Annotated in this window: 60 protein-coding genes (2 of these 60 cut by a window edge); 23 read left to right on the forward strand and 37 right to left on the reverse strand. The window is 68.5% G+C overall.

The features are described from left to right. On the forward strand, nt 1-132 hold the 3' end of the coding sequence (locus tag EV650_RS32955; protein ID WP_134123072.1) for an ATP-grasp domain-containing protein. Its footprint begins 831 nt before the window's first position; 132 of the gene's 963 nt are visible here — the last part of the coding sequence; its start codon lies beyond the left edge, outside the window; the stop codon is at nt 130-132. Then, nucleotides 129-527 carry an MAPEG family protein gene (locus EV650_RS32960; RefSeq protein ID WP_134123073.1) on the forward strand — a complete coding sequence of 133 codons (399 nt, stop codon included), beginning with the start codon at nt 129-131 and terminating at the stop codon, nt 525-527. The genes EV650_RS32955 and EV650_RS32960 overlap by 4 nt, the downstream gene beginning before the upstream one ends. Here the strand turns inward: EV650_RS32960 and EV650_RS32965 are convergent. Continuing rightward, nucleotides 505-1,341, reverse strand: a complete 837-nt coding sequence (locus tag EV650_RS32965; RefSeq protein WP_134123074.1) for a helix-turn-helix transcriptional regulator — start codon at nt 1,339-1,341, stop codon at nt 505-507. The two genes, EV650_RS32960 and EV650_RS32965, sit on opposite strands and share 23 nt — an antisense overlap. Before the next feature lie 71 nt (nt 1,342-1,412). Between EV650_RS32965 and EV650_RS32970 the strand changes: the two genes are divergently transcribed. Together EV650_RS32970 and EV650_RS32975 are read left to right on the forward strand one after the other, a co-directional pair. After that, entirely contained in the window at nt 1,413-2,210 is a 798-nt protein-coding gene (locus EV650_RS32970; protein ID WP_134123075.1) for a phytanoyl-CoA dioxygenase family protein, read from the forward strand. A gap of 144 nt (nt 2,211-2,354) precedes the next feature. After that, the gene (locus tag EV650_RS32975) at nt 2,355-2,834 is read left to right on the forward strand and encodes a pyridoxamine 5'-phosphate oxidase family protein (RefSeq protein ID WP_134123076.1); all 480 of its coding nucleotides are present in this window, start codon (nt 2,355-2,357) and stop codon (nt 2,832-2,834) included. Between the two features lie 55 nt (nt 2,835-2,889). Here the strand turns inward: EV650_RS32975 and EV650_RS32980 are convergent, their stop codons facing one another. After that, complete coding sequence (locus EV650_RS32980; RefSeq protein WP_134123077.1) at nt 2,890-3,558, reverse strand: fasciclin domain-containing protein; 669 nt, start codon at nt 3,556-3,558, stop codon at nt 2,890-2,892. Between the two features lie 164 nt (nt 3,559-3,722). Here EV650_RS32980 and EV650_RS32985 point away from each other — a divergent pair, with 164 nt between their 5' ends. Beyond that, nucleotides 3,723-5,471 carry a cytochrome c biogenesis protein CcdA gene (locus EV650_RS32985; RefSeq protein WP_134123078.1) on the forward strand — a complete coding sequence of 583 codons (1,749 nt, stop codon included), beginning with the start codon at nt 3,723-3,725 and terminating at the stop codon, nt 5,469-5,471. On the opposite strand, the gene EV650_RS32990 is transcribed toward EV650_RS32985, so the two are convergent. Together EV650_RS32990 and EV650_RS32995 are read right to left on the reverse strand one after the other, a co-directional pair. After that, nucleotides 5,458-5,931, reverse strand: a complete 474-nt coding sequence (locus EV650_RS32990) for a hypothetical protein (RefSeq protein WP_134123079.1) — start codon at nt 5,929-5,931, stop codon at nt 5,458-5,460. The two genes, EV650_RS32985 and EV650_RS32990, sit on opposite strands and share 14 nt — an antisense overlap. 60 nt (nt 5,932-5,991) lie before the next feature. Continuing rightward, nucleotides 5,992-6,711: an MBL fold metallo-hydrolase gene (locus EV650_RS32995; protein WP_134123080.1), complete on the reverse strand. Its 720-nt coding sequence runs from the start codon at nt 6,709-6,711 to the stop codon at nt 5,992-5,994. 111 nt (nt 6,712-6,822) lie between these two features. On the opposite strand from EV650_RS32995, the gene EV650_RS33000 reads away from it, so the two are divergent. Both EV650_RS33000 and EV650_RS33005 read left to right on the forward strand, forming a co-directional pair. Continuing rightward, on the forward strand, nt 6,823-7,416 hold the full coding sequence (locus tag EV650_RS33000; RefSeq protein WP_166678365.1) for a TetR/AcrR family transcriptional regulator: 594 nt from the start codon (nt 6,823-6,825) through the stop codon (nt 7,414-7,416). A gap of 25 nt (nt 7,417-7,441) precedes the next feature. Beyond that, nucleotides 7,442-8,368, forward strand: a complete 927-nt coding sequence (locus EV650_RS33005) for an aldo/keto reductase (protein ID WP_134123082.1) — start codon at nt 7,442-7,444, stop codon at nt 8,366-8,368. Nucleotides 8,369-8,402: 34 nt separating this feature from the next. Here the strand turns inward: EV650_RS33005 and EV650_RS33010 are convergent, their stop codons facing one another. After that, nucleotides 8,403-8,981, reverse strand: coding sequence for a TetR/AcrR family transcriptional regulator (locus EV650_RS33010; RefSeq protein WP_134123083.1), 579 nt, complete (start codon nt 8,979-8,981; stop codon nt 8,403-8,405). A gap of 59 nt (nt 8,982-9,040) precedes the next feature. Here EV650_RS33010 and EV650_RS33015 point away from each other — a divergent pair, with 59 nt between their 5' ends. Beyond that, nucleotides 9,041-9,904 carry a deoxyribonuclease IV gene (locus tag EV650_RS33015; protein WP_166678366.1) on the forward strand — a complete coding sequence of 288 codons (864 nt, stop codon included), beginning with the start codon at nt 9,041-9,043 and terminating at the stop codon, nt 9,902-9,904. 28 nt (nt 9,905-9,932) lie between these two features. Here EV650_RS33015 and ppgK read toward each other — a convergent pair whose 3' ends face one another. Further along, a complete protein-coding gene (gene ppgK, locus EV650_RS33020) occupies nt 9,933-10,685 on the reverse strand; it encodes a polyphosphate--glucose phosphotransferase (protein ID WP_134123085.1) in 753 nt (250 codons plus the stop codon). 85 nt (nt 10,686-10,770) lie between these two features. Then, nucleotides 10,771-11,934 carry an acyl-CoA dehydrogenase family protein gene (locus EV650_RS33025; protein WP_134123086.1) on the reverse strand — a complete coding sequence of 388 codons (1,164 nt, stop codon included), beginning with the start codon at nt 11,932-11,934 and terminating at the stop codon, nt 10,771-10,773. Between the two features lie 124 nt (nt 11,935-12,058). Here EV650_RS33025 and EV650_RS33030 point away from each other — a divergent pair, with 124 nt between their 5' ends. Continuing rightward, nucleotides 12,059-13,396 carry a UDP-glucose dehydrogenase family protein gene (locus EV650_RS33030; RefSeq protein WP_134123087.1) on the forward strand — a complete coding sequence of 446 codons (1,338 nt, stop codon included), beginning with the start codon at nt 12,059-12,061 and terminating at the stop codon, nt 13,394-13,396. Here EV650_RS33030 and EV650_RS33035 read toward each other — a convergent pair. The 3 genes from EV650_RS33035 to EV650_RS33045 all read right to left on the reverse strand — a co-directional run bounded on the left by EV650_RS33035 (nt 13,393) and on the right by EV650_RS33045 (nt 16,371). Next, the gene (locus tag EV650_RS33035; protein ID WP_134123088.1) at nt 13,393-14,613 is read right to left on the reverse strand and encodes an MFS transporter; all 1,221 of its coding nucleotides are present in this window, start codon (nt 14,611-14,613) and stop codon (nt 13,393-13,395) included. The two genes, EV650_RS33030 and EV650_RS33035, sit on opposite strands and share 4 nt — an antisense overlap. 75 nt (nt 14,614-14,688) lie before the next feature. Then, nucleotides 14,689-15,189, reverse strand: coding sequence for a 5-(carboxyamino)imidazole ribonucleotide mutase (gene purE, locus EV650_RS33040; RefSeq protein ID WP_134123089.1), 501 nt, complete (start codon nt 15,187-15,189; stop codon nt 14,689-14,691). A 9-nt stretch (nt 15,190-15,198) separates the two neighbouring features. Next, entirely contained in the window at nt 15,199-16,371 is a 1,173-nt protein-coding gene (locus EV650_RS33045; protein ID WP_134123090.1) for a 5-(carboxyamino)imidazole ribonucleotide synthase, read from the reverse strand. A 99-nt stretch (nt 16,372-16,470) separates the two neighbouring features. On the opposite strand from EV650_RS33045, the gene EV650_RS33050 reads away from it, so the two are divergent. The 3 genes from EV650_RS33050 to EV650_RS33060 all read left to right on the forward strand — a co-directional run bounded on the left by EV650_RS33050 (nt 16,471) and on the right by EV650_RS33060 (nt 17,937). Continuing rightward, nucleotides 16,471-17,031, forward strand: a complete 561-nt coding sequence (locus tag EV650_RS33050) for a GtrA family protein (protein WP_134123091.1) — start codon at nt 16,471-16,473, stop codon at nt 17,029-17,031. A 76-nt stretch (nt 17,032-17,107) separates the two neighbouring features. Further along, nucleotides 17,108-17,614 carry a YddI family membrane protein gene (locus tag EV650_RS33055; RefSeq protein ID WP_166678367.1) on the forward strand — a complete coding sequence of 169 codons (507 nt, stop codon included), beginning with the start codon at nt 17,108-17,110 and terminating at the stop codon, nt 17,612-17,614. Between the two features lie 104 nt (nt 17,615-17,718). Then, nucleotides 17,719-17,937 carry a hypothetical protein gene (locus EV650_RS33060; protein WP_134123093.1) on the forward strand — a complete coding sequence of 73 codons (219 nt, stop codon included), beginning with the start codon at nt 17,719-17,721 and terminating at the stop codon, nt 17,935-17,937. 42 nt (nt 17,938-17,979) lie between these two features. Here EV650_RS33060 and EV650_RS33065 read toward each other — a convergent pair whose 3' ends face one another. After that, entirely contained in the window at nt 17,980-18,891 is a 912-nt protein-coding gene (locus tag EV650_RS33065) for a hypothetical protein (protein ID WP_166678368.1), read from the reverse strand. A gap of 76 nt (nt 18,892-18,967) precedes the next feature. Here EV650_RS33065 and EV650_RS33070 point away from each other — a divergent pair, with 76 nt between their 5' ends. Next, nucleotides 18,968-20,179: a GNAT family N-acetyltransferase gene (locus tag EV650_RS33070; RefSeq protein WP_134123094.1), complete on the forward strand. Its 1,212-nt coding sequence runs from the start codon at nt 18,968-18,970 to the stop codon at nt 20,177-20,179. Here the strand turns inward: EV650_RS33070 and EV650_RS33075 are convergent. Beyond that, on the reverse strand, nt 20,176-20,808 hold the full coding sequence (locus EV650_RS33075) for a PH domain-containing protein (RefSeq protein WP_134123095.1): 633 nt from the start codon (nt 20,806-20,808) through the stop codon (nt 20,176-20,178). The genes EV650_RS33070 and EV650_RS33075 overlap by 4 nt on opposite strands. Before the next feature lie 151 nt (nt 20,809-20,959). On the opposite strand from EV650_RS33075, the gene EV650_RS33080 reads away from it, so the two are divergent. The 3 genes from EV650_RS33080 to EV650_RS40785 are packed head-to-tail and all read left to right on the forward strand — an operon-like array spanning nt 20,960 to nt 22,803. Further along, nucleotides 20,960-22,354 (forward strand): OFA family MFS transporter, encoded by a 1,395-nt coding sequence (locus tag EV650_RS33080; RefSeq protein ID WP_134123096.1) that lies wholly within the window; start codon nt 20,960-20,962, stop codon nt 22,352-22,354. Then, the gene (locus EV650_RS41585; RefSeq protein ID WP_439648821.1) at nt 22,351-22,458 is read left to right on the forward strand and encodes an MFS transporter small subunit; all 108 of its coding nucleotides are present in this window, start codon (nt 22,351-22,353) and stop codon (nt 22,456-22,458) included. The genes EV650_RS33080 and EV650_RS41585 overlap by 4 nt, the downstream gene beginning before the upstream one ends. 48 nt (nt 22,459-22,506) lie before the next feature. Beyond that, a complete protein-coding gene (locus tag EV650_RS40785) occupies nt 22,507-22,803 on the forward strand; it encodes an MOSC domain-containing protein (protein ID WP_202875146.1) in 297 nt (98 codons plus the stop codon). On the opposite strand, the gene EV650_RS33090 is transcribed toward EV650_RS40785, so the two are convergent. From EV650_RS33090 to EV650_RS33100, 3 genes are all read right to left on the reverse strand, one after another. Then, nucleotides 22,789-23,595 carry a biotin--[acetyl-CoA-carboxylase] ligase gene (locus EV650_RS33090; RefSeq protein WP_134123097.1) on the reverse strand — a complete coding sequence of 269 codons (807 nt, stop codon included), beginning with the start codon at nt 23,593-23,595 and terminating at the stop codon, nt 22,789-22,791. The genes EV650_RS40785 and EV650_RS33090 overlap by 15 nt on opposite strands. Continuing rightward, nucleotides 23,595-26,222, reverse strand: a complete 2,628-nt coding sequence (locus tag EV650_RS33095) for a phosphoenolpyruvate carboxylase (RefSeq protein WP_134123098.1) — start codon at nt 26,220-26,222, stop codon at nt 23,595-23,597. The genes EV650_RS33090 and EV650_RS33095 overlap by 1 nt, the downstream gene beginning before the upstream one ends. 121 nt (nt 26,223-26,343) lie before the next feature. Next, the gene (locus EV650_RS33100) at nt 26,344-26,970 is read right to left on the reverse strand and encodes a TetR/AcrR family transcriptional regulator (RefSeq protein ID WP_134123099.1); all 627 of its coding nucleotides are present in this window, start codon (nt 26,968-26,970) and stop codon (nt 26,344-26,346) included. 64 nt (nt 26,971-27,034) lie between these two features. Between EV650_RS33100 and EV650_RS33105 the strand changes: the two genes are divergently transcribed. After that, a complete protein-coding gene (locus EV650_RS33105; protein ID WP_134123100.1) occupies nt 27,035-27,517 on the forward strand; it encodes an SCP2 sterol-binding domain-containing protein in 483 nt (160 codons plus the stop codon). An 8-nt stretch (nt 27,518-27,525) separates the two neighbouring features. Here EV650_RS33105 and EV650_RS33110 read toward each other — a convergent pair whose 3' ends face one another. Further along, complete coding sequence (locus EV650_RS33110; protein ID WP_134123101.1) at nt 27,526-29,433, reverse strand: hypothetical protein; 1,908 nt, start codon at nt 29,431-29,433, stop codon at nt 27,526-27,528. Nucleotides 29,434-29,525: 92 nt separating this feature from the next. Here EV650_RS33110 and EV650_RS33115 point away from each other — a divergent pair, with 92 nt between their 5' ends. Both EV650_RS33115 and EV650_RS33120 read left to right on the forward strand, forming a co-directional pair. Beyond that, nucleotides 29,526-31,103, forward strand: a complete 1,578-nt coding sequence (locus EV650_RS33115; protein WP_134123102.1) for an acyl-CoA carboxylase subunit beta — start codon at nt 29,526-29,528, stop codon at nt 31,101-31,103. Continuing rightward, nucleotides 31,100-31,294, forward strand: a complete 195-nt coding sequence (locus EV650_RS33120) for an acyl-CoA carboxylase subunit epsilon (RefSeq protein ID WP_134123103.1) — start codon at nt 31,100-31,102, stop codon at nt 31,292-31,294. Before EV650_RS33115 ends, EV650_RS33120 begins: the two co-directional genes overlap by 4 nt. 12 nt (nt 31,295-31,306) lie before the next feature. Here EV650_RS33120 and EV650_RS41530 read toward each other — a convergent pair whose 3' ends face one another. Both EV650_RS41530 and EV650_RS33130 read right to left on the reverse strand, forming a co-directional pair. Further along, nucleotides 31,307-32,497, reverse strand: coding sequence for a Maf family nucleotide pyrophosphatase (locus tag EV650_RS41530; protein ID WP_134123104.1), 1,191 nt, complete (start codon nt 32,495-32,497; stop codon nt 31,307-31,309). Next, nucleotides 32,494-34,185 (reverse strand): DUF885 domain-containing protein, encoded by a 1,692-nt coding sequence (locus tag EV650_RS33130; RefSeq protein ID WP_202875148.1) that lies wholly within the window; start codon nt 34,183-34,185, stop codon nt 32,494-32,496. The genes EV650_RS41530 and EV650_RS33130 overlap by 4 nt, the downstream gene beginning before the upstream one ends. 93 nt (nt 34,186-34,278) lie before the next feature. On the opposite strand from EV650_RS33130, the gene EV650_RS33135 reads away from it, so the two are divergent. Beyond that, nucleotides 34,279-35,538: a neutral zinc metallopeptidase gene (locus EV650_RS33135; protein WP_134123105.1), complete on the forward strand. Its 1,260-nt coding sequence runs from the start codon at nt 34,279-34,281 to the stop codon at nt 35,536-35,538. On the opposite strand, the gene EV650_RS33140 is transcribed toward EV650_RS33135, so the two are convergent. After that, nucleotides 35,518-35,853: an MmcQ/YjbR family DNA-binding protein gene (locus tag EV650_RS33140; RefSeq protein WP_134123106.1), complete on the reverse strand. Its 336-nt coding sequence runs from the start codon at nt 35,851-35,853 to the stop codon at nt 35,518-35,520. The genes EV650_RS33135 and EV650_RS33140 overlap by 21 nt on opposite strands. A 2-nt stretch (nt 35,854-35,855) precedes the next feature. Beyond that, nucleotides 35,856-37,268, reverse strand: coding sequence for a DHA2 family efflux MFS transporter permease subunit (locus EV650_RS33145; protein ID WP_134123107.1), 1,413 nt, complete (start codon nt 37,266-37,268; stop codon nt 35,856-35,858). Between the two features lie 149 nt (nt 37,269-37,417). Here EV650_RS33145 and EV650_RS33150 point away from each other — a divergent pair, with 149 nt between their 5' ends. Further along, nucleotides 37,418-37,960, forward strand: coding sequence for a TetR/AcrR family transcriptional regulator (locus EV650_RS33150; protein WP_134123108.1), 543 nt, complete (start codon nt 37,418-37,420; stop codon nt 37,958-37,960). Here EV650_RS33150 and EV650_RS33155 read toward each other — a convergent pair. From EV650_RS33155 to EV650_RS33190, 8 genes are all read right to left on the reverse strand, one after another. Then, nucleotides 37,957-38,499, reverse strand: coding sequence for a hypothetical protein (locus tag EV650_RS33155; RefSeq protein WP_134123109.1), 543 nt, complete (start codon nt 38,497-38,499; stop codon nt 37,957-37,959). The genes EV650_RS33150 and EV650_RS33155 overlap by 4 nt on opposite strands. Beyond that, nucleotides 38,496-39,797 (reverse strand): DUF58 domain-containing protein, encoded by a 1,302-nt coding sequence (locus EV650_RS33160; protein ID WP_134123110.1) that lies wholly within the window; start codon nt 39,795-39,797, stop codon nt 38,496-38,498. The genes EV650_RS33155 and EV650_RS33160 overlap by 4 nt, the downstream gene beginning before the upstream one ends. Then, nucleotides 39,794-40,777: an AAA family ATPase gene (locus tag EV650_RS33165; protein ID WP_134123111.1), complete on the reverse strand. Its 984-nt coding sequence runs from the start codon at nt 40,775-40,777 to the stop codon at nt 39,794-39,796. Before EV650_RS33165 ends, EV650_RS33160 begins: the two co-directional genes overlap by 4 nt. 7 nt (nt 40,778-40,784) lie before the next feature. Next, nucleotides 40,785-41,372, reverse strand: a complete 588-nt coding sequence (locus EV650_RS33170; protein ID WP_238174636.1) for a hypothetical protein — start codon at nt 41,370-41,372, stop codon at nt 40,785-40,787. After that, nucleotides 41,369-42,091: a DUF4129 domain-containing protein gene (locus tag EV650_RS33175; protein ID WP_134123112.1), complete on the reverse strand. Its 723-nt coding sequence runs from the start codon at nt 42,089-42,091 to the stop codon at nt 41,369-41,371. Before EV650_RS33175 ends, EV650_RS33170 begins: the two co-directional genes overlap by 4 nt. Before the next feature lie 17 nt (nt 42,092-42,108). Next, nucleotides 42,109-43,320 carry a GNAT family N-acetyltransferase gene (locus EV650_RS33180; protein WP_134123113.1) on the reverse strand — a complete coding sequence of 404 codons (1,212 nt, stop codon included), beginning with the start codon at nt 43,318-43,320 and terminating at the stop codon, nt 42,109-42,111. A gap of 50 nt (nt 43,321-43,370) precedes the next feature. Next, nucleotides 43,371-44,792, reverse strand: coding sequence for a proprotein convertase P-domain-containing protein (locus tag EV650_RS33185; protein ID WP_134123114.1), 1,422 nt, complete (start codon nt 44,790-44,792; stop codon nt 43,371-43,373). A 112-nt stretch (nt 44,793-44,904) separates the two neighbouring features. Then, entirely contained in the window at nt 44,905-45,810 is a 906-nt protein-coding gene (locus EV650_RS33190; protein WP_238174637.1) for a helix-turn-helix domain-containing protein, read from the reverse strand. A gap of 84 nt (nt 45,811-45,894) precedes the next feature. Here EV650_RS33190 and EV650_RS33195 point away from each other — a divergent pair, with 84 nt between their 5' ends. Beyond that, nucleotides 45,895-46,968, forward strand: a complete 1,074-nt coding sequence (locus EV650_RS33195; RefSeq protein WP_134123115.1) for a CobW family GTP-binding protein — start codon at nt 45,895-45,897, stop codon at nt 46,966-46,968. Here EV650_RS33195 and EV650_RS33200 read toward each other — a convergent pair. Genes EV650_RS33200 through EV650_RS33215 form a run of 4 tightly spaced genes read right to left on the reverse strand, consistent with a single transcriptional unit; the run spans nt 46,965 to nt 51,205 of the window. Continuing rightward, nucleotides 46,965-47,654 (reverse strand): maleylpyruvate isomerase N-terminal domain-containing protein, encoded by a 690-nt coding sequence (locus EV650_RS33200; RefSeq protein ID WP_134123116.1) that lies wholly within the window; start codon nt 47,652-47,654, stop codon nt 46,965-46,967. The two genes, EV650_RS33195 and EV650_RS33200, sit on opposite strands and share 4 nt — an antisense overlap. Before the next feature lie 59 nt (nt 47,655-47,713). Next, nucleotides 47,714-48,490 carry an HpcH/HpaI aldolase family protein gene (locus EV650_RS33205; protein ID WP_134123117.1) on the reverse strand — a complete coding sequence of 259 codons (777 nt, stop codon included), beginning with the start codon at nt 48,488-48,490 and terminating at the stop codon, nt 47,714-47,716. 14 nt (nt 48,491-48,504) lie between these two features. Next, nucleotides 48,505-50,034, reverse strand: coding sequence for an acyl-CoA carboxylase subunit beta (locus EV650_RS33210; protein WP_134123118.1), 1,530 nt, complete (start codon nt 50,032-50,034; stop codon nt 48,505-48,507). A gap of 7 nt (nt 50,035-50,041) precedes the next feature. Beyond that, nucleotides 50,042-51,205 carry an acyl-CoA dehydrogenase family protein gene (locus tag EV650_RS33215; protein ID WP_134123119.1) on the reverse strand — a complete coding sequence of 388 codons (1,164 nt, stop codon included), beginning with the start codon at nt 51,203-51,205 and terminating at the stop codon, nt 50,042-50,044. Nucleotides 51,206-51,257: 52 nt separating this feature from the next. On the opposite strand from EV650_RS33215, the gene EV650_RS33220 reads away from it, so the two are divergent. Beyond that, the gene (locus EV650_RS33220) at nt 51,258-51,659 is read left to right on the forward strand and encodes a MerR family transcriptional regulator (RefSeq protein WP_134123120.1); all 402 of its coding nucleotides are present in this window, start codon (nt 51,258-51,260) and stop codon (nt 51,657-51,659) included. Here the strand turns inward: EV650_RS33220 and EV650_RS33225 are convergent, their stop codons facing one another. From EV650_RS33225 to nirB, 5 genes are all read right to left on the reverse strand, one after another. Beyond that, a complete protein-coding gene (locus EV650_RS33225; protein WP_134123121.1) occupies nt 51,660-51,887 on the reverse strand; it encodes a hypothetical protein in 228 nt (75 codons plus the stop codon). Nucleotides 51,888-52,045: 158 nt separating this feature from the next. Then, nucleotides 52,046-52,732, reverse strand: coding sequence for a sirohydrochlorin chelatase (locus tag EV650_RS33230; protein ID WP_134123122.1), 687 nt, complete (start codon nt 52,730-52,732; stop codon nt 52,046-52,048). Continuing rightward, complete coding sequence (locus EV650_RS33235; protein WP_238174638.1) at nt 52,729-53,856, reverse strand: uroporphyrinogen-III synthase; 1,128 nt, start codon at nt 53,854-53,856, stop codon at nt 52,729-52,731. The genes EV650_RS33230 and EV650_RS33235 overlap by 4 nt, the downstream gene beginning before the upstream one ends. Continuing rightward, nucleotides 53,846-54,184 carry a nitrite reductase small subunit NirD gene (gene nirD, locus EV650_RS33240; protein ID WP_134123124.1) on the reverse strand — a complete coding sequence of 113 codons (339 nt, stop codon included), beginning with the start codon at nt 54,182-54,184 and terminating at the stop codon, nt 53,846-53,848. Before nirD ends, EV650_RS33235 begins: the two co-directional genes overlap by 11 nt. Next, nucleotides 54,181-55,164, reverse strand: the end of a protein-coding gene (gene nirB, locus EV650_RS33245) for a nitrite reductase large subunit NirB (protein ID WP_134123125.1). 2,895 nt of this gene lie beyond the right edge of the window; 984 of the gene's 3,879 nt are visible here — the last part of the coding sequence; its start codon lies beyond the right edge, outside the window; the stop codon is at nt 54,181-54,183. The genes nirD and nirB overlap by 4 nt, the downstream gene beginning before the upstream one ends.

A 55,164-nucleotide genomic window follows, 5' to 3' on the forward strand; every position in this document is an offset into this window, starting at 1 on the left:
GACGTGATCGGCGGCCGGCTGATCGAGGTCAACGTCACCTGCCCGGGCGGCATGCACAAGACGGATGCCCTGCTCGGGACGCAACTCAGCCAAACCATCGTGACTCACCTGTTCGAAGGAGCACTCGTATGAATCTCGACGCAATCACCGTTGTTTGCATAGCCCTGATGGGCATCCTGCTGTTCCTGCTCGGTGCGAATGTCAGCCGGCAGCGCGCGATCCGTGGCGCCGGCAACCAACTGCCCACCGACCCCAGCGACCGGCTGCTGATCGCGATACGCGCGCACGGCAACGCGGCCGAATACATCCCGACGATGATCGTGCTGCTGCTGGTCTGCTCGGCGCTGTCCGGCAGCTGGGTCGTCGACGTACTCGCGATCGCGGCTGTTGTCGTCCGGACCGTGCACGCCGTCGGCATGCTGACGGCCAGCTCGCTCGCGGCCTACGGCCCGTTCCGCGGTATCGGTGCCATGGGCACCTATGTCGTCGGGGTCGCGCTCGGCGTCACCGCGATTGTGACGATCTGAACGCTGTCGGGGTGGTATCCGTGAGCTGCCGGAAGACCCGCGCGAAATGCTGGCTGGAACTAAAGCCCAGCGTGAAAGCCAGTGCGGTGATGGTGACATCGCTGGTCTCAAGGAGCTGGCGGGCGCGGTCGATGCGGCGTTCGTTGAGGTACCGGTGCGGCGGCTGGCCGAGCTCGCCGACGAACAGTTCGGCCAGGTACGCCGGTGCGAGTCCGACCCGATCGGCAAGCTGCCGAAGCGTCCAGCCTTCGTGAAACTCCTGGTCCAGCAGGCGTTTCACGGTCCGCACCGCCGGATGCATAGCAAGCTGCGGTACCGCGGCCGGCGCGAGCGACCGCGACACCGCCAGCACGAGTTGGTCGACGGCCAGCGTCAGACCGGTCTCGGCGTACTCGTAACGAGTGGCGAGCTCGCGGACGAGCTGCGCGAAGGCGTGGGTGAGCTCGCCCGCCTCCCGGTGTACGACGGTCTTCGGCCAGGGCGTTGCGAGTGCGGGCTGCCGTCGTACGACGGGGTCGAGGTCGATCGCGGCGAAGTAGAAGTGATGGTTGCCGGACCGGCCGGCCAGATGATGGGGGACGCCGGGCGGTACGGCGAAGAGGTGGCCGGGGTGAAGGACGTAGCTCTGGCCGTCGGCCACCCAGTGCGTGCTGCCGTGCTGCTGCAGGTAGATCTCCCAGACCGGATGCTCGTGCGGCTCGATCAGGAACTGTTCGGGCACCCACTGCTCGCCCGCGTGCAGCAGGCCGCTGGTGGTCTCGAAACCCTCGGCGTGGAAGCCGGCGCGCAGTCCGCTCGGGCGACTGATGGACACCTGAAGATTGTGTCCAGTCGCCTGAACATCAGCAACGCCTGACGGCGCGCTTGGTTCCTAGATTTGGCTGCATGGAGCTTCCTGGATCTGAGGACATCGCGTTCTTCCGTGAGCACGGCTACTGGATCTCGCCGGTGATCGTGCCGTCCGAGGTGATCGACGCGGCCGAGCATGGGATGACCAGGTTCTACGCCGGAGACCACGACCACGCGCTGCCCGACGTACCGGCGACTCGCGGGTGGCAGCCGGCGGACGGCGACGTACTGCGGAAGAACGACTACTCCTCGCTGCGAGTGGACGAACTGGCCGCGCTGGTTCGGCATCCGGCGATCGGCGCGACGGCGGCTGCGTTGTCCGGTGCGGGCGGGATCCGGCTGTGGCACGACCAACTGTTGTTCAAGCCGCCTGGTGGATCGGCCCAGGTTGGATGGCATACCGATCGGCAGTACTGGCAGTCGTGTACGTCGGACGAGATGCTCACCGCGTGGGTCGGCTTCCACGACGTGGATGAGGTGAACGGCGCGGTGGCGTTCATGCCAGGCAGTCATCGGTGGTCTGTGAACGGACTGGACTTCTTCTCGCAGGACGCGGCCGGCCTCGAGGCGTCGATCGTCGCGCAAGGGTTCGATCCGGCTCCCGTCGTACCGCGGATGCGTCGTGGGCAGGTCAGCTTCCACAACTGCCGGACCGTACACGGCAGCTCACCCAACCTGAGTACGACGCCCCGCCGATCGATCGCCATCCACCTGCAGCCCACCACCAACCGCTGGCGCCCCGGCGCAACCCACCCGAACGACACCCTGGTCCGCCACAACCCCGACCCCGACTACACAGATCCGGCGATCCAGCCCTTGCTCTGGCCGCGCTGACCGGGTGGTGCCGAGTTGGGGGCGTACCGCCAGGCCATCACAACCGAGTCCAGGCAGTGACGACCCCGCCTGGCGGGCTACCGAGCACTGCATTGTGATGGCGTGGACGTCCGCAGAGCGACCCAGTCCGTTAGTTTCGTCGGTATGGAGACGCGTGCGGGACTCGAGCGGATCAACGAACTCGGGCGGCGGGATCATTTCCTCGCCGTGGCCATCACCCAACGGCGGTCCGGCGAGCCGGCCGCGACGGTGGTGAACGCCGGCGTACTCGACCATCCGTTGACCGGTGAGCCGGTCGTGGCGTTCGTCGCGCGAGGGCGGACCGCGAAGCTCACTCATCTGCGACGGACGCCGACGGCGACGCTGGTGTTCCGCGCGGGCTGGGAGTGGATCGGCGTCAGCGGATCGGTGGAGCTGACTGGGCCGGACGATCCGCTGCCAGGGATCGACGCGGAGCGGTTGCGGGTGTTGTTGCGCGACATCTACCAGGCGGCTGGCGGCGTACACCCGGACCTGGACGAATACGACCGCGAGATGATCGCGGACCGGCGTACGGCGGTGCTGATCAGGCCGGACCGTTTCATCAACAACCCGGCCGGTGGCGACCGCCAAGAGACCGAGTGAAAGTCGGGACCGGTGCCGTCGGCAACTGTTGTCGAGGGCACCGGTCCGGTAGTGCTCAGGCGGCCGGGGGCATCAGGACGGAGTCGATCAGGTAGACGGTGGCATTGGCGGTCTTCACGCCGCCGCAGATGATGTTGGCGCCGTTGACCTTCATGGTGTCGCCGGAGCCGGTCACGGTGAGGTCCTGCTTCTCAACGGTCGGGTGCTTGCCGACCACCGAGGTCGGGTCGAGCTGGCCCGAAACCACGTGGTACGTAAGGATCTTCGTCAGCAGCGGCGCGTTGGTCTTGAGCGTGTTGACAGTCGCGGCGGGGACCTTCGCGAAGGCGGTGTCGACCGGCGCGAAGACGGTGAACTCGCCGCCGTTCAGGGTCGAGACGAGGTCGACCTTCGGGTTCAGCTTGCCGGAGACGGCCGCGACCAGGGTCTTCAGCAGCGGGTTGCCGGACGCGGCGGTGGCCAGCGGAGCAGCTGCCATGCCGTCGATGGAGCCGGCGCCGCTCGGGTTGGCCTTGGCGTAACCGGCACACCCTGGGCCCACCAGGCCGGCGGCTGCGTCGTCCATCGAGGCGGACGTGCTCGGAGTCTCGGCCGGCGCCGACGACGAGGTGCTCGTAGATGGGGAGCTGCTGGCCTTGGTGTCGTCAGAGCCGCAGGCCGCGGTAGCGAGGACGAGGGCCAGAGCGGTCGCGGCGAGGCTCGCGTGGACGATCTTTCGGGACATGACGATCTCTTTCCGGATGGGATGACGTGAGCGCTGCGGCTCACCGTTGACATCCCTCATTCGGGGCGGTCCGTCCGGCGGATGGGTCTGTCTTTCAACCCATCCGTTGGGCTGTCCGGTGACGAAGTACCGCCGGCAATACTTCCGCTGGATGGAGACTCTCGATGATTACCCTGGCTCTGATCGGATTGCTCGGCGGCCTGATCACCGGCGTCTCGCCGTGTGTACTGCCGATGCTCCCGATCATCTTCTTCGCCGGAACGAACTCGCGCCCGTCTCGCCCCGCGACCGCGGACGGCGACGTACTGGTCGAGGAAGTCGAGGTCCGTACGCCGTCGCGTGACTTCCGGCCGCTGAAGATCATCGGGGGCATCGTCGTCAGTTTCAGCCTGTTCACACTGGCCGGCTCGGTCATCCTGTCCGCGCTGGGGTTGCCCGACGACTTTCTGCGGTGGGGCGGACTGACCATCCTCAGCCTGGTCGGACTCGGGCTCATCTTCCCGGCGCTCGGGCACTGGATCGAGAAGCCGTTCTACCGGCTCCCCAAGATCAACCGGAACAACAACGGTGCCTTCGTTCTCGGGCTCGGCCTCGGCACTCTCTACGTGCCGTGTGCAGGCCCGGTGCTCGCCGCGATCACAGTCGCCGGCGCTACCGGACACGTCGGCTGGCGGACCGTCGTACTGACGATCTCCTTCGCGATCGGTGCCGCGCTGCCGTTGCTGATCTTCGCGTCAGCCGGCTCCCGGATCTCGCAGCGGGTCAAGGCGTACCGCGATCATGCCCGCGGTTTCCGGATCGCGGGTGGCGTCGTGATGATCGCGCTGGCCGTTGCGCTGGCGTTCAACATCACCGACGTGATCCAGCGATCGCTGCCCAGCTACACCAGCGGGCTGGAGCAGAAAGTCGCCCAGAACAAGACCGTCCAGGGTGCACTCGCGCCGGCCATCGGTTCGGGCAGCGAGGAGTTGTCCAAGTGCACGCCCGGCGCGGCCGAGCTCGCGTCCTGCGGTCCGGCTCCGGAGATCCGGGGTACGCAGAAATGGTTCAACACCCCGGGCGGTACGCCGGTGACGTTGGCAAGCCTCAAGGGCAAGGTCGTCCTGGTCGACTTCTGGGCGTACTCGTGTATCAACTGCCAGCGCGCGACCCCACACCTGCTCGCCTGGGACAAGGCGTATCGCTCGCTGGGACTGGAGATCGTCGGGATCCACTCACCGGAGTTCGCGTTCGAGAAGTCGGCCGGCAACCTGCAGTCGGCGATCAAGACCGAGGGGATCGCCTACCCGGTTGCTCAGGACAACAACCTCGCCACCTGGACGGCGTACCGGAACCAGTACTGGCCGGCGAAATACCTGGTCGATGCCGACGGCACGGTCCGATCGATCAAGTTCGGCGAAGGTGACTACGGTCAGACCGAGGACCAGATCCGCCAGCTACTGAAGGCCGCGAACCCGTCGGTCAAGCTGCCCGCTCCGGTCGACGGCAGCGTCAAGGCCGACACGATCGGCGGCGACGGTACGACGCCCGAGACGTACCTGGCGTACTCCCGATCGGCGAACCTGAAGGGCACCGGCAAACTCACGCCGGACAAGACAGTTGCCTTCGGCCTCAATTCCGCCCAGCCGAACGACAGCTACAGCCTCGGCGGCAACTGGAAGGTCGGCACCCAGAGCGTCACCTCGACCGCCGGATCCCAAGCCAGGTTGAACTTCCAGGCCGCCAAGGTGTACCACGTCCTGTCCGGCCAAGGCACCGTCACGGTCTCGATCCCCGGCGAACCCGACAAGACCATCAAGGTCTCCGGCACCCCCAACGCCTACCAGCTGGTCGACAAGACCACACCGGAACGCAAGACGATGACCCTGACCTACTCCCCCGGAATCTCCGCCTTCACCTTCAGCTTCGGATAACAGCCGCGGCCGCCGGGCCGTTCGCGCGACCGGGCGTCAGCATCACCACGAGCGCGCCGGTGACGAGGTAGATCACTTGCAGGAAGTGGAATCCACGGATCGAGGCCAGTTCTCCGATGATCCAGAACACCATGATGGTCCCGGCGACGATGCCGGCGAGTTGCCGGCCGTCAGTGCGCTTGACCAGAGCGGTGGCCGCGATCAGCGACGTACCGCCGACCAGGGCCATCAGGATCACACCGGGGAAGTAGTTGCTGGGGAAGTCGGTATGCCGGACCCAGGAAGCCTGCTCGGGGATCCATTCCATCATCAGCGCGAGCCCTCCGGCCACGGCGCTGACGCCGTTGAACAGCAGCAGCCCGAGCAAGACCTTGTTCTGCCGGCCCATTCGTGCCGAGAGCGGCAGCACACCGCCGAGATGCCGATCAGCCACCATGACGATCCCCTCCAGCCCCAGCATGATCTGCTGCGAGGACCGCCTTCAGGGTCTATCGGCCCCTTACGGCCGCCGTCGGTCCCCTTACTTCGCGGCGGCCTCGCGGATCAGACGTACTGCGTCCGGTGCGCCGCCGTCCCACGCCGGTCCGTGGCCGGGCAGCACCCAGGTGGCGTTCACGTCGCCCAGCCTGTCGAGTGACGCGATCGCCTGGCTCGGCTCGAGCGTGAACGGCGCCGGCTTCGGACCGGTCACACCGGTCAGCACGTTCCTCGTCGTGAACGTGTCGCCGAGGAACACTGCGTCGACAGCCGGAACATGCACCGCGACACTGCCCGGTGTGTGCCCAGGCGTGTGGATGATCCGCGGTGCGCCGGGGATGTCGAGCACCTCGTCGTTCGCGACCGTCTGGAGACCGGTCGCGGGCGGGATCCGGAGTCCGCCGTGCCGTGCGGAGTACCACAAGAAGCTCGCGAGCGGCCCCACCTTGACCGGGCCCCACCCGGAGTTCGGCTTCTTCACGTCCAGCCGGGCGCGCGGCGCGTCGGCCTCGTGAATGTACGCCGCGATGCCCTTCTCGGCGTACAGCTTGGCGGCGAAGCCGATGTGGTCGGTGTCGCCGTGGGTCAGGATCAGCGCCCGCACGTCGTCCAGCGACAGTCCCAGCTCCTGCAACTCGGCCTGCAGCAACTTCCAATAGCCCGGCAGGCCCGCGTCGATCACGGTGACCCCGTCGCCGGTGACGACGAGGTAGCTGTTGACGACGTCCGAACCGATCCGGTGCAACCCATCGGCGATCCTCACGACCTGCGCTCCTTCTTGTTCGTCCCACGCCGGCGCGCAGTGATGGCTACACTATGTAGCCTTGGCGCGAATGACAAGAGAAATCCTCAGAGAGAGCCAGAGGTGATCGCGATGCCCGCCCCCGCAGTGACGTCCGAAGCCGCGATCGTGGCGTCCGCTCGTCAGCTGCTCGAGGAGCGCGGCGCAGCCGCCCTGACCATGCGCGCCATCGCGGCCGAGGTCGGCGTCAAAGGTCCCTCGCTCTACAAACGGGTCCGGGATCGCTACCACGTGATCGGGCTCGTGCTCGACCAGGTGGCCGACGAGCTGACCGACCTCCTCGACGCCGCCGCCTCGACCGGTAGCCCGATGACCGACCTGCGGGCGATGACCTCGGCCTACCGCCGGTTCGCGCTCGCGAACCCGGCAACCTACGGCCTGATGTTCACCTCCGACCCGCTCATCGGCGGTGCGGAGGCGCGGTCACAACGCTCGAGCACGACCCTGCTGGACCGGATGGAGGTGCTGGCGGGAGCTGACGACGCTCTGCCGTCAGCACGCATGCTCGTCGCCTGGGCGCACGGCTTCATCACCATGGAGCTCGCCGGCGCGTTCCGCCTCGGCGGCGACGTCGACGTCGCCTGGGACTTCGGCCTGTCGCGCGTGCTGACCGCCCTCGCAACCGGCGGCCATGAGCCTGCTGGGCACTCGACCAGGTCCAGCTGAACGGGAGCTGATACAACCAGCTGTCATGGAGACCGTTGAGTTGACCAAAGCCGGGATGACCGTGTCGCGGGTCGTGCTGGGGCTGATGCGGATCAAGAACCTCAGCGACGGCGAGATCCGGGAGCTGGTCGGCACGGCACGCGATGCCGGCGTGACGATGTTCGACCACGCCGACATCTACGGCGGTTCACACGGCTGCGAGCAGCGGTACGGCGACGCGCAGGCAGTCCCCGCATCCGAACGGGACCAGATCAGGATCCAGTCCAAGGTCGGCATCCGGGCCGGATTCTTCGACTCCTCCCGCGAGCACATCCTCGCGAGCGTGGAGCAGTCGCTGGCCGCGCTGCGGACGGAGTACCTGGACCTGCTGCTGATCCACCGGCCCGACACCCTGGTCGAGCCGGACGAGGTCGCGGCCGCGTTCGACGAGCTCCACACCAGCGGCAAGGTCGCGGCCTTCGGCGTCTCCAACCACACCCCCGGCCAGATCGAGCTGCTGGCCAAGTCGGTCCGGCAGCCGCTCGTCGTCAACCAGATGCAGTTCAGCCTCGCCAACGCCGCCCTCGTCGCCCAGGGCCTGGCCGCCAACATCACCGGCCTCGACCAGTCCGCCGACCGCGACCTCGGCGTACTCGACTACTCCCGCCTGAACGACATCACCATCCAAACCTGGGGCTCCGTCCAGAAACCACCCCCAGGCGGAGTCTTCCTCGGCGACCAAGAGAACTACGGCGCACTCAACGACGCCCTGAACGACCTGGCCACCAAGTACGAAACCACCCCCGACGCAATCGCCATCGCCTGGATAGCCCGCCACCCCGCCAACATGCAGGTCGTCATCGGCACCACCAACCCAACCCGAGTCCAGGACGCCGCCACCGGCGCAACCATCCGCCTAACCCGAGAAGAGTGGTACCACCTCTACACCGCGGCGGGTCACACGCTCCCGTAGCCAACAGCAGCTGCACGCCGAACCCGTTGTCGGCTCAGATGGCTTGGAGGGCGGCGTCGAGGGTGCGGTTCAGGTCGGCCGGATCGCTGCCGGTCTTGGCCAGCACGCTGGTGCCGATCACCGCGGCCAGCAGTGCGCCGGCCGAGTCGGCGGCCGGGCGGTTGCGGGAGGTGATCTCTCCGCCGGCCCGCCCACGTTCGATCGCGGACCGGAACGCCTTCTCGATCTGGCCGAACAACTCCTTGGCCACCGCGGCGACACCCTCGTCGGCGCTGCCGAGCTCGGCGACGGAGTTCACGATCAGGCAGCCGAACCGGTGATCGCCGATGCCCGCCAGCGTCCGCATCGCCTCGCGCAATCTCGGCAGGACCGGTCCCGGCCCCTCGAGCCCTTCGGTCAGCGCAGCGACGCGCTTCGCGCTGTACCGGCGCAGCGACAGTTCGAACAGGTGATGCTTGCTCTTGAAGGTGTTGTAGAGGCTGCCTTTGCCGATGCCGAGCTCGTCGACCAGGTTCTGCGGGGTGGTCGCGGCGAACCCTTGCCGCCAGAACACCTCGACCGCCTTGTCGACGACCTCCTCGGCCTCGAACTTCATCGGCCTACCCCTTGCCATACCGCCACGGTAGAGACTTGTGTACCCTGAAGTCAATAAGTCGAAACGGGAGGGTGACGGTGTCGCTGATCGGTTCTCATGTCGCCGTGGCCGGTGGTCTGGTGAAGGTCGGGCTCGGCGAGGCGAGCGAGATCGGCGCCGAGATCATTCAGCTGTTCGCTGGGAATCCGCGCAGCTGGGCGCAACGGGCGCCCGACCCGGCCGCTGATGAGGCATTTCGGGCGGCCTGTGCCGATCGGCAGCTGCCGGTCGTCATGCACGCGGCCCACCTGATCAATCTCGGCTCACCCTCGGAGCTGGTCCTGGCTCGATCACTGGCCGCCCTCGAGACGACCTTTCAGCGAGCGACCGAGATCGGCGCGGAGGCAGTCGTGGTCCACGCCGGGTCGCTGGTCGCCAGAGGTCGCCGTACGGCGGTGCTCGCCGGCCTGCACGATCTGGTCGCACCCATCGTCGACCGCGCCGCGTCGAGCGTGCGACTGTTGATCGAGCCAACCTCCGGTGCCGGTGAGGCGATGGCCTCCACGATCGACAGCACCATCCAGTACATGCTCGCGCTGGACGACGAGCGGATCGGGCTGTGCCTGGACACCTGCCACCTGCATGCCGCCGGCGAGGACATGATCGATCCGGTCGCGATCGCGCGGGCGGTCGGCAAGATCTCCGCCGCTCTCGGCCCGGATCGGATCGGCCTGATCCACGTCAACGACAGCCGCGATCCAGCCGGGTCCCACCGCGACCGCCACGAGTCGATCGGCCGCGGCACGATCGGCCCGGCCGGAGCCGAAGCACTACTGTCGACGACCGCCTTGCGCGGCGTCCCCTTGCTCGTCGAGACCCCGACCCACAGCCGCGATGTAGCCCTGCTCAAGAACCTCCGAGCCGCCGGTCAGACATCCTCGGGCGACCCGATCCCAGCCTGACGATCAGAGCCAGTGGGGTTGTAGTTGGTTATTCCGTGAACTTCTCGTGCGCGGCCATCGCCGCACCGACGATGCCGGCGTTGTTGAGCAGCTGAGCCGGCTTCACCGGGGTGGAGATCTCCAGCAGCGGCACCCACTTGTCGGCGTGCTTGCTGATCCCGCCGCCAACCACGAACAGGTCGGGGGTGAACAGGTTCTCCACGTGCCGAAGGTATCGCTGCACCCGCTTGGCCCACTGTTTGAACGACAAGCCCTCGCTGTCCTTCGCCGCCGAGGAGGCCTTCTTCTCCGCGTCGTACCCGTCCAGCTCGAGGTGACCGAGTTCGGTGTTGGGCACGAGCCGGCCGTCGAGCAGCAGTGCGCTGCCGATGCCGGTGCCGAAGGTGAGCAGGATGACCACGCCGTCGACGCCCTTGGCCGCGCCGAACCGGGCCTCGGCGATGCCGGCCGCGTCGGCGTCGTTGAGCACCGTGACGTCGCAGTGGGTGATGTCGGTGAAAACCTTGTCGACGTCGGTCCCGATCCAGCTCTTGTCGACGTTCGCTGCGGTCTTGGCCACCCCGTTCTTGATCACGGCCGGGAACGTCGCACCAAGCTCACCGGTCCACCCCGCCTCCTTGACCAGCCGGGCCACGACCTCGGCGACGGGCTCTGGGGTGGACGGGTCGGGCGTCAGGTACTTCACCCGCTCCGTGGCCAAGTCGCCCGTCTCCAGGTCGACGACGGCGCCCTTGATCCCGCTGCCGCCGATGTCGACCCCGAAAGCGGTCGACGTCCTCATCGTAGGCACCTGATCTCTCCTCTCGCCCGCAGTTGGAACGCGCAGCACGGCGACGAAGGAGCCGCGCGTAGCACCGCGCGGGCTGTTAGTTCAGGCCCTTCAGCAGCTGCCTCGCCATGACGATGCGTTGGACCTGGTTGGTGCCTTCGTAGATTTGGGTGATTTTGGCGTCTCGCATCATGCGTTCGACTGGGTAGTCGTGGGTGTACCCGTAGCCCCCGAGCAGTTGTACTGCGTCGGTCGTTACGGCCATCGCCACGTCGGAGGCGAAGCACTTCGCTGCGGCCCCGAAGTACGTGAGGTCGGAGTCACCGCGCTCAGAGCGAGCGGCCGCCGCGTACGTGAGCTGCCGAGCCGCCTCGATCTTCATGCCCATGTCGGCGAGCATGAACTGCAGGCCCTGGAACTCCGCGATCGCCTTGCCGAACTGCTTGCGCTCCTTGACGTACCCGAGCGCGTAGTCGAGCGCCCCCTGCGCGATCCCGAGCGCCTGCGCCGCGATCGTCACCCGAGTGTGGTCCAGCGTCGCCATCGCCGTACCGAAGCCGGTTCCAGGGTCCCCGATCAGACGTGAAGCCGGGATCCGGACGTTGTCGAAGTACACCTCGCGCGTCGGCGAACCCTTGATGCCGAGCTTCTTCTCCGGTGCACCGAAGGACACGCCGTCATCGGACTTCTCGACCACGAAGGCCGAAATCCCCTTCGATCGCGCTGAAGGATCCGTCACCGCGAAGACCGTGTAGAAGTCCGAAACCCCGGCGTTGGTGATCCACCGCTTGACGCCGTTCAGCACGTAATCCGAGCCGTCAGCCACAGCCCGCGTCTTCATCGAGGCCGCGTCCGAACCCGCCTCCGGCTCGGACAGGCAGTAGGAGAACATCGAGTCACCCGCCGCGACCGGCGGCAGGTAGCGCTGCTTGACCTCTTCCGAGCCGGACAGCAGCAGCGGCAGTGAGCCGAGCTTGTTCACGGCCGGGATCAGCGAGGTCGAGGCGCAGGCCCGGGCGACCTCCTCGATCACGATCACCGTCGCGAGCGCGTCCGCGCCGGCGCCGCCGTACTGCTCCGGGATGTGCGGCGCGTGGAAGTCCGAGGCCTTCAGCGCGTCGTACGACGCCTTCGGGAACTCGGCCAGCTCGTCGACGTCCCCCGCGTGCGGGGCCACCTTGGCATCGCAGACGTCGCGAACGGCCTCGCGGATCGCCTCGTGCTCCTCCGACAGCGCGTACAGCTCGAATGAGTTACTCACGAGTCACACAGTACGACGAACATTCCGCGAACGGAGGACGTCGTACGCCGAAAGTGAGCAAGAGCGCACTCTCCAGACATGAGCCGGTCACCGGCTGATAACCACGATGGGTAGAGTCCCCGACATGAGTGAAGCGACCTCCCGCCCGCTGCGGATCGCCGTGATCGGCACCAACTACCTCGGTGCGAACACCGCGGCGGGGATGGCCGAGTTCGGTTTCGACGTGATCGGGGTCGAGATCGACGAGCACCGGCTGAAGCTGCTGAACGACGGCAAGGCCCCGCTGTACGAGCCCGGGCTGGACCCGCTGCTGAAGAAGCACGTCGACTCCGGCCGGCTGCGGTTCACCAAGGACTACCGCGAGATCGGCGACTGGGCCGACGTGTACTTCATCTGCGTCGGCACCCCGCAGCTCGAGGGCAGCGAGGCGGCCGACCTGGCCCAGGTCAACTCGGTCGTGGACATGCTGGCGCCGCTGCTGACCAAGCCGACCCTGGTCGTGGGCCGCTCCACGGTCCCGGTCGGTACGTCGAAGAAGGTCGAGAGCCGCTTCCACGCCGAGGCCCCGGCCGGCACGGGTGTCGAGATCGCCTGGCAGCCCGAGTTCCTCCGCGAGGCGCACGGCGTGGACGACACGCTGCACCCGGACCGGCTCGTGTTCGGCGTCCAGTCCGGGGCCGCCGAGGCCCGGCTGCGCGAGGTGTTCGCGACCCCGATCAGCGAGGGTTCGCCGGTCGTCGTCTGCAACCTGCCCACCGCGGAGCTGGTCAAGGGTGGCGCGAATGCCTTCCTGGCCACGAAGATCTCGTTCATCAACGCGCTCGCGGAGATGGCCGACGCGAGCGGCGCGGACGTCACCCAGCTGGCCGACGCGCTCGGGTACGACAAGCGGATCGGCCGCGGCGCCCTCAACGCCGGACCGGGGTACGGCGGCGGCTGCCTGCCGAAGGACCTGCGGGCGTTCATGCACCGGGCCGGCGAGCTCGGCGTCGAGGAGGTCATCACGCTGCTGCGCGAGGTCGACGACATCAACCAGCGCCGGCGGGCCGGAATCGTTGACCTGACCCACGAGATGCTCGGCGGCGACTGGGTCGGCAAGAACGTCACCGTCCTCGGCGCCGCGTTCAAGGCCGGTACGGACGACGTTCGCGACTCGCCCGCCCTCGACGTGGCCGGCCGGATCCAGCTGCACGGCGCGAACGTCACCGTCTACGACCCGGAGGCGATGGAGAACGCTCGCCGGGTCCGTCCGACGCTGCGCTACGCCCCGACCGCCCTCGAGGCCAGCCGCGACGCGCACGCCGTACTGCACCTGACCGAGTGGCCCGAGTTCCGCGAACTTGACCCCGCCACGCTGCGCGGGTTCGTAAACAACCCGGTCGTCATCGATGCCCGCCTCAACCTCAACGCCGACGCGTGGCGGGCAGCCGGCTGGATCTACCGCGCCCCCGGCAAGCCCTAGACGACTGTCGCCGACCGCAGGACAGGACGGGTCAGTACGACGACGCCGGTGAGTGCCGCGGCGATCGAGATGCCAAGGCACACACCGGTGATGCCCACCCCGTGCATGTCGGCGAGGCCGCCGAGCACCGGGTTCATCACCACCAGAGCGAGGCTCTGGGCGAGTACGACGATGGACTGCAGACGGGACTGGAACTCACGCTCCACCGAGTTCATCAACAGCGGCAGCACGTGACCCGTGAACGTCCCGACGCCGATCCCGCTCAGCACACCGGCCGCGAACGTCAGCGGCAACGGATCGAGCACCGAAAGCCCGAGCAGCCCAACCGCGGCCACAAGCAGTCCAAGAGCAGCGAAGATGCCCGGCCGCGGAAACGCTCCCCGCATCAGGATGCGCAACGCGATCACGCCGACGCCAAGGCTTCGGCTGGCAACGAGCAGACCGGCCGTCGCGGCATTCCATCCATGTGAGCGAGCCAGCAGCGGAAACAGCAACGCGTCCAAGGGCATCAGCAGACCAGCCGCGACGGTCATCGTGATCAGCAGTGCGCGCGTAAGCGGCCGCCCGAAGACGACCTGGATACCGGTGAGGATCGACCGGAACATGCCCGACGGCATCCGGCCGGGAGGCGCGATCGTCTTCCGCAGCAGGATCAGTACGACGATCATCACGCCGAAGGTCAACGCATCGAAACCACCGGCGGCGGTCAGGCCGGCCCAGCTGACCAGGACGCCGCCGACCGCGGTGCCGGTGACGGCGAAGACGACGCCGGTGACCTGAAAGCTCGCGAGCGCACGCGGGACCTGCTGCGGCGGGACAAGAAGGCGGGGCATCGAGCGGGACGACGGAAGGAAGAAGGCGTCGATCACGCCGACCACGAGAGCGAGGATGACCAGCAGCCAGATCGGCTCTCCGGCGGCCAGAGTTGCGGGGACCAGGGCCAGGGTCACCAGGAACATCGCGATACAGCTCAGCAGCAGCACGCGAGGAGCGCCGTACCGATCGCCGATCGCGCCGCCGACCAGGAGAAGCGCGGCCCGCGGGGCGGCGGCGAGGAGCAGGATGAGACCGGCGGTGCGACCGCCGTGCTGGCTGGCCGACCAGCCGATGGCGAACGTCATCGTCAGGTCACCGAGCAGGGACACCGCGGCGCCGAACAACCAGATCCAATAGCGGACCGGTATGCGCTGCGTATCCGGTTCAGTGGGCGGAGTCACGATCGACGACCTTAGACGACAAGCAATGGGACCTCATGACTACCCGCCCCCCAGTCTGGAAAACCAGTGACGACGTCAGCCTTTACGCAGCTCTGCCGCGCCGTCACGCACAGTAGCGCCCTTGGCCCGGGCCAAGTCGGCCAAGGACTCCTGGAACGCGATCATCCGGTCCCGCAACTTCTCGTCCGAGGCGGCCAGGATCCGCACCGCCAGCAACCCCGCATTCCGAGCATTCCCGATCGACACCGTCGCAACCGGCACTCCGGCCGGCATCTGCACGATCGACAGCAACGAGTCCATTCCGTCGAGGTATTTCAGCGGAACCGGTACGCCGATCACCGGCAGCGGAGTCACCGCGGCGAGCATCCCGGGCAGATGTGCGGCCCCGCCGGCGCCGGCGATGAGCACCTTCAGCCCCCGCTCGTGCGCTGACCGTCCGTAGTCGAGCATCTCGGCCGGCATCCGGTGCGCGGAGATCACGTCTGCCTCAAAAGGCACGTCGAACTCGGCACACACCTCCGCCGCCGCCTTCATCGTCGGCCAGTCCGAGTCCGACCCCATCACGATGCCAATCATCAGCAAGTCCTATTCGTCGATCGTGCCGGTCAGATAAGCCGCCGCGTGCCGCGCCCGCTCGCGCGTCTCCTCCAACGAGGAGCCGTACGCCGTGACGTGGCCGACCTTGCGCCCCGGCTTCACCGACTTCCCGTAGAAGTGGACCTTCAGCCCCGGATCGCGGGCCATACAGTGCAGCAGGCCGCGGTGCATGTCCTCGACGTCCCCGCCGAGCACGTTGACCATCACGGTGTACGGCGCTCGCGCGGACGGCGAACCGAGCGGCAGATCGAGTACGGCGCGCAGGTGGTTCTCGAACTGGGACGTGACCGCGCCGTCGATCGACCAGTGCCCGGTGTTGTGCGGACGCATCGCCAGCTCGTTGACCAGCAACCGCCCGTCCCGCGCCTCGAACATCTCGACCGCGAGTACGCCGACGACGCCGAGCTCACCGGCGATCCGCAGCGCGGTCTGCTGCGCCTGCGCAGCCTTCTCCGGCGCGAGACCCGGCGCGGGCGCGGTGACCTCGACGCAGATGCCGTCCTTCTGCACCGACTCGACGATCGGGTACGCGACCGCCTGTCCGTGCGGCGAGCGCGCCACGATCGCGGACAACTCGCGGACGAAGTCCACCTTCTCCTCGGCCAGGATCGGTACGGCGCTGCCGAACGCAGTCGCGATCTGCGAGTCGTCCGGTCCGTCGACGAACCAGACACCCTTGCCGTCGTACCCGCCACGGGTGGTCTTGAGGATGATCGGGAATCCGCCGACCCGCTTGGCGAAGTCCGCGACGTCGGCCGGTGTCTCGACCACCTGGTGGGCCGGTGACGGAGCGTCGAAGGTGTCCAGCCGGGCCCGCATGACGGCCTTGTCCTGGGCGTGCACCAGCGCGTCCGGGCCGGGGTAGACCTTCAATCCGTCCGCCTCGAGGGCGTGCAGGAGGTCGGTCGGGACGTGCTCGTGGTCGAACGTGACCACGTCACACTCGGCGGCAAAGCGGCGTACCGTCTCGAGGTCCTTGTAGTCGCCGACTGGCGCGTCCGCGACCGCCTGCGCTGCTGAGACGGTCTCGCCCTCGGCGAGCACGCGCAGCTGGATGCCGAGAGCGATGGCCGTTTCCTGCGTCATCCGGGCCAGCTGGCCGCCGCCGACCATGCCGACAACCGGAGTGCCCGCTGGAAGGTCTGATCGAGAGAACTTCACAGCTGTGAGCCTAGCGATTTCGGGGTGGGACCGGTCGCCGGGTACCGTGGGAGGCTGCCCCTCCCGTCGCGAAGTGATCACAGAAGGTTCCGAAGACCGTTGAAGCTCGTCACCACGCTGTACCGCCAGTTCCAGCACTTGGTGCACGAAGTGGCCAAGTTCGGTCTGGTCGGTCTGCTCGGTCTGGTCGTGGACCTGCCGATCTACAACTGGCTGGTCTTCAACAACCCACTGGTCCTCGCGGACTCGGGCGAAGGCATGCTGCACCACAAGCCGCTGACCGCAAAGCTGATCTCCACCACGGTCGCCACCATCGTGACGTACTTCGGCAACCGGTACTGGACGTGGCGGCACCGGGAGCGCAGCGGACTGCACCGTGAGTACGTGCTGTTCTTCGTACTGAACGGGATCGGCCTGCTGATCGCGGCCGGCTGCCTGGCCTTCTCGCGGTACGTGCTCGACATGCACAGCTGGCTGTCGGACAACATCGCCGCGAACTTCGTCGGCCTCGGACTCGGCACCCTGTTCCGCTTCTGGTCGTACCGCAAGTTCGTCTTCAAGGAGGAGCTCGCCCTCGACGAGGTCGAGCACACCCCGACCCCGGACTCCCCGGCCGACCTCGACACGGAGTCGACCGGAGATCTGCCCGCGGTCCGCTGACCCCGGCTGGTCGATGACCTCCACTCCACCCCGGCAGACGCGTTCGCGTTTCCATCCGGCAGTTGTCGTCAGCATCGTGCTGGCTGTGCTGCTGGTGGGCGCAATCGTCGCCGGAACCGTGGCCGTCAGCGTCGTGCGGGCCGACGCGAAGACGCAGCTCAAGCGCGCCGACGACCTGCAGAGCAAACTCGACGCCGCCGGGCCGGGGGCCGAGGTACGCAAGGACGTTCTGGCCGCTGCGCAGTCCGATGTCGGCGTTCTCTTCAGCTACGACTACCGGAAGCTCAACGACTACGCGGCGGCGACCAAGAAGGTCACGACGGAGAAGTTCGGCGCCGAGTTCGCGAAGACAGTGGCCGCGATCAAGCCGCAGCAGCTGAGTCAGCAGGCCGTCGCCAAGGCCGCGGTCACGGACGCCGCGGTCAAGGATGCGACCGCCACCACGGCGCACGTGCTCCTGTTCGTCGACACCACCACGACGACAAAGGGCGCGACGACCCCGAGCGTCCAGCGCACCCGCGTGCAGCTCACGCTCCAACTGGTCGCCGGCCACTGGCTCGTGGACGACGTCGAAGCTGTCTGATAACGGAGCTGTCTGGTAACAGACATCCGAAATCGCTTGTATCGATGAGAACTTCACAGGATGCTCTGAGCGTCCTGAGGTTCGCCCCACTGAAGGGATCATCCATGCGCAAGCGTGCAGCAGCAGTAGTTCTCACCGCCGGCCTCGCGGCCACCGCCCTACTCGGCGTCGCCACCCCGGCTCAGGCCGCTGACTGGGTCGAGGTCGGCGTCTACCCGACGAAGTTCCAGTGCATCGATGCCGGGCAGACCTACCAGCGCGAGGGCTGGGACTACAGCTGCCGGACCCGGCCGGCCGGCGATTGGCTCCTTTTCATCAAGTAATCGCCGGCGGCGGCGCCACCCCGGTCCGGGGTGGCGCCGTCGTCACTCTCCGAACGGCGGCTTCCAGGTGGCGTTGCCGTCGGTGTAGTGGAAGTAGACCGGGTCGGTGAAGCTCGCGGGGACCTTGCCGAACGACTGGATGACGGTGGTCGCGCCGGTTGCGTGCCCGAGGGCATACAGGTAGCCGGCGTGGGTGTCCCGGTCGATGCCGAGCAGGACCGTGCCGTACTGGCCGCACTGCTGCGCGAGCAACGTCTCGAAGCCCTGCCAAGTCTTAGTGCGTACCTGCTTGACGATCGGCTTCATCGGCGCAGTGGTTGGGATGTGGATCGTGTACAGCGCACCGCCGCGAGTGTTCGCGAGGAACGTGTCGTAGGTCTTGGTCGAGCTGATCAGCGCCATCGACTTGACCGAGGCGAATCCGGGCGCGGACACCTTGCTCCGCCAGACGCCGTTGCTGTCGAGAGTCCAGCGGAACAGCGTGCCGTCGTTGCGGAGTCCATACGTGTTGTGCCGGAGCACCTTGTCGTAGTACGCCGTCTCATCGAGGAAGACGAAGGTCCCCCAGCCGCCGCCGATCCGCTTCACCCCGCCGTCGATGACGCCGTCGTCACCGGTCGAGTACTGGGCGAAGTAGAGCGCGTCCCCGAGGACGCTGTAGCCCGATACGAAGGCGATGCTGATCCCGTCGTCGCCCCGCGACATCGACGAGCTGATCCGGACCGCTCCATCGGGATACACCGCCTTCCCGAGAATCCGGCTGGCCGGGGCCGTCGGCGGCGCCCCCGCGAAGGCGCCCTGCTCCCTGTGGTCGCCCCCAGCCGTCACCGATCCGATCGCCACCGCGCAGCCCCCCACTGCCGCCGTCGCGCTCGGCTTTGCCGCCGCTGTTCCAGGGACCAGGCCTGCCGCCAACAGCAGGGCCGCTGTCGTCGTCCCGAGGATCTTGATCATTTGCACCACCCCTTAGCTGGCTAGATGCTCTCGCGAGGTCATTGGTTATGCCAGCTTCGCGTGTGAGGATGCGAACGTGAGCGATATCGAGGTGCGTACGGCGGAAGCGGCCGAGTTCGAGGCGGTCCAGGCTGTGTTCGGCGGGGCGATGATGTTCGACGCGACGCCCGACGATCTCGGGCGGCAGCTGTTCGAGCCGGAGCGGACGCTGGTCGCGGTCGACGGCGGCGAGGTGATCGGGACCACCCGGGCGTTGACGCGCGAGCTGTCCGTCCCGGGTGCCGTGGTCGACGCGGCCCACGTGACCGGGGTCGGCGTACGGGCGACGCATCGCCGACGCGGAGTGATGTCCTCGCTGATCGGGCGGCAACTGCGCGAGGTGCCGGAGGCGATCGCGGTCCTGTGGGCCAGCGAGTCCGCCATCTACGGCCGCTTCGGGTACGCCGGTGCCGCCTGGGGCATCGGATACGAGATCGAGCTGCACCGCGTTGGCCCGACCAACGAACGGATCCGTCCGGGCGAGCTCGGCGAGCTGACCGTGGACGACGCACTGAAGGAACTGCCACCGCTCCTGCGACGACTGCAAGCCCAGCGGCCCGGGGTCTCCGGCCGATCGGATCTCGGCTGGCAGAAACACCTGCAGGACAAGCCGGATGAGCGCAACGGGCGGCTCGCCCGCCAGATCCTGGTGCACCGGGACGAAGCCGGCACCATCGACGGGTACGCGCTCTGGCGCGGCAAGATGAACTGGACCGCGACCGGTCCGGCCAACGAGGTCAACCTCGAAGAGCTGGTCGCCCCGGACCCCACGGCGTACCGGGCTCTCTGGCAGCACCTGCTGACGATGGACCTGAGCGCCAAGCTCAGCTACGGGTACGCCGCCGTCGACGAACCGCTCCAGCAGCTGGTCAGCACCCCGACAGCCCTCGACCGTCGGCTTAACGAATCGCTCTGGCTCCGCATCACCGACGTACCGCGTGCTCTTCAAGGGCGCCGGTACGTCGTACCGATCAACGTCGTACTCGACGTGACCGACGACCTCATCCAGTCGAACACCGGCCACTTCCACCTGACCGCCGACGGCGACACAGTCACCTGCGAACGCACCGACGCCCCCGCCGACCTGGCCCTCTCGATCACCGAGCTGGGCGCGGTCTACCTGGGCGGCCGCCCGCTCACCGAATTCGCCGCAACCGGCCGAGTCACCGAGCAAACCCCCGGCACCCTCAACCAAACAACCGCAGCCTTCGGTTGGCCGGTCGCCCCGGCCAGCCTGGAGATCTTCTAGTCGTCTGAGCTGAAGAGGGTTTCGCCGTCGTCGGCGCGGGGCTGCTGCTGCCGTTGCGGTTGCTCTTGTTGCGGGGTGGGGCGGCGGCGCATGTGCTCGGGCGGGTCTTCGTCGGCGAGGATGCCGTCGCCGGGCTTGCCTTCGGGGCCGCCGAACAGCAGGTCGGACATCTGCAGGTGGACGTGCTCGACGTGCGGTACGTCGGGGAGCACGACCTGGCCGCGCTCGCCGGCTGACTCGATGTGCAGCGTGCCGCAGCCGAGGATGCGGTCGATCAGCCCGTGCTCGTAGGAGACGTCGTTGATCCGCATCAGCGGGATGTCCCGGCCGGTCCGGGTGAGGATGCCGTGCCGGGTGATCAGCCGCCGGTTGGTGATCGTGTACGTCGAGAAGAACCAGTTCAGGAACGGCTTCAGCGCGAACGTCGCCAGGATCACCACACCGACCGCCAGGATCGCGATCCGCGCCGCGGTCTGCATCGACCCGGACGGCACGATCGCGGCCAGGAAACCACCCGCACCCGCCACCACCAGCAGCAGGAGCACCGGCCCGATCAGCGCCTTCCAGTGCGTCCGGGTGCTGACGACGACGTACTCGTCCTCACCCAACAACTTCGCCGAGATCGCCATACCCCCAGTCTCACAGGTCCCAGGTTCGGTTGTCCCCCCGCGACACGATCGGGTCCGATCGGGTGACAAAGAGGTTTAACACTTCACAAACTGCATACAGTGAGCCAAGATGCGCGAGGGGTTATCAGCTGGGGGACGAGAAGGAGCCGTGATGGCAGTCTTGTCGATACTCGATCGGGAGCACACGATCGCGCCGCCGGGGTACAGCCGCTGGCTGATCCCGCCGGCCGCGCTGGCCGTCCACCTGTGCATCGGGCAGGCGTACGCGACCAGCGTCTACAAGACCTCGATGGTGAAGCACTTCGGCAGCAGTCAGACCGCGGTCGGCGTGGTGTTCAGCATCGCGATCGTGATGCTCGGTCTGTCCGCCGCCGTCGGCGGCACCTGGGTCGAACGCAACGGCCCGCGCAAGGCGATGTTCGTGTCCGCCTGTTTCTGGGCCACCGGCTTCCTGGTCGGCGCGCTCGGCATCGGCACCGGCCAGCTCTGGCTGGTCTACCTCGGGTACGGCGTGATCGGCGGGATCGGCCTGGGTATCGGGTACATCTCCCCCGTATCCACGCTGATCAAGTGGTTCCCGGACCGCCCTGGCCTCGCGACCGGTCTGGCGATCATGGGGTTCGGCGGCGGCGCGCTCGTCGCGAGCCCGTTGTCCCGGCAGCTGCTCAGCCTCTACGACTCCGGCTACGACCCGAACGTCAGCACCTCAGTGGCCAACGGCGGTGCGCTCGTCGGGTTGTTCGTCACGCTGGGCATCGGCTACTTCGTGATCATGATGTTCGGGGTGTTCAACATTCGCGTGCCTGCCGACGGCTGGGCACCGGACGGGTTCGATTCGGCCGCGGTCAAGCAGAAGGCCCTGGTCACCACGGCCAACGTGTCGGCGGCGAACGCGATCAAGACGCCGCAATTCTGGTTCCTGTGGATCGTGCTGTTCTGCAACGTGACCGCGGGTATTGGCATCCTCGAGCAGGCCAGCCCGATGATCCAGGACTTCTTCCGGGGTGACGGCGGCAAGTCGACGGTCGCGGTCGCGGCGGCGGCCGGGTTCGTCGGGCTGCTGTCGATCTTCAACATGGCCGGGCGGTTCGGCTGGTCGACGACGTCGGACGTGATCGGCCGGAAGCCGATCTACGCGATGTACCTCGGCGTCGGGATCATCGCGTACGCCCTGCTCGCCACGGTCGGCCACACCAGCACAGTGGTCTTCGTCCTGCTCGCCGCGATCATCATCTCGTTCTACGGCGGCGGGTTCGCGACGGTTCCGGCGTACCTGCGGGATCTGTTCGGGACGTATCAGGTCGGCGCGATCCACGGCCGGCTGCTGACCGCGTGGTCGGCTGCCGGGATCGCCGGGCCGCTCATCATCAACGGATTCCTCGACCACGAAGGCAAACCGGGCACGCTCACCGCGTCGGCGTACCGGCCGGCGCTGTTCACGATGGTCGGCGTACTGGCGGTCGGCTTCGTCGCCAACCTGCTGATCCGCTCGGTCGCCGAACGATTCCACGAGAAGGCCGATTCCACAGTGGAGGCAGCGCAATGAACCAGACCCCGCGCCTGGTGATCTCCTGGCTCCTGGTCGCCGTCCTCCTCGGGTACGGCGTCATCGAAACCCTGATCACCGCAGCAAAGCTCTTCACGGAATAAAGCGAAAACGATCAAGTACGACGACGCAGGCGGCGGCACGATAGTCCCATGACTGACGTGCTCGCCCGCCTGCTCGCGGTCAACGTTGTGCACGAGGTGATTCGTGGGCCGACTCGGTGGACGGCGATCGACAAGCGGCCGGTGCGTGGGCCGGTCGACGTCGGTGAGCTCGGGCTGGTCGGCGACCGGCAGTGCGACACCCGGTACCACGGCGGCCCGGACAAGGCGCTCGGCGCCTACCTCAAGGTGCTGGAGACGGGTTCGGTCCGCGCCGGCAACCGGATCCTCGTCGTGCATCGGCCGGACGACGGGCCGACTATCGGCGAGGCGTCACGCCGGGCGTAGGTGGGTGACGTCTCCGGCTGCCAGTGGGCGGGGGCCGTCGGGGGTGTCGACGATGAGGCGGCCGTCGTCGGCTAGGTCTCGGGCTTTGCCTTCTAGGAAGGTGCCGTCCGGTAGTTCTACGCGGACCGACTGGCCGAGGGTCGCGGACAGCTCGCGGTACTCCGGGAGGATCGTGTCCGGATCGCCGGCCGCATCGACCCAAGTGCGGTAGCGCGCGGCGAGCTCACGCAGTACCGCTGTCATGACGGTCGCCCGGTTCGTGGTCACCGCCTTCTCCAACGCGAGTGAGGTTGCGGCCTCGTGTGGCTTCTCCGACTCGTGGAGCGTGACGTTGAGGCCGATGCCGACGATCGCGGCCGGTCCCTCGATCCGCTCGAGCAGGATGCCCGCCAGCTTGCGGTTCTCGACCAGTACGTCGTTCGGCCACTTCACCTGCGCCGGCACTTCAGCAACCGCACGCACAGCAGCAGCAACGGCCAGCGGGACCAGCAAACCGAGCCACGGCCACCGTGCAGCCTCAACAGTCACCGGACGCAGCAGAACAGACATGAGCAGTGCAGACCGTGGCGGAGTGGTCCACGTCCGCCCCAGCCGCCCACGACCGGACGACTGGTACTCCGCAGCGACCACAAGCCCCTCTGGCTGACCAGTGGCCGCCGCAGCCGCCACGACCGCGTTGGTCGACGGCGTCTCCGTGAGTACGTCGAGCCGCGTCCACAGCGCACCGGGACGCACCAGGCGCCCCCGCAGGAACTTCTCGTCCAGCGGGGGCCGCTCCAGGTCGCTGAACATCAGCCGGTGTTCTGCAGGCCGGCGGCAACACCCGAGACGGTCAACAGCAGCAGGCGCCGAGTCCTGACGATCTGCGCCTCGTCGAGCGAGTCGTCGGTACGCAGTGTCCGCAGTGCCCGCAACTGCAGGTAGCTCAGCGCGTCGACGTACGGATTGCGCAGCTCGACCGCACGGCCCAGTACGCGCCGCGCCTGCAGCAGCCGGTCCTGGTCGAGCACCTTGAGCACCCACTCGGTCGTGAGCGCGTGCTCGTCGAGCATCCGCTGCGTCAGCTCCGGCCGGTCGCCCAGCTCCAGGTAGCGGCCGAGGATGCGCCGGTCGGTCTTCGCCAGCGACATCTCCGCGTTCTCCAGCATCACCTGGAACAGCGGCCAGTTCTGGTTCGCCTCCCGCAGCAGTGCGACGTCCCCGACCGCGGCAAGCGCCGTACCAAGGCCGTACCAACCAGGTGCGTTCACCCGCGCCTGCGACCAGGCGAACACCCACGGGATCGCCCGCAGGTCCTCCAGCGACGACACCGCCACACCACGCCGGGCCGGACGCGACCCGAGGGGCAGCTGACCCAGCTCCTCCAACGGAGTCACTCGGCCGAACCACTCTGCGAACCCGTCCGCCTTCACCAGCCCGTGGTACGCCGTACGCGCGGCCTCGTCGAGCGTCTTCTCCATCACCGAGAACCGCTCGGCGGCCGCCACGGCCCGCTCCTCGATCGCCGGAGTGGACGCCAGCAGCGTTGCCGCCGTCACCTGCTCGATGTGCCGCTGCGCGATAGCCCTGTTGCCGTACCGTGCCGGGATCGCCTCACCCTGCTCGGTCAGCTTGAACCGACCGGCCACCGACCCAGGGGCCTGCGCAAGTACGGCGCGGTTCGCCGGACCACCGCCGCGACCCAGCGCGCCACCCCGCCCGTGGAACAGGGTCAGCCGGATCGCGTTCCGCTGCGCCCACGCGGTGATCCGCGCCTGCGCGTCGTACAGCGCCAGCGTCGCCGACACCGGACCGACGTCCTTCGCGGAGTCGGAGTACCCGAGCATGACCTCGAAGCGCCGGTCGTTGGCGGTGAGCCGGTGCCGTACCCGGGTCAGCTGGATCGCGTTGTCCAGCACCTCCACCGAGTTCTGCAGGTCCTCACCGGTCTCGAACAGCGGTACGACGTCCAGCTCGATCGGACGCCCGTCCAGCGCGGCGTCGGCCAGCTCGTAGACGGCAGCCAGGTCGCCGGCGTTGCGGGTGAACGACACGACGTACCGGCGGCAGGCGTCGGGGCCGAAGCGTTGCTGGATCTGACCGATCACCCGGAGCGTCGCCAGCACTTCCTCTGTCTGGTCGGACAGCTCGCCACCGCCCAGCACCTCTTCCAGCGCCTTGGCGTGCACCGAGGAGTGCTGACGGATCTCCAGCTCGGCCAGGTGGAAGCCGAACGACTGCACCTGCCAGATGAGTTGCTGCAGCTCGCCGAACGCCTGGCGTGGTGCGCCGGCTGTGACCAGAGAGTCCTGCAGCACCTTGAGCTCGTGCAGGTAGTCCGCGGCCCGCGGGTAACCGAAGTCGGCGTCGCGGGCGCGCGTGGCGGCCAGACGGCGCGCCGCGAGCAGCAGAAGCTGTCGGTGCGGCTCGGACGGTGAACGGCTCTCGATGTCCCCGATCAGCTCGGGGTTGACCGCCCGGGCGTCCTCCAGGATGCGGCGGACCGGAGCGGACGGCGGAGTGGTCCCGGCGTCCAGGGTCAGCGCACGGCCGAGTTTTTCGGTGGCCTGCTCCAGCGCCCGGAGGACGTGGTCGGCCTGGATCTGCATGGCCTCCCGGGTGATCGCGGCGGTGACGTTCGGGTTGCCGTCCCGGTCGCCGCCGATCCATGAGCCCAGGTGCACGAACGGCGCCACCACCGGCGTCCGCGTCCCGGCCGCGTCACCGGCGAGCGCGTCGTCGAGGCGGCGGTAGACGTTGCCCACGACATCGAACAGGGTCTCTTCGAAGACGGCCATCGCCGACCGGACCTCGTCCAGCGGAGAGGGCCGGCTGGTCCGGAGTTGCGACGTACGCCAGAGAACGTCGACCTGCTCGACCAGGCGGCGCCGGTTCTCGGCCAGGTCGCTGTCACCGGCCCGCGGGTCGTGGCGCTCGTCCAGCAGCGACGAGATCCGCCGGATCGTCGCGAGTACGGCGCGGCGCCGGGCCTCGGTCGGGTGGGCAGTCAGCACCGGGCGGAACTCCAGCCCGTTCAGCAGCGCGCGGGCCTGCTGCTCGCCGCTGTCGCGGGTGATCTGCTCGACGGCCTGGGCCAGCTCGGACACCACTGCCTCACTGCCGGCCCGGTCGCGCTCCCGCAGTACCCGGGCGCGGTGCAGTTCCTCGCTCAGGTTGGTCAGGTGGAAGTAGCAGGTGAAGGCCCGGGCGACGTCTTCCGCCCGCTCGTGCGGCCACGAGGCGACTAGTTGCTCGGCCGCGGCGCCGTCACCGGCGATGGTCAGCTCGCGCAGTTTCTCGACGTCGTCGAGCAGCGGCTGACCGGCGTACTCGAGCAGAACCTTGCCCAGGATCTCGCCGAGCAGGCGGACGTCGGCCCTGAGTTCTTCAGGCACCTCGAACCGCGCGCGGGTACGGGTTTCATTACCGGTCTCGGTCACGTTCGCCCACCCTATCGGCGGACGCCCGCGGATGCCGCAGAGTCCGCCCACTGGAAGCCGATCGTGACCGTCCGCACAGCTACTTCACAGTATGTCGATCAGATGTCGAGCAGTACGTCGGTCAGACATTGCCGAAGCCGCCGCCGACGACCTGGGAGACGGTTCTGGCCAGCTCGGCCGGGCTGCGGTCGGTGCCGTCGACCACGAGCATCCGGGCGCTGGCCTCGGTCATCGCGGCCAGCATCTCGGCGAGAACCGGGAGATTCGCGTCGGGATCGGTGACGCCTGGCAGGGACTTGAGCAGGGTCAGTCGCAGGCTCTCGACCAGGAACGCGCGGGCCGCCCGGACCCGCTCGGCGACGACCGGCGCAGCGCCGTACTGCGCGCCGAAGACGATCCGCCAGGACTGCGGTTGTTTCGCGACCGCAGTGAGGAAGGCGGTCAGGCCCTCGAGGACGTGCTCCTCGGGGGTGCCGACGCTCGGGTTCGCGGGGAGTGCCGCGACGATCGAGACGACCAGATGCTGCTCCTCGCGGGCGAGCAGGGCCAGCAGGAGCTCGTCACGGTTCGCGAAGCTGTCGTAGACGACGGGTTTGGTGACACCGGCGGCGTCCGCGACGGACTGCATCGTCGTACCGGGATAGCCGTTCGCTGAGAAGACTTCGAGGGCCGCGTCCAGGATCATCGGCCGCCGGCGCTCGGGCCCGAGGTGCGCTGCCCGGCTGCGCTTCTCGGGACTGTCGACCACTTGACAAACCTACCGCATCGTAGGAAATTCCTACAGTCCGGTAGGAAAGCCGCGGGGGTGGTTGATGACCGAGCGAGGCAGCGCAGGCTGGCTCGAGTCCGAGGGCATCGCCACCCTGGATGCGAGCGAGCTCGCCCGGTTGGTCGACCGGACGTCGGAGCGGGAGCTCCGGCATCGTCTCATCGGGGGAGTACGAGAGGTCGCGTTGCGCGAGATCTTTCGCCGGATGCCGGAGTACCTCCGACCCGCCCGGGCCGCCGGGTTCGACGCTGTGATCAGCTGGCAGATCACCGGCGCGGGCGGGGCCGGTCGCCCGGACGCGGTCGACGAGTACTGGATCCGCGTCCACGACGGCCGCTGCACGGTCCTCCTCACACACCCGGGGATCGCGGACATCTCGATCCGCACCGACCCGACCACCCTGCTCCGCATCGTCACCGGCAACGAGGACCCGGTCCTCGCGGTCCTCAAACAACGCCTCTCGGTCCGCGGCGACCTAGCCCAGGCAGCCCGCCTGACCAAACTCTTCGCCGTCGGCCCCGCCTGATCCACCGCTCAGCGGTCAAGAGTCTTGCCGGACTGGTCGGTGGCGGTCCGCCCGTTCGCATCGGGGGCCGGAGTCGGGATCTTGACACTGGCGAACGTCGTCGCGGCCGGATCATGCCCCGGCGCGAACCTCGCGGCGGCGCTCTGACGACCCGCCTTCCGGTCGGCCTCCGCCGAGTCGCGCTGCGCATCGCCAGGACTCTCTTCGTAGGTCTTGACGATCTCGAGGCTTAGCCGGGCCAGGTACTCGCCGTACCCGGCGCCATCGTTGACCTCCTGGGCGGCCAGGCCGGTGTAACCGCCGCCGCGCCATCTCTCCACTTGTTCCGGGAGGTCGTCGAAGTACTGGTCGATGGTGTCCGCGATGATCCGGGCGGCGAACGGCTGTTCATGCGGCGAGACTCCGGAGCCGGACACCAGCCGGTGCGCGGCGGCCATCGCGATGCCGGCCCGCCCCTGGCCGGCCATCCTCCGCAGCGTCTCGTTCGGGAACTCGGTCCCCTTGGCCGCATCGACCGCCTGCGCGAACGCCCGCGCGGCCGGCGCGTATTCGGAGTCCCGGTACGCCGGTTCCGTCGTACGCAACTGCTCCGCCGCCTGGGCCGGCACTGTCCGCTCGATGATGTCGTCGAGGTGATCCTCGGCGAGCGCGTTGGCGACCGCGTTCTGCAGCGCGATGAATCGCGGTGCGACCGAATCGGCCGCGGCTTCGTTCCGCCCGTTGTAGCCGTACGGAACCGCCAACCGCACGTACTGCGTGGCGATCTTCTGGATGCCCTGGCTCGCCGTCGCCGCCCGCTCCGGTGACAGCGGACCGTCCGTGCCGTCCGCGGTCAGGTCCCGCACCGCCAGTGCCTCGTCCTGGGTGAGTCGAAGCGCGTATTCGGTCTGTCGGCCGACTGTCTCCGGGGACGGTACGTCGCCGTCCCACAATGACTGCTGCGTGCCGGTCAGTTCGTGAACGGCGAGCTGGATCCGCTGCGCCTGCTCGTACAGGTTCGCGGCCCGATCCGGGGCGTACGGCGACGCCTCCGTCCCGGGATGCTGGGCCAGGAACTCGTGGAGCTTATGCACCTGATCGGTGGCCCACGAGTTCATCTCGTCGACCGAGGTGGCGCCGCCGGCGATGTCGTCGCGCCGGTTCTCGACGATCTCGGTCAGTTCACGTTCCCGTGCCTCCCGCGGGTCGCGCGACGCGAAGTTCGCCTCGAGCCGTTGGGCGGCCAGCCGGACGACGGCCTCCTGCTGCCGGCCGCCGGGCAGCGTCGCGAAGCCGGGGTCACGGTCCAGCAGTTTGCCGGCGACGGTCGGCGCAACCGCGCCACGGCCGGCGGCGACGAGCTCGCGGAGAACGTCCTTGTCCGTCTGACTGAACCGCACACCGACGGCGAACGCGAGCGCCCGCGCGGCCGAGACATCGCCTTCGAGGACCGGCTGCGCGAACACGCCGAGATCGTCCCGCCGGCCGTTGGTGAACACGTGCCGAGGCAACTCCGACACCGCGGACTCGGCGTACGCCCTGCTCACCGCCCAGCCGAGCCGGTCGCGCTGCTCCTGGTCGGCCGATTCCGGCACCGAGCCCTGAGGCTCGAGCCGGTTCGCGGCCCGGGCGACCATCTCGGTCAGCAGGACCCGGATGGCGGGCCGCTCGTCGTACGCCTCCTCGAAGGCGTCGTCGGCGGGCTCGGTATCGTCCGGATCCAGCTGCCACGGGTCCCGCGCGAGCACCGCACTACGGCTCGGCGCCAGTCGCGCCGGGACATCGAGGTTGTTCGCGAGCCGATCGAGCAGGTGTTCCTCGGTCGGCGACAGCCCGGCTAGCAGCTCATCGGTCCTCGCGCGGCACCGGCGGCCGGTGTCGTGCTCGACGAACTGGACGACCCGTTGGACGAGGAGTTCGACAGTCGGATCCGCCACGGACCGCAACCTACCGGCGACCGGGTTCAGATCGGCCCGTTGCGGCGGGCGTCACAGGCGAGGCGGCGTACTGGCGCGTAGGCTGCGCGTTCATGGGAGAGACCGTGAACATCCACACCACCGCCGGGAAGGTCGCGGACCTCGAGCACCGGCTCGACGATGCCGTGCACGCCGGGTCGGAGCGGGCGGTGGAGAAGCAGCATGCGCGGGGCAAGAAGACCGCCCGCGAGCGGATCACGCTGCTGCTGGACGAGGGTTCCTTCTCCGAGCTGGACGAGTTCGCCCGGCACCGGTCGACCAGCTTCGGCCTGGACGCCAATCGCCCGTACGGCGACGGCGTGGTGACCGGGTTCGGCACCATCGACGGCCGTCAGGTGTGCGTGTTCGCCCAGGACTTCACCGTCTTCGGCGGTTCGCTGGGCGAGGTGTTCGGCGAGAAGATCGTCAAGGTGATGGACCTGGCGATGAAGATCGGCTGCCCGCTGATCGGCATCAACGACTCCGGCGGCGCCCGGATCCAGGAGGGCGTGGTCAGCCTCGGCCTGTACGGCGAGATCTTCCGCCGCAACGTCCGCGCGTCCGGCGTGATCCCGCAGATCTCGCTGATCATGGGCCCGTGTGCCGGCGGCGCGGTCTACTCCCCCGCGGTCACCGACTTCACGGTCATGGTCGACGAGTCGTCGTACATGTTCATCACCGGCCCCGACGTGATCAAGACCGTCACCGGTGAGGACGTCAGCCAGGAAGAGCTCGGCGGCGCCCGCACGCACAACACCAAGTCCGGCAACGCGCACTACCTCGGCAGCGACGAGGAGGACGCGATCGAGTGGGTCAAGGCGCTGGTCGGTCACCTCCCGCAGAACAACCTCGAGGACCCGCCGGTGTACGACGCCCCGGCCGACCTGGAGCTGACCGAGACGGACCTCGCGCTCGACACCCTGATCCCGGACTCGCCGAACCAGCCGTACGACATGCACACCGCGATCGAGACGGTCGTCGACGACGGCGACTTCCTCGAGGTGCACGCGCTGTTCGCGCCGAACATCATCGTCGGCTTCGGCCGGGTCGAGGGCCGTCCGGTCGGCGTGGTCGCGAACCAGCCGATGCAGTTCGCCGGCACCCTCGACATCGACGCGTCCGAGAAAGCGGCCCGGTTCGTCCGGACCTGCGACGCGTTCAACCTGCCGATCCTGACCTTCGTCGACGTCCCCGGGTTCCTGCCCGGCACCGACCAGGAGTGGAACGGCATCATCCGCCGCGGCGCCAAGCTGATCTACGCGTACGCCGAGGCGACCGTGCCGATGATCACCGTCATCACCCGCAAGGCCTACGGCGGCGCGTACGACGTGATGGGCTCGAAGCACCTCGGCGCCGACATGAACATCGCCTGGCCGACCGCGCAGATCGCGGTGATGGGGGCCCAGGGCGCGGTCAACATCCTGCACCGCCGCGAACTCGCCGCGGCCGAGGACGTCGAGACCCGCCGCCAGGAGCTGATTACCGAGTACGAGGACCACCTGGCCAACCCGTACATCGCGGCCGAGCGCGGTTACATCGACGCGGTCATCAAGCCGAGCGAAACCCGCCCGGAGATCATCCGCGCCCTCCGCTTGCTCCGCACCAAACGCGACACCCTGCCCCCGAAGAAGCATGGGAACATCCCACTGTGATCAAGATCGTCAAAGGCGACCCGACGCCGGAGGAGCTAGCCGCTCTCATCACCGTCATCGCGGCCCGCGCGGCGGCACCTGCTCCTGCTGCGGATCCGGAGCGCGCCAGCAACTGGGCGACGTACTGGCGCAACGCCCGTACGCCGTTCCACCCAGGCCCGGGCCAGTGGCGCGCGTCCGCTCACCCTTAACCGGGCCTGGAGTCAGGTGCGGCGGAAGCGGGTCAGGGTGTAGAGGGGGGTCTGGCCGGTGTTGCGGGTTGGGCCGGGGAAGGTGGTGGCACCGTCCAGGACGAGGCCGTGGCGGGCGGCTGTCGCGACCAGGTGGGACAGGGCGTCTTGGGAGCGGGCGTCGGTGGGGACACGGCCGTCGGCGTAGCGGCTGGCGTCGGTTTTCTCCGTGGTGGTGATGAAGACGCCGTCGGTTCGCAGTACGCGGGCGACCTCGGCGATCACCGGCTCGCTGTCGTCGAGGAGGTGGAGCAGCCAGATGGCCACCACCGCGTCGCAGCGGCGGTCCGCGACCGGCAACGTCGCGGCGTCCGCCGCCAGCACGTGGCCCGGCAAACGCAGCCGCGCGTGCTGGAGCATCGCCGGCGAGAGGTCGACGCCGTGCACTAAGTTGCCAAGAGCAACCAATTCGGCGCCGACGATGCCTGTCCCGACGGCGAGCTCCAGGACCCGACCGCCCTTGGGCAGCAGCGAATCGACCGCCGCGGCCGCAGCCTGGGCTCGGGGCAGACCGCCGCGCGTGTCGTCGTAGCTGTAGGCAACGTCCTCGTCATAGGTGTACGTCGACGTGGTCTTCCACAGCTCCGGCCAGGCGATATCGACCTGGGCGAGCATGCGGCGAAGTAGCGGAAGGGACAGCCCGACGACGTTGTGGTAATCGCCTTCGACGCCGGTGACGAACGGGCCACCGAGTCCGTCGACGGTGAAGGAGCCGGCCACGACGAGCGGTTCGCCGGTGGCGACGTACGCGTCGATCTCGGCGTCGGTGAGGTCGGCGAAGAAGACCTTGGTGGACTCGAGTTCGCGCAACTCCTGCTTCGCGTTGGTGTCGATCAGGCAGTGCCCGGTGTGCAGTACGCCGGTCCTGCCGCGCATCGCCCGCAGGCGTTCGCGGGCCACGTCCGGCGTACCGGGTTTGCCGTAGGCGACACCGTCGAACTCGAGGACCGAGTCGCAGCCGAGGACGGTTCCGTGGTCGGTCAGGTTCGCGACCACCGCGCGAGCCTTCAGCGTGGCCAGCAGACGGGCGAGCTCACCGGGACTCTCCGCGGTGATGTTGTCCTCGTCGACGCCGGAGACGATCACCTCCGGCTCGACGCCCGCACTGCGCAAGGTCTGCAGTCGCGCCGGCGACGCCGACGCGAGGACGAGACGGACACTCATAGCTTCGCCAGCGCCCGGCGCAGCGGGTCGAGGCCGATCGATCCGAGGTTGAGCGCGTCCCGATGGAACGCTCGCAGATCGAACGCGGATCCCTTGCGCTGCTTGGCTTCCTCCCGCGCCTGCAGCCAGATCCGCTCACCGACTTTGTACGACGGCGCTTGCCCGGGCCACCCGAGGTACCGGTTCAGCTCGGCCCGCAGGAACTCGGTCTCCATCCTGCTGTGTGCCCGCAGGAACTCGAACCCGAGGTCGGCGTTCCACCGCTCGCCCGGCCGCCAGCCGAACGGGTTGTCCCGCGGGACCTCCAGCTCGAGGTGCATGCCGATGTCGACGATGACCCGCGCCGCCCGGAAGCCCTGCGCGTCCAGCATGCCGAACCGCGCGCCCGGATCCTCGAGGTATCCCAGCTCCTCCATCAGACGTTCGGCGTACAGCGCCCAGCCCTCGCCGTGACCGGAGACCCAGCAGGCGATCCGCTGCCAGCGGTTCAGCAGGTCGGTCCGCAGCATCGTCTGGGCGACCTGGAGGTGATGCCCGGGCACGCCCTCGTGGTACACGGTGGTGACCTCGCGCCAGGTAGCGAACGTTTCGACGCCGCTCGGCACCGCCCACCACATCCGGCCCGGCCTGCTGGTCAAGTCCTCGCTCGGCTGCGTGTAGTAGATCGCGCCGTCCGAGGTCGGGGCGATCATGCACTCCAGCGTGCGGATCTCGTCGGCGATGTCGAAGTGCGTCCCGCCCAGCTCGGCGACGGCCGCGTCGGACAGCTGCTGCATCCAGTCCCGGAACGCGTCCTTGCCTTGGATCGTGCGCGCCGGGTCGTTGTCCAGCAGTGCGGCGGTCGCCTCGATGTTCCGGTCGCCGCCGTTCAGGTCGGCCGCGATCGCCTGCATGTCGGCCTCGATCCGGGCCAGCTCGGCCCAACCCCAGGCGTACGTCTCCTCGAGGTCGATCGCCGCACCGAGGAAACTGCGCGAGGCGAGCTCGTACACCTCTCGGCCGCACGCGTCCCGCTCCGGCGCCCGGGGCGCGAGGTCGGTGGTCAGCCAGGCGCCGAACTGGTCGAAGGCCTTCCGTGCCGATGCGGCCGCGGCCTCGACCGTCGGCTTCACCGCACCGTCCGGCGCCTGCGCGGCGAGGCCGGCGAAGAAGTCGTCGCCGTCGGCGCCGGTCCAGCTGGCGATCCGCTCAGCCAGCCCGTTCACCTGCCGGACGGCGGAGATCCGGCCTTCCGCGGCCTGCTCGAGCAGCGTGTCGCGGTACCCGTCGAGCGTCGTACCGAGCTGGTTGAGCCGGATCGCGACCGTCTCCCAGTCCTGCTCGGTGTCGGTCGCCATCAGGTCGAACACCTGCCGCAGCGCCGCCGGGACCGATGCGATCGCGTTCAGCTGATGCTGCGGTACGCCGGCCTCGTAGGACTCGAGCTCCAGCCCGAGCCGCTCCACGAACGCGTCCTTGGCGACCTCTTCCCGCGGGCTCGCGGGCTCGGTCGACCGCGCCGCCGCGAGGGACTGCCGGGTGTGTTCGATCCGCGCCTCGAACCCGGCCGGCGTGAAGTCCGGCAGCTCGTGGTCGTGGCCGGCGATCCCCAGCTCGGTGGCCAGCAGCGGGTCGAGCACGATCTCCTGCTCGAGGTGCCGTTCAGCCAGCTGGTCGATCGGACTGTTCGGTGTACGGGCATCAGTCACAGGGGCGACCCTACCGCCCAGGGGCGGACGATACTGACCTGTTTGTTGCCGATACTGTGGCCGTTGCTTTTGACGCACAGGAGAGGAACGGCGTTGAGCCAGCCACCCTACGGGCCGCCCGGCCAGAACCCGCCGTACCCCCAGAATCAGAACCAGCAGTATCCCCAGCAGTACCAGCAGCCCGGCCCGCCGCAATATCAGCAGGGTCCGCCGCCTGGTGCTTACGGACCGCCACCAGGCCAGTACGGCGGTCCGCACCAAGGTCCGCCGCAGTACGGGCCGCCGCCGCGGGGACCCGGCTTCGGCTGGGGTCCTAGCTTCGGGGGACCTGGTGGTCCGGGCGGTCCCGGTCCGGGGTGGCAGCCGCAGCGGCCGCGGAAGAAGTCGAAGGCCCCGCTGATCGCGATCCTGTCGATCGTCGGCGTGGCCCTCGTCGGTGTCTGGATCATCGGCATCGTCAAGAAGAACGCCGACAACACCACCACTCCGCCGGTCAGCCCCACCCGCTACACCCCGGAGCCGACGACCTCGACCTCCACCGAACCCACGGAAGAGCCGACCACCGAACCGCCGACGCAGGAGCCGACCAGCACGGAGACGACGTCGTCGACCCCGCAGAAGCCCGCGGACTCGACCATCGTCTCGAAGAACGCGATCTACAAGGTCGGCCAGATGCGGCCGATCAACTGCAAGGAGCCGAAGGTCCGGCCGACCAACGCCCGGAACGCGGCCGCCTACTGGACCGCGATCAAGCCCTGCCTGGACAAGTCGTGGGCGCCGCTGGTGGCCAAGGCCGGCTACAAGTTCAAGGCCCCGACGATGACGTTCTGGGCGGGTACGAACGCGACCGGCCCGTGCGGTTCCGGCCCGGTCAACGTGCCGTACTACTGCTCGGTCAACAACAACCTGTACATGAAGGTCGACGTCTTCGTGGAGTCGTACAACGAGTACCCCGACGCGGAGTCCAAGGCGTACGCGCGGATGTGGTACACCCGCTCGGTCGCGCACGAGTACGGTCACGGCGTACAGAACATGACCGGCATCCTGCAGGCGTCGGACAACCTCCGCTACGAGCTGACCGACTACGACGACCGGATGCGGCAGACCCGGCGGATGGAGCTGCAGGCGAACTGCTTCGCCGGCGTCTTCCTGGCCGTGAACAAGCGGAGCTACCCGATCAGCGGCGAGATGCTCTACGTCTGGAACAAGTGGGTCCTCACCGCCGGCGACAAGCCGGAGGAGGGCGACCACGGCAGCGTGGCCAGCCAGAAGCGGTTCATGGGGATGTCGTTCCGGACCGGCAACCCGGCCAGTTGCAACACGTTCGCAGTTTCACCCAAGTACGTCAGCTGATCCCGGCGGCGCGACCTGCTGCCAGGAGTCGAGCAGGATGTCGCGCAGCTCGTCGGCGTCCTCGAGCGCCGCGAGGCGGGCCCGAACCCAGTTCGAGCCCGCCTCGTGCTTCGGCACCCAGAACTTCTCGGGTTCCGCCGCGATCAGCTCCTCGCGTTCCAGCCGGGGACACCGCACCGCGAACGACGTCTGGTCGTCCGGCACCGTGACGAACATCCGCCCGGCCACGTCGAACGTCGGGTGCCCCCAACGCTGCTTCTCCACCGTCTCCGGGAGGGACAGGGCGATCCGTCGTACGTCGTCAGCGTCCAGCACGGTCACACTGTAGAACGTCGCCGACCCGGGAGCAGGAGTCCGATGACCGCACCCACGGCGACGATCGCGGCGCCGGTCCAGACTGCGGGGACCAGGCCTTCGGCGTACCGCACCGGCGACTCGTAGGAGCCGGCCGAGGCGAAGACCGAGGCCAGTACGGCGACGCCCATCGCGACCCCGACCTCGCGGATGGTGTTGTTCGTACCGGAAGCGACACCTCGGTCAGCATCCGACGCACTGTTCATCACCACGCTCGCCGACGGCGCGAAGGTCAGCCCCATCCCGACTCCGGCGAGGACGAACGGTACGACGAAGTCGCCGTACTGCACCGTCGCCGACGTGATCAGCGCGATCCACCCGAGCGCACCGGCCAGGAACACCTGCCCGACGACGATCAGCATCCGCGGACCGACCCGGTCGACGATCAAGCCCGCGATCGGCGCGACCACCAGCGGCGCGGCCGTCCACGGCAGCGTCCGAACGCCGGACTGGAACGGCGTGTAGTGCTGCACGACCTGGAAGAACTGCGCCAGCAGGAACACCGACCCGAACACGCCGACCGAGAAGGTGAACGAGACCACGTTCACCACGCTGAACGACCGGACCGAGAACAGCCGCAGCGGCAGCATCGGTGCGGCCGTACGTCGCTCCCAGCCGACGAACGCAGCCAGTAGGACCACGCCCGCGATCAGCGATCCGAGCACAGTGCCCGACGTCCATCCGTCGTCGGCCCCGTGCACGACACCCCAGACGATGGACAGTACGCCGGCCGTCGCCAGAACCAATCCGAGCAGGTCGAGCCGCTTCGCCGTACCGCGTGATTCGGTGAGGACGCGGGCGGCGAGCAGTACGGCGAGCACGCCGACCGGGACGTTGAGCCAGAAGATCCACTGCCAGTTCAGGCCGTCCACGACGGCTCCGCCGACCACCGGACCGACTGCGACGCCGAGGCCGGAGATTCCGCCCCAGATGCCGATCGCGGCGCTCCGCTGTTTCTCCGGTACGGCGCCCGCCAGCAAGGTCAGCGACAGCGGCATCACGGCCGCGGCACCGATGCCCTGGATCGCGCGGAAGGCGGTCAGCATCCACGGCTCGGTCGCCAGCGCGCAGGCGGCCGACGCGAGCGTGAACAGCGTGATCCCGGCCAGGAACATCCGCCGACGGCCGAGCCGGTCGCCGATCGCGGCCGCGGTCAGCAGCAGCGCGGCGAAGGACAGTGTGTAGGCGTTCACGAACCATTGCAGGTCGGACAACGACGCGCCCAGCTCGCCCTTGATCACCGGCAGCGCGTTCGTCACGACCAAGTTGTCCAGCGTGACCATGAAGGTGGGAATCCCCACCGCGGCCAGCACCACCCCGAGCCCACGACTCCGGGGCGTCGCCACTTGCCTCTCATCGAGAGCGGTCGATGTCATCTCGAACTCCTAGTTGTAATTGACTGATAACAAGCTCAACCACGAGAGTATGCATCCACTGATAACATGTCAAGCAGATGGTTTGAGAAGGGAAAGAACGGCGCCTCCGGCGCCGGGTGTGGGGGTCGAGCGAGCGGAAGGAGCTGGGGATGGCGACGAGGGTCCGGTTGACGGCTAAAGAGCGCGGCGAGGAGGTCCTGCAGGCGGCCGTGCAGGCGTTTGCGGCGTCTGGGTACGAGGGCACCAAGACGGACGAGATCGCCCGGATGGCCGGCGTCTCGCAGCCGTACGTGATCCGCCTCTTCGGGACCAAGCAGCAACTGTTCCTGGCCGCCGTGCAGCGTTCCTGTGCCCGGATCGAGGACATCTTCCGCGAGGCCGCCGCCGAAACACCCGAGCTCGGCGCCCTCGGCCGCAACTACAAGGCGCTACTCTCCGAGCCCGAACTGCTCCTGATCCTCCTCCACGGCTTCTCCGCGAGCGGCGACCCGGCCATCGGCGACTGCGTCCGGGAACGCTTCGGCAGCATCTACAACCTGATCCGCGAGCTGACCGGCGCCTCCCCGCAGGAGGCCCGCGAGTTCCTCTCCGCCGGCATGCTCCTCACCGTCATGTCCGCGATGCAGGTCCTCGGCCCGAACGCCATCCCGATGCCCTGGGCCGAGGAGATCGCCGACACCCTCGGCAACTAATCCAGCTTCTGACCGGCCGCGAACCAGATCGCGCCCGTCCCCAGCGCCATCGCAACGACGGTCACCACCAGCGAACCCGGCACGTCAGCCCCACGAACCAAAGCCGCACCCAACGCAACCACCGGCACCAGCAACAAGGCGATTGCCGCAGGCAACCACCACCGACGCAGCGCCTCCGGATGGACCCGCGCGTACGACGGAAGCTGAGCAGTGAACGCAGTCCCGAGATGAACCACCACCAGCGCGAGCGCAGTGACCACCAGGCTCCACGAAATCTCGCCCGGCGCACGCATCAACCAGCCGAGCGCAACGATCAGCAAAAACACCAACCCAGCAAGGGAATCCGGCAGCACAACAGTTGCCACCAGCATCGGTACGCCGACCAGCGGAATCAAATCCAACTGATCCCAGGACTGCACAGCCGGCACAACCAGCGCAACGGCACCCGCGGCCGCGATGATCAACCGCGCGACCAACACCGCCCGCCCCGACGCCCGCAACTGCGCCAACCACACCGTGATCTTCTCGGCAGCACTCATGACCGAATCCTCGGAGCCGCGGACAGTCGGGCAGCATCCCGCAGTACCTCATCGAGTGTTCCCGAACCTCGCCACGGAACCGTCGGTACGCCGAGGTCGCTGAGCCGATCCAAATCTCGCCGACGCTCGAGCAACCGCGTTCGCCATGCGAGCGGCCAGGTCCGGGCGTCGTGCGCCTCCGGGTCCAGGACCGACGTGATGTCGGGCGGCAACGTGTCGATCGCGATCACCGTGCAGCCGGAGTGGACCAGCGTCACGATGTAGCCGAGCACGACCGGGCGCAGAAGCGGACTGAGGACGAGCACGAGGCTGTCCGACCGGACCCGATTCCGCCGCGCCAACTGCTCCTCGTCCTGCTGCCGGCCGCGTCGATCCGCGTGCACGAGCGTGTCCAGGATCCGCCGCAGATGCGCGCGCCCACTCCCAGATCGCACGCCACGGAACAAACTCCCGGTGTCGATCAACCGCACCCGGTCGCCGTTGCGCAGATAGTGTTCGGCAACCGCCGCGGCCGCCCGGACCGCGGTGTCGAGACTCGAAGACCGCCCGTCGATCCCTTCACTGATCCCGATCTCGCCACCGGTGTCGACCATGATCACCACCTCGGTGTCCCGGTCCGACCACGTCGACGTGACGTGCAGCTCCTGGGTCCGCGCCGACACGGCCCAGTTGATCCGCCGCAACCGGTCGCCGGTCCGGAACGGCCGCACCCCGGCCAGCTCGGTCCCCTCCCCCGGCCGCCGCGACCGGTGCAACCCGACCAGCCCAGCCGGCCGCGGTACGGCGTCGACCGCCTCGAACCCTTCCCGCAACGGCAACGTCGTCACCGCCTGCGACTCCACCGACGTCACCTGGATCCGGTACGCCCCGACCGACGACGTCGCCGTGACCGTTGGTCGCTCCAACGACCGCAGTCCCCAGCGCTTCGATCGTACGCCAACCTCCAGCGTCACCTCACCCTGCGAAACCGGCTCCGCGATCCCGGCCTGCGGCGGGTCGTACTGGAACCACGCCGTCCGCGGCAACGCCGCCACGATCAAGTCGATGTTCGGGTCGAGAGCATCCGGCACCCGCAACCGGTACGTCGTCGCCTGTCCCTCGAACAACACGTCCGCGTCGAGCTCGGTGTGCACCTCCGGCCGCTCCCGGGGCCGGAAGAACCGCCCCCACGCGGCCAGGAACGCCAACGGCAACCCGAACACGGCTGCATCCGGGCGCCGCAGCAGGACCGCGACGCCGACCAGCACCGCGGACACGCAGATCCCCCGGATCTGCGCGTGCGTGGGTCGCCAGCTCATGCGCTCGTCGCGCCGACCACGGTAGGCGGCGCCGCGACCGAACCGAGCACCGTCCGCACCACCGTCGCCCCGGTGACCTCATGCAGCCACAGCTCCGGCCGCACCGTGATCCGGTGCGCCAGCGCAGCCACAGCCACCGCCTTCACATCCTCCGGTACGACGTAGTCGCGGCCCTGAATCACGGCGTACGCCCGTGCCGTCAGCAGCAACGCCAGCGACCCACGCGGCGATGCACCCACCAGCACCTGCGAGTCCCGACGGGTCGCCGCGGCCAGGTCGACGCAGTACTGCCCGACGGTGTCGTCGACGTTCACCGTCTCGACGGTCCGCTGCGCGGCGCGCAGTCCATCGGCGTCAGTCACAGCGTCGACAGTCTGGTCCTCGGTACGACGGCTCATCCGACGCCGGAGTACCTCCCACTCCTCGGCCGGACTCGGGTAGCCGAAGCCGATCCGCAGCATGAACCGGTCGAGCTGAGCCTCGGGCAGCGGGTACGTGCCTTCGTACTCGACCGGGTTCGCCGTGGCGAGCACGTGGAACGGATTGGGTAGCGGGAACGTCTGGCCCTCGACGGTGACCTGGTGCTCCTGCATCGACTCCAGCAGGGCGGCCTGCGTCTTCGGTGGGGTCCGGTTGATCTCGTCGGCCAGCAGCAGGCCGGTGAAGATCGGGCCTGGCCGGAAGACGAACTCGGACTCCTTCTGGTCGTACACGAACCCGCCGGTCACGTCCGACGGCAGCAGGTCCGGCGTGAACTGCACCCGCCGGAACTCCAGCCCGAGCGCCTGCGCGAAGGACCGCGCGGCCAGCGTCTTCGCCAGGCCCGGGTAGTCCTCCAGCAGCACGTGCCCGCCGGCCAGGACGCCAGCCAGCACCAGCTCCAGCGCCTCGGCCTTACCGACCACGGCCTGGCTGACCCGCTCCAGCACCTGCCGGCACAGCTCGGACACCTCGCCGAGCGTCAGCTCGCCATCAGTCACACGTACCTCACAGGTTCTCGATGGTGTGGATCGCGTACTCGATCTCGTCGAGGGACGCGGTTCGTTTGTCGTCACCGGTGATCAGCAACCAGAGCCGGTCGCCGGTGATCGCGCGGGCCTTGTCCGGCTCGCTCTCGGGGTCGACGCCGTGCTGGTGCACCAGGCGGTCGGTGGTCAGCTCCAGCAGCAGCGGCCGAACCCGGCGTACGAAGGTCTGCGACCCTTCACCGACCCGCCGCTCACGGCTCGACTCCTGCAACCAGGTGGCGATGAACTGGGTCCGGTTGTCGCTGGTCTGGGTCCGCAGCGAGGCAAGCTTGTCGTCGTTCCGACCGGGCCAGCTCGTCTCTACCACCTGTGGAAGAACCAGCCGGATCGCCAGCGACGCAACCCCGATCGCCAGCGCCGCCGCCACGAACCACAGCGGTTTCGGCGCCATCCCGGCCGCGCCGAACACCGCCACCAGCAGCAGGCTCGCCAGCACAGCGAGCCCGACATGCAGCAAGAGCATCTTGTTCGGCCGCAGCGATCGCCTTCGTTTGACCTCCGGCGGCGGCCCCTTCTCTTCCAGTTCGGACCAGCGGTACGACGTCATCCGGTGACCTCCGCCTCGGCCGGATGAGCGGCCGCGAGTTCGTCACGGAGCCGCACCAACGCCGATCGGGCCTCCGTACGGGCCTGCTCGCTCGAGCCGTGCGTGGAGTACCGCGCCTCGCGGTACAGCTCACCGAGCCGCACCAGCTGCCCCTCGGAGATCCCGCCGATCCCGAGCACCCGCACGGTGAACTCGGCCGGTGTCTCCGACGGATCCCGCGGTACGCCGGCCGACGCGGCCGCCTCCTCCAGCGCGACCCAGCACGCGATCACCGCATCCGTCGCCAGACCGGAATCGATGCGAGCCAGCCCCTCGTCGACCGCCTCGGCCAGCCGCGCGGTCTTCAACCGCTCCCAGTCCGCGTCGTCAGGCTCGGCCTGCGGCAGCCGCACCTTGCTAACGATCCGGTAGATGACCAGGCCGATGAACACGAGCAACGCCGCGATCGCCAGGTAGATCACCGCCTGCCACAACGCCTTCAGCCAGGCCGGCATCTCGACCGGTTTGACCTCGCGCTGTCGCGGTGTCCCCGACGGCGGCGGCGCTCCGGTGTCGGACGGCGTGATCGTCGGCAACGGCCGCGGGCTCGAACTCAGCGTGCTCTCGCTGACCGGGCGGACCGGTCCACTCGCCGACGCGAGCACGACGAAGCCGGCCGCGACAACCCCCAGGAGCAGGAGGGCGGCGACCGCGAGCGCACCCCGCCGCTGCGTCTGCATCTGGGCAGGCTACCTCGTCAAAAGCCCGTATCGAGGAACGGGAGTCGCGATGTGGAAAACGCTTCCGCAGTCGTGGCCAGCGCGCCGGCGGTGTGCTCCTCGACGAGACCGGCCCGGCCGAGTCTGGTCAGGGACGGGCGGCCGAGGTACACGGCGCCGAGATCCCGGACGTGCAGAGTCAGGTCCGCGTCCCGGGACGTGGACTCGCACCGAGCGCCCTCCGGTCCGCCTTCGAGCTGCCAGCGGCCCGCGTTCCACGGGAGGAAGTCGTCGATCACCTCGATCACGACCTCGACGTCCCGCGCGTACGTCCGCCCGGCGAGCGCCGTACCCACGTTGACCGGCCGCACCCACAGGCCGTCCCGGGTGATCGGCGACGGCGCCCGTGGGTCGAGCAACAGGTCCAGCAGCGGGTCGTCGGACGCGACCGTCTCGCAGCGGGTTTCACTGAGCAGATCTGGCTCCAACAGATAGCGCCACAGCGCAGCATGGGATGCCAGGTCGGCCGCGTGCACCCGCTGCACGTCGACGTACCCCTTCTCTGCCCGCTTGGTCCGGTAGTGCGCGAATCCGGTCAGCTCGCCGTCCCGCTCGGCCAGCACGCACCGCAGCTTCGACGCGTTCGAGGTACTGGTCATCAAGGTCTCGCTGATCGTGAACTCCTGCCAGCGCTCGTCGTGCTGGAACATCCCCGGCCGTTCGAGGGCCAGCTCGTTCCGCAGCTCCGCACATCGGGACAGGCTCTCGCGTACGTCGACGTACCGGATCCGCACCTCGTCGATGCCTGCCACAGGGCGCAGTGTGCGCGACACCTTCGGTACGACGATCTCCTGGACGTCCGAAGCGAGCCCGTACCCGAACCGCGGGTAGATCACCGGCTCGCTCGCGGTCAGCGCGGCCAACGGCTCGGTGCCCGCCTCATGAATGTCGGTCAGTTGTGCCCGCATCAGGTCGCGGAGAATGCCGCGCCGCCTGTGCGTGGCCCGGACGCCGACCATCGTCACACCCGCTACCGGCAACTGCCCGCCGGGCACGGTCATCTGGTGCGAGAACGTGCCTGTATGCCCGACGAGCTGTCCGTCGTCGATCGCGACCGTGGACCGGTCGCGTTCCCAGATCTTTCGCTCGGACTCGTACTGCGCGTCCGTCCACGGCGACGAGAACGCCATGTCCAGGAGCTCCAGGAGATCGTCCCATTCACCGGTGAACCGCCCGATCTCGATCGCCATGCCCCTTGACTATCAGACGAACGGGCGGCTCACCTGCCTTTTTCGAGGTGCTACACAGTGATCGACCAGTTGGTGAGGGTCCCGGTGTCGCCGTAGCCGTTGTCACCGATGCGCAGCGTCCAGGTGCCGGTGGCGCTCTCGTCGGCCGCAACGGAGTACGTCTTGGACGCCGGCAGCGGGTGGCACGTCGTACCGCCGGACCGCTGCAGGTAGTACCAACGGCCGCTCGGCGAGACCAGGCTGATGTTGAGGTCCTCGAGGCAGGTGTGGTTGCCCTCGACGGTCACCTTCACCGGGCTGTTGGTCCGGCCGGTCGCGGTCGACTGGACGCTGCTGACCGCGACCTGGAAGTCGCGGATCGGATAGTCGGTCCCGTTGGAGTAGGTCCGCTCGCCCGGGCCTGGGTCGCCAGGATCGCTCGAACCGGTCAGCAGCGTCAGGTTCCACTTGGCCAGGGCTTCGTTGACAGGCTGGAAGATCGAGTTGTCCTGCCCCGGGGAGCAGGTCGAGTTGCCGCCCGAGTGCACACCGACAGCCTTGTCACCGCGCAACCACGCGCCGCCGGAGTCGCCGCCTTCCGAACACGCCGTGGTCGTGGTCAGCCCGTCGATCACCACGGTGCCGTAATCGATCGTCTGGTTGACCGCGGTGACCGTGCCGCACTCCCAGTTCGGAGCCGTGTTGCCGCTGTGGCACACGGTGTCGCCGACGATCGCCTCGGCCGATCCGGTCACGGTGACGGCCGGCTGGCCCCAGGTGTTGACGTTCGGCGAGATGGTCCAGCCGGGTTCGGTGACGGCGACCACGCCCATGTCGCCCTCTTGGGCGTTGACGCTGCGGGTGCCGCCGACGTTCGACGTACCGATCCGGTTGGCCTGGCCGCTGGCGCCGTACGCTGCCTGGTTCGCGTCGTTCGTGCAGTGTCCGGCGGTCAGGAAGTGCTTGTTGCCCTGGGCATCCGTTGCCGGGAACGCGACCGAACAGTTGCTCTCGGCACCCGGCCACCACGGGTCACCCGGGTGAACCACCCCGGACTGCTGGTGGAAGTCGGAGGACACCCGGACCACTCGGACGCCTTCGCCGAGCGCTGCAAAGGCACTGGTGGTACTGCGTGCCTTGACGACGACGCTGTTCGTGACCGGGTCGATGCCCCAGCTCTGCAGGCCGTGCTGACTCCGCGCGATCCGATCGACCTGGGCGAGCAGGCTGTCGAGCTGTTGCCGGCTTCGGGTCACGTACTGCGGAACCGCGCCGGCGGCACGCACCTGCGCAGCCGCCGATTCGTTGGTCACGGCAACCATCAGTCGACCGTGATCGATCCACCGGCCGGCCTGGCCAGGTGAGTCCGCAAGCCGTACGGCGACCTGCTGAGGACTGGCCGGCTCCGGTACGGCGTCGTTGTAGGCGACCGCGTGGCCGGGCGTCACGACCAGCATGCCGCCGAGGAGAGCAGCGGACAGTATTCGTTTCATGGTTGTAGCTCCTTGCGTTCGGGCGGGGACGGTGCACCGAACGTAGGAGCTGACTCAGCCCGGCGGAATCGCCGGAAGCCCTTTCACAGTTAAGAATCCGGGTCTTAACAGTTCACTCCGGCCAGGTCCACCGGAAGCCGTAGCGGCCCGGCCCGAAGTTCAGTACGACGCCGTGTACCTCGGCCTCCACGTCGACCGGCCGGACCAGCTCGTCCTCGTCGTCCAGCTGCGAGAAGCCGACGCAGCTGGCCGGCACCTGCCCTGGCTCGAAACACAGCTCGAGGACGAACTCGCGCACCGGCAGGCGGAACTTGCGCTCGTAGTTCGTCGCCGGCGGGTACGGCGGAACGTTCACCAGCTCGTGTTCGGTGATCACGGTCTCGCCCTTACGCAACGGACGGTCGAACAGCAGCTCGGCGACCAAGAGCCCGTCGGCAGGACGCCGTACCGTCCGGCCGAGCCGGCAATGCCGCAGCGGACGGATCTCCGGCAACGGCCGGTCGTGCTCGTCGAGGTGCATGATCACGACCCAGCGATCCGGACCGTCGGCCTCGGCCCGCAGGACCTGCCGGGAGTGGTAGGCGCGTTCACCGCGGTCCGGGCCGATGAAGACCCGGTCGTGCTGACTGATCCGCGTCAACCGCTCGTCCCACCGGATGTCGACTCCGCTGACTGCCTCTTCGACCGCGTCCGGCCGAGGCCAGTACGCCGCCAACTCGGGCCGGTCCGGCACCGTGCTCAGCCAGCGACCCCGCCGCCGGGGCGGACCGAGCGAGGCGGACAGCGTCCCATTGGGGACTTCCAGCACCGCCTCCAGCAGCTCCACCGCCGCCAGCGAGTCGCGTCGCTCGGGTCGCGACCGCCCCGACTGCCAGTAGCTCAAGGTCGCCAGGCTCACCGACACGCCCTGCGCCAGCAACCGCTCCCGGATCCGCTCGAGCCCCAGCCCGCGCGCCTGGATCGCCGCGCGCAGCACGTCCGCGAACTCCCGCTCGCCCATGCCCCGGACCCTAGACACCACACCGCTCCCTGGCCACCGTTAACTGTTAACTGGTTCGTCCTCGGTCTGGACTGATGAAAATCGTTTTCATATACTGTTGCCATGACCGCCCAATCGAAGACGTCGTTGTCGCTGCTGGCCGGGCTCTCCACGACGCTGCGCGAACCAGTGCTGGTCTCGATGATCGACGCCGGTACGGTCGCCGTGGTGGTCGATCAAGACGAGCTGCCCGGGCGGGGTGTGCTGACCTGGCGAGTGCTGGACGCGTCCGGGCCGATCGACGCCGGCGAGTTCGCCGTCGGCGACGACTGCGGTGCGTGCCAGCTGATCGAGTCGCTGCTGCCGTTGCTCGAGGCCCTGGTCGCGCGTGCGCGCTGGGGTCACGTCGTACTGGCCGCTCCGCCGGCGATGGAGGCGCGACCGATGGTGAAGGCGCTGGTCGCCACGTTGCCCGAGATCGTGGTCGACACGGCGACCTGCGTCGTCGACGCCGTACTGCTGGTCGAGCAACTGTCCGGCGACGAACTGCTCGCCGAACGCGGTCTCGCCCTCGGTTTGCCGGATCGACGCAACGTCGCGGAGCTAACCGCCAGGCAGATCGAGTACGCCGACATCTGCGTCCTCGCGAACGCCCACCGCGTCGCAGCGCCCGACCGGCTGCGCAACCTCCTACTGCATCTGAACCCACGGACGACCGTGGTGGGCACGGATCCCGCCGGCGTGCCGACCGGAGCGGTTGCTCGGACCGGACGGTTCGACTTCAAGGCCGCCGAGGCGTGGGCGGGTGAGCTCGCATCCTCGGATCGGGTCCAGCCCAGCGGCGACGGTGTGACGACGGTGCTCTGGCGGTCGACGCGCCCGCTCCACCCGACCCGGCTCAACGACGCCCTCGAGGACATCGTCAACGGCGTCGTACGCAGCCGCGGCGTGGTCTGGCTGGCAAACCGCCCCACCCAACGCGTCCGCTGGGAATCCGCCGGCTACAGCGCATCCCTCGGCATGCTGGGCGAATGGTCCGAGACCAACCACCTAGCCGAATGCACAGTCGTCGCAACCGGCATGGGTCTAGACCCAGCCCGCCTCCAAACAATCCTCGACGCCTGCCTACTAACCGAATCCGAACTAGCCAGCCTCGACTGGAACGACCTGGACGACCCCTTCGCGGGTGTCTTCTAACCCAGCAACGGCAGGCGGTCGGCGTGTGGGCCGAGCATGTCTAAGTCGGCCTCGTCGAGGGGGACGCGGCCAGTTGCTTTCAGGATGTACGTCGTGGTGTCCCAGCCGATCACGTCCCAGGCGTCCGGGCCGAACAGCCCGTCGAGGGTGCGCGCGGTCACTTGGAGTCCCTCCGAATCCGGTTCCGGCGCGTCCGGCAGACCGACGATCAGGTCGAGGTGATGAACCGTTGCCTCAAGCACCAAAGTCGCGACGAAGTCGGTCGCGCACAATACGTGTCCCTGAGTCTCGATCCGGTGGCCCTTCGTGACCAGCCCTCGGGAAGCCGCGCGGACCGCCGCCTCCGACACCTCCCGCCAGTGCTGCACAAGCAGACCCGGCTTCCGGTACGACGCGGCGACGCCCCGAACGAAACTGGTGTCTAGCTGAGGCGGGAAGCCCTGCCAGTACGTGACGAAATCCCGATCAGGATCCACGACGGTCGGGCTGGCGAAGGCGATCAGCGCCCGCTGAGCGTCGTACAGGAGATGGACGAGCAGTGGACCGACGGGCATGCCGGGGCATCGGGTGTCGCGCTGGAAGTCAGCGTCGCTCAGCCCCTGCACCGTCTCGGTCAGCCGCCCGTAGGTCCGCCCCAGCGTCGCCGCCAGTCCCAGCGGCAGCGCGCCGCGATCGGGTGCCTTCATCCCCGGCCTCCTCGGTGTGTCCTCTCCGAACTTAACCCGGGAACACGCCGAGGTGTTCCTCAGGACCTGGCCGTGTCCAGGTGGGCGGCGGCGCTGGCCTCGAGATGGCTGAGATCGGAGGCGACGGTGGCGAACGTGTAGCCCTGCTCAAGACGGCGTTTCGCCGACTCCCCGTCGAAGGTGTGGATGCCGGCCGCGATCCCAGCCTCCTGCGCAGTCCGGGCGATCAGCTCGACCGCTTCCTCGAACGGGCCCTCGATCTCCGGGTCACCCGGGAAGCGTGCACCCAGCGCGAGCCCGAGATCCGACGGGCCGACGTACACCCCGTCGAGGCCGGGTGTCGCGCAGATCTCGGCGACGTTCTTGAGGCCGAGCGGCGTCTCGATCATCGCGAGTACGACGGTCGCGTCGTTGCTGTCGGCCGGCACCGGCCCGATCCGCAGCGACGCCCGCATCGGCCCGAACGACCGCACTCCCACCGGCGGGTACTTCGCCGACCGAACCGCCCGCGCCACGTCGTCCGCACTGTCGATCAGCGGCACGATCACCCCGGTCGCACCGGCGTCCAGCGCCCGCCCGATCGGCGTCGTCTCGTTCGCCTCGACCCGAACCAGCCCGACCGACGGCCGCGGTCCGATCGCCGACCCAGCGTCGATGGCCAGCAGCCCGGTCATCAGCCCCTGGTACCCGATCAACCCGTGCTGCCCGTCCAGCACCACGTAGTCGTACCCCAACCGAGCAATCCGCTCAGCCACCGGCGGCACATCCAACGTGATCCAATACCCAACCAACTTCTCCCTGGCCCGGACCCTACGCGCGAAATCGTTTGCACTCACATACTGCAGACTATCTACACCGGTGGTACGCCGTGGCGGCGGTGGGAGAAGGTTCGGTCTTTGGATTGGGCTGCGGCTAGGCGGGCGATCAGGTCGGCGCGGAGGTCCTCGGGTTCGACGATTGCGTCGATGACCAGGTCGGCGGCCAGGCGGAGGATGTCGATGTCGGCCTCGTACTCCTCGCGGAGCTTGGCGACGTACTCGACCCGTTCGCCGGCGTCGGCGATCTCCTGGATCTTGTTGTAGTAGACGGCGTTGATCGCCGCCTCCGGACCCATCACGGCGATCTTCGCGGTCGGCAGCGCGACGCACGCGTCCGGCGAGAATCCGGGTCCGCACATCGCGTAGAGCCCAGCGCCGTACGCCTTCCGGACGATCACCGACACCGTCGGCACGGTCGCCTCGGACACCGCGGTGATCATCTTCGCGCCGTGCCGGATGATCCCGGCCCGCTCGACCTCGCTCCCGATCATGAAGCCCGGCACGTCGCACAGATAGACCAGCGGCACGTTGAACGCATCGCACAACCAGATGAACCGAGCCGCCTTGTCGGCGGAGTCGACGAACAGTACGCCGCCCTTCACCGCCGGCTGATTCGCCACGATCCCGACCACCTGCCCGGCCAGCAGCCCGAATCCGACCACGAGTTCCGGGGCGTACGCCGGTTTGATCTCGAAGAACGTGTCCGCGTCGACGACCGCGTCGATCACGTCATGGATGTCGAACCCGACACTCTCCTCGGCCGGGACGAGATCCCGGGTGAAATCGCGGCCGGCGTCCGAGGCGTCGTACGACGGTGGTCGCGAGCGCCACGAACCCGGGAGGTAGGAGAAGTACTGCTTGGCGAGCTCGATCGCCTCGGTGTCGTCGGACGCAAGCAGATCGCCGCAGCCAGAGACGCTGGTGTGCATCCGGGCGCCGCCCATCTCTTCCAGCGTGACCTTCTCGCCGACGACCATCTCGGCCATCCGGGGCGAGCCCAGGTACATGGACGCATTCCCGTCGACCATGATCACCAGATCGCAGAACGCCGGGATGTAAGCACCGCCGGCCGCCGACGGGCCGAACAGGCAACAGATCTGCGGAACCTTGCCTGACAGCGCGACCTGATTGTGGAAGATCCGGCCCGCGCCACGACGGCCCGGGAACAGGTCGACCTGGTCGGTGATCCGGGCGCCGGCCGAGTCGATCAGCCAGAAGATCGGCAGCTCGTCGCGGAGGGCGACCTCGGTGATCCGGACCATCTTCTCGACCGTCCGGGCACCCCACGAGCCGGCCTTGACGGTCGGGTCGTTCGCGACGAGCAGCGCCGGCCGGCCGTCGACGAGCGCACGTCCGGTGACCACGCCGTCGGCGGGGAGACCAGGGTTGAGGGAGTTCGCCAGCTGAGCGTCCTCGACGAAGCTGCCCTCGTCGACAAGCAGCGCGATCCGATCCCGGACGTACAGCTTGTTCTGCGACGCCAGCTTCGCAGCGGCCTTCTCAGGCGGTCCAAGGGTCGCCTCGCGGGCAACCTTCACCTCGGTCCAGTGATCGCGCGTCATGCGGCCATCATTCCACCGGGAGCCCGAGCGAACGGGCGATCAGCATGCGCTGCACCTCCGACGTACCTTCGCCGATTTCCAGGATCTTGGCGTCGCGGTAGAAGCGGGTGACCGGGTACTCCTCCATGAAGCCGTAGCCGCCGAAGACCTGAGTCGCGATCCGGGTCGCGGTGACCGCGGACTCGGTCGCGTAGAGCTTGGCGACCGACGCGGCCCGCTTGAAGTCCTCCCGCGACGCCTTGGCGTCCTTCAGCGCGGCGGCACGGTAGACCAGCAGCTCGGCCGCGTCCGCCATCACCTTGAGGTCGGCGATCTGGAACGCGACCCCCTGCTTGCGCCCGATCGGTACGCCGAACGTCTTGCGCTCACCGGCGTACTGCACGGACAGCTCCAGGCACGCCCGGATGCAGCCGAGCGCGACCGCCGCGATCGCGACCCGCCCGTCATCCAGCGTCGCGAGGAACTGGCCGAACCCCTTGCCGCGCTCACCCAGCAGGTTCGAAGACGGGACCCGGCAGCCGGCGAACGACAGCGGGTGCGTGTCCGAAGCGTGCCAGCCGAGCTTGTCGTAAGCCGCTTCGGCGACGAATCCCGGCGTACCGCTCGGGACGATGATCGTCGAGATCTCCGGCTTGCCGTCCGGCTTCTCGCCGGTCCGCGCGGTGACCGTCACGCACGACGTGATGGACGAGCCGGAGTTGGTGATGAACTGCTTCGAGCCGTCGATCACCCACTCGTCACCGTCGAGTACGGCGCGGGTCTTGGTCGCGCCGGCGTCCGACCCGGACTCCGGCTCGGTCAGCCCGAACCCGGCCAGCGTGCGGCCCGCGACCAGGTCGGGCAGCCAGGTGGCCTTCTGTTCGTCGGTGCCGAAGGTGAGGATCGGGTTGATGCCGAGCCCGACCGCCGCCTCGAGCGTGATGCCCATCGACTGGTCGACCCGGGAGATCTCCTCGATCGCCACGCACAAGCTGGTGAAGTCGCCGCCGGCCCCGCCGTACTCCTCCGGCGCGGTCAGCCCGAACAGGCCGAGCTTGCCCATCTTCTGCACGACCTCCACCGGGAAGTAGTGCTTGCGGTCCCACTCGGCCGCGGACGGCGCGATCTCCGCCGCGGCGAAGTCGCGGACGCTGTGGCGGAACTCGCGGTGTTCCTCGGACAGCTCGAACATGACGCACTCCCTGTGCTTGACGCTTACGTAAACGTAAAGCAATCTGGGAGGCGTGCACAAGCCCGCGGAGACCTGGTCGATCGCCGAACTGGCGACCGAGTACGACGTCACGCTGCGCACGATCCGGTTCTACGAGGACCGCGGCCTGCTCACCCCCGAGCGCCGCGGCACCGCCCGCGTCTACCACCCGCGCGACCGGATCCGCCTCAGCCTGATCCTGCGCGGCAAACGCCTCGGCTTCTCCCTCGACGAGATCGCCAAGATCGTCGACATGTACGACGCGGAGCCCGGTGAGGAAGGTCAGCTCGTCTACCTCCTCGACCAGATCACCCACCGCCGTGCCGAACTCGAACAACGCCGCCAAGACATCGAAGAAACCCTCCACGACCTCGGCGAAGTAGAGACCCGCTGCCGTGCGGACCTGAAAGCCCTCAGATCGACGGCTGCGGACTGACTACTTGTTCTTGCGGCCGTAGAGCCAATAGGCGACGGGAGCCGTACCCAAGGAGTTCAGCAGGGTGAGCGCCAGTGCCCACAGCGGCTTGGGGCCTCGGACCTGATCGGCCGGGCGACGGGCGAGGTCAGCCAGGGCGACTGCCTTCAAGACGCTCTCGACAACCCCCGCGATGATGACCAGTCGCCGCCGCGAAGGACTCAGGTCGGCCCATCTCTTCTCGCTCACGCTTCCACCATGCGCCCGCGACACCCCACAGGCAAGCAGCGCCGGCCCTAGGCGGTCTGCAGCTCGACAGGAGGTGTCGGGTCGCAGGAGCGCGACACGCCGGGGACAACCGCTTGCCGGACGCTCCAGCGATCGACACCTCCTGTCGAACTGCAGACCTAAACGGCGACGGCCGACAGGTGGTGCGCTTGGTCGTACCTGCGGAGGGCGAGGGTGGCCAGGCGGGGGTCGGCGCCGAGAGGCGGGCTGACGCGATGACCGCGGGCGTGGCGGCGGACGAGACTCTCGAAGAAGCCGGGAGCCAGCAGGTACGTCGCCACCGCGAGCCGGCCCGGGGTTCGGGCGAGGACCGCGGGTAGGCGGTCGCCCGCGCCGGACACGTAGCCGACGGAGACCGGGCGATCGATCCGGCGGGACAGCATGGCAGCCGTGTCCGTGCAGTCGGCGAGGGCGCGAGGGTCGGATGAGCCGGCCGCGGCGAGGACCACGTGGTCAACGCGGCCGAGGTCACCGAGGCGGTCCGCGAGGATCTCTGCCAGCACCGGGTCGGGACCGAGAGCAGGGGCCGCCTGGACTCGGCCAGGGTAGCGAGCCGCCTCAGCGGCGACGTCAACGTAGACGTGGTAGCCACCGGACAGCAGGAGCGGCACCACCACAGCTTGGTTGCTATCAGCAACGACGCGGCGCACGAGCCCGGGCAGCGCGGGGAGGTCGACGTCGACGAAGCCGAGGGAGATGGGAAGGTCGGGACGCTGGCGGCCCATCAGCCGGACGAGCTCGTGGACGGCGCGGATGCCTCGAGGATCCGCCGTACCGTGGGCGACCGCGACCAGGTCTGGGGTCATGTGGGGACCGCTGCGGGCTCAACGGCCAGGCGGTAGCCGCGGCGGACGACCGTGCGGACGAGCTCCGGGCGGCCAACCGCCGTACGCAGCCGGTTGACCGTCACCTCGACGGCGTGCACGTCCTCAGCTCCGGGCAGTACGGCGAGCAACTCCGGCCGCGAGACCACGTCACCGCCCGCGGCGACCAGGGCCGCCAGTACCGCACGAGGTCCGGGACCTAGCGGCAGTACGACGCCATCGAGCACCGCCGCGCCGCCGCGGATCACCAGCTGGCCAAACTCGGTCTCGATCGAGCGCGCGTTGTCGTCCGTGAGGCGGTCGGTCACGATTCGGATCAGCGCGCCCAGCCGATAGCGATCCGGGATCAGTGGCTCGAGACCCAGCGCACCAAAGGGCCCCGCGGTCACCGGCCCGACACAGGCGTTCAGCACCCGACCGGTCCGCAGCGCCGACACCAACGGGTCGTACTGCCCGGCCAGCGCCGCCGCGTCGAGCATCGCCTGCGCAGCCGGCGCCGACGTGTGTACGACGGCATCCACAGTCCCGGCGCAGACCTGCGAGATCATCCGCTCCACCACAGCCGCGTCAGGCGCCGGCCCCCACCGATACACCTCCAACCCGCGCACCGACGCCCCCGCACTCCTCAGCGCGTCCTGCAACGAGGGATCAGACAACCCATGCAGTTGTACGACGATCTTCCGGCCGTGCACGCCCTGCGCGCGCAGCCAGTCCACCACCTCGGCCGTCGTCTCGGACCGCGCCGACCAGTGCTCGACCAGCCCAGCAGCCCGAATCGCACCACGCGCCTTCGGACCCCGCGCGAGGATGCGCGACTGCTCCAGCGTCACCAACAGGTCCGCGGCCAGCCCGGCCGTGTCGGCCGCCTCGATCCAGCCACGGAAACCGACCGCGGTGGTGACCACGACATCGTCCGGCGGGTTCGCGATCACCCGCCGGGTCGCCTCGAGCAGCGCGTGATCGTCCATCACCGGCACGATCTGCAGCGTCGGCGCGTGCAGCACCTTCGCGCCCCGCCGCTCGAACGACGCGATCAGATCCTCCGCACGCCGGTGCGCGGTGATCGCGATCGTGCAGCCGCTGAGCGGCCCGGGCCTAGTGGCCACCGGGACCCACCACAACCTGACCATCGACCACGTCGACTCGATACACCGGCACCGACACCTCCGGATCGTCCAGACACACCCCGGTGCGCAGATCGAAGACCTGCTTGAACATCGGCGAGGCAACCGTCGGTACGTCGCCACGACTGCCGACGATGCCGCGCGACATCACGTTCGCCCGGCTGAACGGATCCTGGTTGCCGATGGCAAACACCTCGCCGTCGTGAGTGCGGAACAACGCAATCTGCACATCCCCGAGCAGCGCCGCAACACCACGCTCCGGCAGCAAGGCGTCGTACCCACACACCACCAGAGCAGTCTGGACACTCATCGGCGTACCTCCAATCGGGGGCCGGCCAGGAGCACCGGCTCGAGCTGTCCGCGTTCGGCCGGGGTGGCCGGGCGCGGCTGGTTCCGCTCGACCACGTAGCGCAGGTCGGCGTCCGGCTGGTCCGGCGCGTTCACGAACGAGACGAAGCGGGCCAGCTTGCCGGGATCGTCCAACGTCTCCCGCCACTCGTCGACATACGAGTCCACGTGCTTGGCCATCGCCGCGTCCAGGTCGGCCGCGATCCCGAGGCTGTCGTTGAGTACGACGTCCCGCACGTGGTCGAGCCCGCCCTCGAGCTCGCGCATCCACACCGCCGTCCGCTGCAACCGGTCGCCGGTGCGGATGTAGTACATGAGGAACCGGTCGATCGCCTGGAACAGCTCCTCGTCGGAAAGGTCGGACGCGAGCAGTTCCGCATGACGCGGCGTCATCCCGCCGTTCCCACCGACGTACAGGTTCCAGCCCTTCTCGGTCGCGATCACGCCGACGTCCTTGCCCCGAGCCTCCGCACACTCGCGAGCGCAACCGGAGACGCCGAGCTTGAGCTTGTGCGGCGACCTCAGCCCGCGGTACCGCAGCTCCAGCGCGATCGCCATCCCCACCGAGTCCTGTACGCCGTACCTGCACCAGGTGGAGCCGACACACGACTTCACCGTCCGCAGTGCCTTGCCGTACGCGTGCCCGGACTCGAATCCGGCGTCGACCAGCCGCTTCCAGATCGCCGGCAACTGCTCGATCCGCGCGCCGAACAGGTCGACCCGCTGGCCGCCGGTGATCTTCGTGTACAGACCGAAGTCGCGGGCCACCTCGCCGATCGTGATCAGGCCCTCCGGGGTGATCTCGCCGCCGGGGATGCGCGGGACGACCGAGTACGTGCCGTCCTTCTGCATGTTGGCCATCACGTGGTCGTTGGTGTCCTGCAGCGTGGCGCGCTCACCCTCGAGGACGTGACCGGCCGGGTCCAGGCTGGCCAGGATCGA

The sequence above is a fragment of the Kribbella kalugense genome, from assembly GCF_004365875.1.
GTDB classification, from domain to species: domain Bacteria; phylum Actinomycetota; class Actinomycetes; order Propionibacteriales; family Kribbellaceae; genus Kribbella; species Kribbella kalugense.

Excerpts from the sequence above, each read along its gene's own strand:
- EV650_RS32960 (WP_134123073.1), top strand. The coding sequence starts at position 129 with ATGAATCTCGACGCAATCACCGTTGTTTGCATAGCCCTGATGGGCATC.
- EV650_RS32970 (WP_134123075.1), top strand. The coding sequence starts at position 1,413 with ATGGAGCTTCCTGGATCTGAGGACATCGCGTTCTTCCGTGAGCACGGC.
- EV650_RS32975 (WP_134123076.1), top strand. The coding sequence starts at position 2,355 with ATGGAGACGCGTGCGGGACTCGAGCGGATCAACGAACTCGGGCGGCGG.
- EV650_RS32980 (WP_134123077.1), bottom strand. The coding sequence starts at position 3,558 with ATGTCCCGAAAGATCGTCCACGCGAGCCTCGCCGCGACCGCTCTGGCC.
- EV650_RS32985 (WP_134123078.1), top strand. The coding sequence starts at position 3,723 with ATGATTACCCTGGCTCTGATCGGATTGCTCGGCGGCCTGATCACCGGC.
- EV650_RS32990 (WP_134123079.1), bottom strand. The coding sequence starts at position 5,931 with ATGCTGGGGCTGGAGGGGATCGTCATGGTGGCTGATCGGCATCTCGGC.
- EV650_RS33000 (WP_166678365.1), top strand. The coding sequence starts at position 6,823 with ATGCCCGCCCCCGCAGTGACGTCCGAAGCCGCGATCGTGGCGTCCGCT.
- EV650_RS33005 (WP_134123082.1), top strand. The coding sequence starts at position 7,442 with ATGGAGACCGTTGAGTTGACCAAAGCCGGGATGACCGTGTCGCGGGTC.
- EV650_RS33010 (WP_134123083.1), bottom strand. The coding sequence starts at position 8,981 with ATGGCAAGGGGTAGGCCGATGAAGTTCGAGGCCGAGGAGGTCGTCGAC.
- ppgK (WP_134123085.1), bottom strand. The coding sequence starts at position 10,685 with ATGAGGACGTCGACCGCTTTCGGGGTCGACATCGGCGGCAGCGGGATC.
- EV650_RS33030 (WP_134123087.1), top strand. The coding sequence starts at position 12,059 with ATGAGTGAAGCGACCTCCCGCCCGCTGCGGATCGCCGTGATCGGCACC.
- purE (WP_134123089.1), bottom strand. The coding sequence starts at position 15,189 with ATGATTGGCATCGTGATGGGGTCGGACTCGGACTGGCCGACGATGAAG.
- EV650_RS33060 (WP_134123093.1), top strand. The coding sequence starts at position 17,719 with ATGCGCAAGCGTGCAGCAGCAGTAGTTCTCACCGCCGGCCTCGCGGCC.
- EV650_RS33065 (WP_166678368.1), bottom strand. The coding sequence starts at position 18,891 with ATGATCAAGATCCTCGGGACGACGACAGCGGCCCTGCTGTTGGCGGCA.
- EV650_RS33075 (WP_134123095.1), bottom strand. The coding sequence starts at position 20,808 with ATGGCGATCTCGGCGAAGTTGTTGGGTGAGGACGAGTACGTCGTCGTC.
- EV650_RS33080 (WP_134123096.1), top strand. The coding sequence starts at position 20,960 with ATGGCAGTCTTGTCGATACTCGATCGGGAGCACACGATCGCGCCGCCG.
- EV650_RS41585 (WP_439648821.1), top strand. The coding sequence starts at position 22,351 with ATGAACCAGACCCCGCGCCTGGTGATCTCCTGGCTCCTGGTCGCCGTC.
- EV650_RS40785 (WP_202875146.1), top strand. The coding sequence starts at position 22,507 with ATGACTGACGTGCTCGCCCGCCTGCTCGCGGTCAACGTTGTGCACGAG.
- EV650_RS33090 (WP_134123097.1), bottom strand. The coding sequence starts at position 23,595 with ATGTTCAGCGACCTGGAGCGGCCCCCGCTGGACGAGAAGTTCCTGCGG.
- EV650_RS33105 (WP_134123100.1), top strand. The coding sequence starts at position 27,035 with ATGACCGAGCGAGGCAGCGCAGGCTGGCTCGAGTCCGAGGGCATCGCC.
- EV650_RS33115 (WP_134123102.1), top strand. The coding sequence starts at position 29,526 with ATGGGAGAGACCGTGAACATCCACACCACCGCCGGGAAGGTCGCGGAC.
- EV650_RS41530 (WP_134123104.1), bottom strand. The coding sequence starts at position 32,497 with ATGAGTGTCCGTCTCGTCCTCGCGTCGGCGTCGCCGGCGCGACTGCAG.
- EV650_RS33145 (WP_134123107.1), bottom strand. The coding sequence starts at position 37,268 with ATGACATCGACCGCTCTCGATGAGAGGCAAGTGGCGACGCCCCGGAGT.
- EV650_RS33150 (WP_134123108.1), top strand. The coding sequence starts at position 37,418 with ATGGCGACGAGGGTCCGGTTGACGGCTAAAGAGCGCGGCGAGGAGGTC.
- EV650_RS33155 (WP_134123109.1), bottom strand. The coding sequence starts at position 38,499 with ATGAGTGCTGCCGAGAAGATCACGGTGTGGTTGGCGCAGTTGCGGGCG.
- EV650_RS33160 (WP_134123110.1), bottom strand. The coding sequence starts at position 39,797 with ATGAGCTGGCGACCCACGCACGCGCAGATCCGGGGGATCTGCGTGTCC.
- EV650_RS33170 (WP_238174636.1), bottom strand. The coding sequence starts at position 41,372 with ATGACGTCGTACCGCTGGTCCGAACTGGAAGAGAAGGGGCCGCCGCCG.
- EV650_RS33175 (WP_134123112.1), bottom strand. The coding sequence starts at position 42,091 with ATGCAGACGCAGCGGCGGGGTGCGCTCGCGGTCGCCGCCCTCCTGCTC.
- EV650_RS33180 (WP_134123113.1), bottom strand. The coding sequence starts at position 43,320 with ATGGCGATCGAGATCGGGCGGTTCACCGGTGAATGGGACGATCTCCTG.
- EV650_RS33185 (WP_134123114.1), bottom strand. The coding sequence starts at position 44,792 with ATGAAACGAATACTGTCCGCTGCTCTCCTCGGCGGCATGCTGGTCGTG.
- EV650_RS33195 (WP_134123115.1), top strand. The coding sequence starts at position 45,895 with ATGACCGCCCAATCGAAGACGTCGTTGTCGCTGCTGGCCGGGCTCTCC.
- EV650_RS33200 (WP_134123116.1), bottom strand. The coding sequence starts at position 47,654 with ATGAAGGCACCCGATCGCGGCGCGCTGCCGCTGGGACTGGCGGCGACG.
- EV650_RS33210 (WP_134123118.1), bottom strand. The coding sequence starts at position 50,034 with ATGACGCGCGATCACTGGACCGAGGTGAAGGTTGCCCGCGAGGCGACC.
- EV650_RS33215 (WP_134123119.1), bottom strand. The coding sequence starts at position 51,205 with ATGTTCGAGCTGTCCGAGGAACACCGCGAGTTCCGCCACAGCGTCCGC.
- EV650_RS33230 (WP_134123122.1), bottom strand. The coding sequence starts at position 52,732 with ATGACCCCAGACCTGGTCGCGGTCGCCCACGGTACGGCGGATCCTCGA.
- nirD (WP_134123124.1), bottom strand. The coding sequence starts at position 54,184 with ATGAGTGTCCAGACTGCTCTGGTGGTGTGTGGGTACGACGCCTTGCTG.